The organism is Escherichia sp. KTE172, from assembly GCF_000408845.1.
In the GTDB taxonomy this organism is placed as follows: Bacteria; Pseudomonadota; Gammaproteobacteria; order Enterobacterales; family Enterobacteriaceae; genus Escherichia; species Escherichia coli.
This window is the reverse complement of the sequence record NZ_KE137316.1, coordinates 4935776-4993446: the sequence shown is the minus strand read 5'-3', so window position 1 is coordinate 4993446 and position 57671 is coordinate 4935776. Positions and strand designations below refer to the sequence as shown.

Sequence of the window (57671 nt, the reverse complement as noted above, 5' to 3'; positions counted from 1 at the left end):
TCTGCGCAATACGTCGCCGGAAATAGCCGAGGCCATTTTCGAAGTCGCCGGGTACGACGAAAAAATGGCGGAAAAGATTTGGGAAGAAGGTAGCGATGAAGTGTTAGTCAAAGCCTTTGCTAAGACCGATAAAGATTCGCTTTTTTGGGGCGAACAGACCATCGAACGTAAAAACGTTTAATACGCGACTCCCCCGCTTCACGCGGGGGAGTTTTCTGTTATTTCACCGCTTCATTCAATACGCTATCAAACTTATCCATTGGGCAGAAACCGTTGGCATCTATCGGACAACCGCTTAATTCCAGCGTCACGCGCTGCGCAGGTGCCTGAAGGGTTAACGCGTCAGCATTACGTAACTGTTCTGCACTCTGGTACACATACTCGATTTTCATCAGGTCGCGATTGGCTTTGCTGTCATGCCAACGCTGGAAAACGATTTTGCCGCCAATCGGCGTGCGTTCGTTCTGGTCATGCAACTGATACGGTTTGAAATCCAGCGCCGTTAACAGAGAGGCAATGTTGGAGTCGTGCCCAACTAACACCGTGATTTTCGGTGCACTGGTGCGATCGGTGACCAGGGCTTTGTCGATATAACTGACCAGCGGTTTCGCAACATTGCGCGCCACTTCCGGTGAGGTAAACAGGCTGTCCTGGTAACCGTTTTTAAGCTTCGACAACACCTTCCACTGCTGGTCAGATTTGATTTCTCCCCAGGCCACCTGATCCATCGGAAAACCTTCGTAGTATTGCAAAGTAAACGCATCTACCAGCGAGTTGCCGACTTTCAGCGGCCCGGAAACACCTGGTTCTTGTTGATACTTCGCGCTAAAGGTATTTTTGCCATCCACCAGCGAACATTGTTGTTTCTCTTTACAGGCAGGGGAATCTTTATAGTTAACGATTTTTTCCAGTAGCTGGTAGCTGTCGGTAAGCTGGAGTTTGCTGAGCTCTTTCTCCATTGCCGCCACCGCCTGTTCACTGAATGCGGCGGAATCATCGGTGATCACTGGGTTAAAGGTTGGGTCCATAGTGCCCATTTTTTCCTGGTGATGCACAGGAATATCACACCCGGGGAATGCGCCGGTAATAAAGAACTGTGCAGTGGCGACGGTGCGTTGCAGACTATTGGCATAGGCATAAACGGTGTCCGGCGGCGGGCATTCCCCCGATTTCACCATCCCCTGTTCTGCCAGCCATTCACGCATGTAATGGCCCATATACACTTCGAGCACGCCACCTTTGGTGGTGAGTTGCCCACCGGGGACGTCCCATTCTGGCCATTTATTCGGCGTCGACTGCTCCAGCACACTGCCATTGTTCGCCAGCGGCGCACGTAAGTTATGGCGGCTCATCATGAGCACTTGCTGTAGCTGATAGCCTTCCGGTACGGTTTGTGCCTGAGCATTTGAAGCGAGTAAAACTATCCCTGCCACAGTTGCGGCGATTAGCGTTTTGTTCATTCCTGGCACCTCTTTTGTTATCAATCACTAAAGAGTGTGACAGAAATATGACTTTTTTCCGGGAACAGGTTCGCAAAATGGCTTGTTGAAAACCTGTTTTTCTATATACATCTTCAAAAACAGGCAAGGTTTGACGCAAACTATGCCTGATTAGCCCCTGCCTCGCGTACGCCGCTGATAATTGCACCCGTGGCTAAACAGAATATCTGCGGCGTTACCAATACAGAGACAATATTTAACAATAAAAAAGTGTGAGACTAATAACAATGGTTTTTAGCATATGCCTTTGCCATTAAATTGCATAACGATTTAAATAGTCAAGTTGCGCATTCATTTCCTTATTGTTTAACTTGTAAGCCTGAGCAAAAAGTTCAGGAGGGAGGTAAACGTCATAATGATTGCCGGTATTTATTAAATAACCATACTCAAGATCTTCATCTGTTGAAAAGGATTCATTTCCCAAGGAGATTGATGCCACATTACTATTAACAATAAATAATGAGCAAATGCTATCTGAAAGAACAGCAAGAAAATTCTTCACCGCTTTAATCCTATCCGACGTGTCGGTATCTAAAGCAAGCAAATTCTTGTTATCATTAAATATAAACTCGGGTAAATGCAGGATACATTTTTCGTTATTCAAGCAACTATCAATGAATTCTTTTTTAAAAAACAGAAAGCTCCATGACATAAGACTACCCACACCCTGAATTTTGTTGTCAGATTGCAGATCAACGCCAAATAATGTCTTAACATCTTCCCTGAGATCACAAAATGCAGCATCAACAAGAGCCTCGATTGTTGGTTTATCAACAATTTTAATAAACTCTTCGTATACTTCCTTTTGCGTCTTATGACTGCCCAGCGCCCATGAATAATCATGTTGTTTTAAAACCAGTATGGCTCTTAACAGACAATATCCATCGCCATCTACTGGAGCGTATTTTAATTCATAAGTTTTATTAATTTCACTCTGAATAAAAGATATACCAGACAAATCAATACCAGTATCTAAATCAGATATTCCCGGCGTATTTATCTGTTCTGGCTGGACACTTATATTTTCATCTTCTAAACAATACTCAGAAAAAACATCATCACACGCATTAATGTTTTCAATATATTCCATAAAGCCATACCAATAATAACCTTTAAAATCTGTGATAGACTCTGACCCTCTGCCCGGTAAGGACACTCTAACAATATCAACATCTTCAACATATTGTATAGTATATGTAATACCTCCTGAAACCCCTGAATAAATTTGTTTATCATTAGTACGCAATGTTTTCATAAATAATGATAAATCATTATCATTCTGTATTTCCTCAAATTCTTTTTCTAGTGAATCGCATTCCAGGCATGGAATGTAGTCTTCAGCTTGTTGACGTCTGATTTCTTTATACAACTGAATAAAACACACAAGTGTGTTTTCAAAAAGCGTGATTGAATATTTTTGATTTTTTTCGTGCTCATTTTTTATATTGCTCCATGCTTCTTTCAAATAATTATTTGCAGTGCAACTAATTCCATGTATATTACTACTCATATATAGCGCCTATAAAATTTAATAAATAATGACGCCCCAGTTAAACTTAAAGTGCCTGTTTCAACTATCAAAAATCGCTCACCCTTTTTCACCTGTTTAAAATATGTTCAACACCCCACCTTGAGGCGACCTCCTCTCCGCGATGATTTCAATAACATATTCTGTGTTGGCATATGAAATTTTGAGGATTACCCTACACTTATAGGAGTTACCTTACAGGGGTTCCTTCAATTTGAGTTGATTTACGCGAGATAACGCTATGGAATTAAAGGATTATTACGCCATCATGGGCGTGAAACCGACGGACGATCTCAAGACAATCAAGACCGCCTATCGTCGACTGGCCCGTAAATACCATCCTGATGTCAGCAAAGAACCGGATGCCGAAGCCCGCTTCAAAGAGGTCGCTGAAGCCTGGGAAGTGTTAAGTGATGAACAACGTCGCGCTGAGTATGATCAGATGTGGCAACATCGCAACGATCCGCAATTTAGCCGTCAGTTCCAGCATGGCGACGGTCAGAGTTTTAACGCCGAAGATTTTGACGATATCTTCTCGTCAATTTTCGGTCAGCATGCCCGCCAGAGCCGTCAACGCCCCGCCACACGCGGCCACGATATTGAAATCGAAGTGGCGGTATTCCTCGAAGAAACGCTTACTGAGCATAAGCGTACCATCAGCTATAACCTGCCGGTTTATAACGCCTTTGGCATGATCGAACAGGAAATCCCGAAAACGCTGAATGTGAAGATCCCGGCGGGCGTCGGCAATGGTCAACGCATCCGCCTGAAAGGCCAGGGGACGCCGGGCGAAAACGGCGGTCCAAATGGCGATTTGTGGCTGGTGATTCATATTGCGCCACATCCGCTGTTCGATATTGTCGGCCAGGATCTGGAAATTGTGGTGCCGGTTAGCCCGTGGGAAGCGGCGCTGGGTGCTAAAGTCACCGTTCCAACACTGAAAGAAAGCATTTTGCTGACTATCCCACCTGGCAGTCAGGCCGGGCAACGATTGCGCGTTAAAGGCAAAGGTCTGGTGAGCAAAAAACAGACCGGCGATCTGTATGCGGTACTGAAAATCGTGATGCCGCCGAAACCGGATGAAAACACTGCCGCGCTATGGCAGCAACTGGCAGACGCCCAGTCGTCTTTTGATCCACGTAAAGATTGGGGGAAAGCATAATGGCTAATGTTACGGTGACTTTTACTATTACCGAATTTTGCCTGCATACCGGCATCTCTGAAGAGGAGTTGAATGAAATTGTCGGTTTGGGGGTGGTTGAACCGCGTGAGATCCAGGAAACAACCTGGGTATTTGACGACCATGCCGCCATTGTGGTGCAACGTGCGGTACGCCTGCGTCATGAACTCGCTCTGGACTGGCCGGGGATCGCGGTGGCGCTGACGTTAATGGATGATATTGCGCACCTGAAGCAGGAAAACCGCCTGCTGCGCCAGCGGCTTTCCCGGTTTGTAGCTCATCCGTGATGTGTGTTTGCCGGATGTGATGACGCATCCGGCAACTGCGCCCTAATGCCTGATGCGACGCTAAACGCGTCTTATCAGGCCAACAAACGACGTTATCTGTTTTGGTGGTCGCACTCCACTAACACCAGCAATAACTGGCTTAATGCCGCGTAAAAACCAAAGCTGTCATACTGATGGCAACGCGCAGCAAACTCTGGTAACCATTGCCACAGCGCCGTCAGCGTTTTTTGCCGCAAACTGTCGATTCTTCGCGCAGGAACGGTCCCCTCTCCCAGCGAAAAATGCAGATGGCTGAGCAACTCGAGATAGATCGCCAGATGATCTGCCGGTTCGTTGAAATTGCCGCTGGTTTCCATCCCTGCCTCAACTAACAAGCGTTTAATCTCTTGCTCGTCCTGTTTGTAGGCCGATGCATACGGCAGCGCAGCTTGTTTGTCGGTCATCAGAAACAGGCCGCAAAAGTCAGCGGCCAGTTCCAGACGGGCATCGTCACGTACGGTCAGGGCTGCAATACGGTTTTCCAGCTCATTCACCGCCGCAGTGAGCGGCGGTTCACTTTTCAGCAACGAAAACCATTCAGCCATCTGCGCACTGGCGATTTGCGTCAGTTGTTCATCGTCCAGTTCACGGGAGAACAACTGCGCCAGCCAGGCGTAAACACAGGCAATCTGTTGTGCTGTCAGCGTGGTCATGATTTCACCTGCGACGCGGGAACATATTCGCACTGCGCCACCATCTCCACGGGGCCGTTAAACGCCGTTACCTGCTCCACTGTTCCGTTGTACTTCTCAATTTCCACCAGCGTAGTGTGCGCACTGGTCGCCTGCGCCAGCTGAGAAGTACCGATGTCGATGGTCAACACGTTGGGGTTACCGTATTTGCACAGCGCACCAGGCTCGCCGCCTTTATCTGGATCGTACCATGCCCCTTCATGAATTCGCGCCACGCCGGGTGCATAACGGTCAGAAACCACTGCCCCTGCCAACACCTGACCGCGAGCGTTAAAGACGCGTACCACATCACCGTTACGAATACCGCGTGCGCTGGCATCCTGCGGGTTAATGAACACTGGCTCTTTGCCCGCTACCGTATATTGCTGACGCAGCGTTTCCGACTCACATAACTGCGAGTGAAGTCGGAAATCAGGATGCACAGATTGCAGATGCAACGGATACTTCTGCGAGCCAGGCCCACCGTGGGAGCGTTCGATTTTCTCAAACCACATCGGATGCCCCTGACAATCGTCGTAGTTCATATCGGCGATAGTTTTCGAGTAGATCTCAATCAGGCCACTCGGCGTGCCCAGCGGTTCGAGATCCGGATCTTCGCGGAATGCCTGGTGACGAACAAACATCTGCGGATGGTCAAACTCGACGTACTCCTTGTTATTCCAGAAGTCATCAAACGCTGGCAGATGAACGCCGCGTCCTTTGCCTTGTTGTACACCTTCCTGCCAGATGCGTTTCAGCCAGCCCATTTCGTCCAGCCCTTCGGTAAAGGCTTCTTCGCGATTAAAGCGACGGCACAGCTCGCGGAAAATATCAAAGTCGTTGCGCGCCTCGAACTGCGGCGGCACGACCTGTTTCATGGCGATAATGCCACGGTTGGAGTGGTTGCCATACTGGTCGAGATCGTTACGCTCAAACTGCGTGGTCGCAGGCAGCACGATATCGGCAAAGCGGCAGGTTGAGGTCCATTGGTTATCTATGGCGATAACCGTTTCCAGCTTGCGCCAGCCTTCAATAATGCGGTTGATCTGCTGATGGCGATGGAACGGGTTAGTTCCGGCAAAAATACACATTTTCAGCGGCGGTAGTTTTACCGATTTACCGTTCCAGTTGATCACTTTCCCCGGTTCGAGGATCGCATCGATAAAACGGGCAATCGGAATGGTGCTGCTGTAACCTTTGTAGTCACTGTTGTCGTGAACAGGCGGAATCGACGTAGAGCCGGAGAAACCACTCAGAATAACGCCTTTACGCCCCGGCGTGCCTGCGCCGTTATAGTGCCAGCCAAAACCAAAGCCACCACCTGGCAGGCCAATTTGCCCCAGCATCGCCGCCAGAACGACAATCATCCACGCCCACTGTTCACCGTGCTGCATACGCTGAACGCACCAGCCAGCAATAATTTGCGTTCTGTTCGCCGCCATCTGCCGCGCCAGCCCACGAATGGTTTCGGCATCAATGCCGGTCAGTTTTTCAGCCCATGCGGCATCTTTCGGCTGACCGTCTTTCTCACCCAGCAGATACGGCAGGAACTGCTCAAAACCTACACAGTAGTTAGCGAGGAAGTTTTTGTCGTACAGGTTTTCACTGTACAGCGTATGCGCCAGCGCCAGTTGCAGCGGCACGTCAGTTTGCGGGTTAACCGCAATGTGCTTCACATGCTCGCGCCCCAGATACTCATGGGTGGATGTGACAACCGGATCGATGCTGATGACCTCAATTTCACCGGCGGCGACTTTCGCTTTTAGCTGCTCGTAATATTCATAAACATCGTGATCCGGGCACCACCAGTTCGCTTGCTGGTTTTTCAGCAAATCGGAGCCCCACAGCACAATGGTTTTGCTGTTCTGCAATACCAGCGGCCAGGAGGTTTGCTGTTCATACACTTCCATCGAACCGACTACGCGCGGCAGGATCACCTGCGCAGCACCGGTAGAGTAATCTCCGCCCGTACCAACGCTATTACCATGCAAGGCAATCGCTTTCGCCAGCATCCCCGAAGCGTTATGGAACATCCCCGTCGATTGCCAACCACTGGCGGTCAGCAAGGCACTCGGCCCGTGCGTTTTCTGCACACGTTCCAGTTCTTCATAGAACATGTCGAGGGCTTCATCCCAACTCACGCGCACAAAACGGTTATCACCGCGCTGGGAGGTGTCGCTCAGATGGCGCTTACGCAGCCAGTCCACACGTACCATCGGGTAACGAATACGCGCCGCGTTGTGTACGTGATCCGGCAATCCGGCGATCATTTTCGACGGATATTTATCCAGTTCGAACGGTTTTGCCGCCACAAAGCGACCCTCCTTCACCGTCGCGCGGATAGCCCCCCAGTGCGACCCGGTAAGAATGCCCTCTTTCGAGGTGACAGCCTCAGTCGCCGCTTGCGCCGCAGTCGCACTGCGCGGCGTTAACAATGACGGCCCCAGCATCCCGGCGACGGTTAAGCCGCCGAGTTGTGCCAGAAAACGCCGACGTGATGCCTGAAAGAGATCGTTATTGTTCATTATTTTTCTTCCTTCTTATCGCCGTGAGCCTTACCTGCGGTGTCAGACGCATTCATTTGGAGATATTTCAACAAGGTGCGTTCTTCACGTTTATCGAGGCTGGTAAAGCCAATCATGCCGTTGAGCGTGCCGATCCAACCGTTAGCGTCAAAGTGAGAGATTTCCGGTGCGCCGTGGCACTGGTTACAGGTGCCGTTGTACAACGAATCCGCATAAGCCCAGATCGGTTTGATATCGTTCACCATGTCACCTTTCTTCATCCACGCAGTGGCCTGCAATTTGCTCCACTCAGTATTGGTGTCGGCAACGGTAGTTTTCTCCAGCGTTTTCACCTGCTGCTGCACATCACCACGAATCGAGGCAACAAAGATGCGTTTACCTGGGAACTGGGTGAGAACACGCTGACGTCCGGCGCTTTCCGTCCAGCCGGTAATTTCAATTTGCAGCCAGTCGCCGTCACGTTTAAGGACTTTCACTTCCGAGGCAGGCAGCAGAGAACCAGAGGCTTCTTTATCGCCTTTCGCCGCATAAATCGGCTTAATATCAATGGAGTACAGTGTGTCGCCACTGTCATTAGCACTGGCGCGCAGCTCATCGAACTGCTTACGGAAGCCGCTACTCATATCCGGCAACTGGTGGGCAATACCTTTATGACAGTCGATGCAGGATTGATTATCTTTCGCTGCCACCTTCATCTGACGCGCCGCTTCAGGATGCTGCTTCGCATGATCCATCGCGTCGTAGTTATGGCAGGAGCGGCAGGTTGCCGAGTTGTTTTCTTTCATTCGCGCCCATTCACGCTCGGCAAGTTCCGCGCGTTTGGCTTCGAATTTTTCAGGTGTATCAATAGAGTGGGCAATAAAGGTCTGGTAGATATCGTTGCTCGCTTCCAGTTTGCGCTTCACCATGCCTGGAATATCCGGCGGGATATGACAGTCATGGCATTCAGCTCGCACGCCAGAGGCGTTCTGGAAATGCACCGACTGTTTATATTCTTCATACACCGGTTGCATACTGTGGCAACTGACACAAAATTCGGTTGTGCTGGTGACTTTGATCCCAACGTGTGGCAATACAATCAGCGCAATGCCAATCACAATCCCAATAGCGACCAGCGCCAGTACCGACCAACGAGCACTGGGTCGGCGTAGCGCGTTCCAGAATTTCCGCATAATAGCCCCTGTAAAATTATGGTTTAGTGAAGCGATCTTAATGAGTAAATATGAACAGCGGCACTGGTCAGGATGAACGGCTTACGGCAGAATATGAACAGATATGAACAGAATGAGTAAAACTCTCTGATGCCACATCACATTGTTATTGTTGAAGATGAACCGGTTACCCAGGCGCGATTACAATCCTACTTCACTCAGGAGGGGTATACCGTTTCCGTTACGGCGAGCGGTGCCGGGCTGCGGGAAATTATGCAGAATCAGCCGGTGGATTTAATTCTGCTGGATATCAATTTGCCCGATGAAAATGGCCTGATGTTAACTCGCGCCCTGCGAGAACGCTCAACGGTAGGGATTATTCTGGTTACCGGACGCAGCGATCGGATTGACCGTATTGTTGGGCTGGAAATGGGTGCAGACGATTATGTCACCAAACCGCTGGAACTGCGCGAACTGGTGGTACGAGTGAAAAATCTGCTCTGGCGAATCGACCTCGCGCGACAGGCGCAACCACTCACTCAGGACAACTGCTATCGCTTTGCGGGTTATTGCCTGAATGTGTCGCGCCATACGCTGGAGCGAGATGGCGAGCCAATTAAACTGACCCGCGCAGAGTATGAAATGTTGGTGGCATTTGTGACGAATCCGGGCGAAATTCTCAGCCGTGAACGTCTGCTGCGTATGCTTTCTGCGCGTCGGGTGGAAAACCCTGACCTGCGCACCGTCGATGTGTTAATTCGTCGTTTACGCCATAAACTCAGCGCGGATTTACTGGTGACGCAACATGGTGAAGGTTATTTCTTAGCCGCTGATGTGTGCTGATAATAATAGACCGGACGAAATCCCCCCGGTGACAGCGAGCGGTGGATATGTTCGCGGTCGGCATTTTTCGGCGTCAGAACTAAAATCGGTGGGCTGACATTATCAGACACCGATTGCCCCTGTAATTGCCTGATGGCCTGCTCAACCGCCAGTTCCCCCTGCCAGACCATTTGATCGCTGGCAGCCATAATCACTCTTCCCCGCTTCAGCCCGCGATACACCTGATGTGAAAGATAAAACGATACCACGGTAAGCGGCGTTTTCAGGTTACGCCCTTCCCCCATTGCCGCCTCTGCCGCAATGGCCGTTCCGGCAACGACGTCGATTTCTGGATGGCGCTCCAGCATCTCCTGCAACAGGTTACGCTGGATTTCAATATCGTTATCACCAAGCGCAATATCAACAATACGCACCGGGCTTCCGGCAATGGCTGCGCGAAAACCCTCGACCATCTCCTTACTGCCCCCGGCGTTATCGGGTCCGGGCATCAACAGCACGTTCAGTGGTTTACCGTGCGCCCATTGCACCAGATATCGCCCAGGTTGATAGCCCATCTGAAACCAGGGTACACCAACGCGGCTTTTCACCTGGGGAGCATCAATAGCATTTACCAGTTCGATCACCGGCAGACTTGCTACCTGCTTTTGCAGGTCGGGAAATGACGTCGTGCTACTACCGAGCAAAATGGCCTCTGCGCCCCACTGTTTACACTGGTCGATTTGTGCTTGCTGGGTAGCCAACTGGCTGTAGCCGCCTGCCTCCAGCACTTTTAAATCCACACCGTAGCGGCGAGCAGCCTCCTGCATACCATAGTTCAACGATAACCAGTATGAATCTTTCAGGCTGGGATAAAGCGCGCACAGTTTCCATGCGCGTTTGGCTTTAAGCGGCGTAGAGGCTTGTACCGTGTAATGCTGCGCATCATGCCAGCGCAACAGGTTATCAGCCGAAAATGCCGACAACATGAAAAGGGAAAGAAGTAAAAATAGCAGTACGCGCATGATAGCCTCATCAATAATAAGGCTTTATGCTAGATGCATTCCACTTTGCGACTCAACCTTTTTCACCTTAAGTGCACCGACCGTGAATTTAACCCTGACCCGAAGACTCTGGATGGGCTTTGCCCTGATGGCGCTGTTAACCCTGACCAGTACCCTGGTGGGATGGTACAACCTGCGCTTTATCAGCCAGGTGGAAAAAGACAACACTCAGGCATTGATTCCTACCATGAATATGGCGCGCCAGTTGAGCGAAGCCAGCGCCTGGGAACTTTTCGCCGCGCAGAACCTGACCAGTGCCGATAACGAAAAGATGTGGCAGGCGCAGGGGCGAATGCTCACCGCACAAAGCCTGAAGATTAATGCGTTGCTGCAAGCGTTACGGGAACAAGGTTTTGATACCACCGCTATTGAACAACAGGAGCAGGAGATCTCCCGTTCGTTACGTCAGCAAGGGGAACTGGTGGGGCAGCGTTTGCAACTGCGCCAGCAACAACAGCGACTCAGTCAGCAGATAGTCGCCGCCGCCGATGAGATCGCACGCCTGGCGCAAGGTCAGGCGAATAATGCGGCAACCTCCGCCGGAGCGACCCAGGCCGGGATTTACGATTTGATCGAACAACATCAGCGTCAGGCCGCAGAAAGTGCACTCGATCGGCTGATTGATATCGATCTTGAGTATGTTAACCAGATGAATGAACTGCGCCTTAGCGCCCTGCGGGTGCAGCAAATGGTGATGAATCTGGGGCTGGAACAGATCCAGAAAAATGCGCCAACGCTGGAAAAGCAGCTCAATAATGCGGTGAAAATTCTGCAACGTCGGCAAATACGCATTGAAGATCCGGGAGTTCGTGCTCAGGTTGCAACAACGTTAACTTCCGTTAGCCAATATAGCGATTTGCTGGCGCTGTATCAGCAGGACAGTGAAATCAGTCATCGCCTGCAAACTCTCACGCAAAATAACATCGCCCAGTTCGCGCAGTTTAGTAGCGAAGTCAGTCAACTGGTCGACACCATTGAGCTGCGTAATCAGCACGGTCTGGCGCATCTGGAAAAAGCCAGTGCACGCGGGCAGTACAGCCTGTTATTGCTGGGGATGGTTTCACTTTGCGCACTGATTCTGATCCTCTGGCGCGTGGTTTATCGCTCAGTCACGCGTCCACTTGCCGAACAAACGCAGGCGCTGCAACGCTTACTGGACGGTGATATCGACTCCCCTTTTCCGGAAACCGCTGGCGTGCGGGAGCTGGACACCATCGGGCGGCTGATGGATGCGTTTCGCAGCAGTGTTCATGCACTGAATCGCCACCGCGAACAGCTGGCGGCACAGGTCAAAGCGCGTACAGCTGAATTGCAGGAACTGGTGATAGAACACCGACAGGCACGGGCGGAAGCAGAAAAAGCCAGCCAGGCAAAATCGGCGTTTCTGGCGGCGATGAGCCATGAGATCCGCACACCGCTGTACGGTATTCTCGGCACCGCACAGCTGCTGGCAGATAACCCCGCACTTAACGCCCAGCGCGATGATTTGCGCGCAATTACTGACTCTGGTGAATCGTTGCTGACCATCCTCAACGATATTCTCGATTATTCGGCTATCGAAGCAGGCGGCAAGAATGTTTCGGTCAGCGATGAACCCTTTGAACCGCGCCCGCTGCTGGAAAGTACCCTGCAATTAATGAGCGGACGGGTGAAAGGTCGCCCGATTCACCTGGCAACAGAAATTGCCGACGATGTACCGACTGCGTTAATGGGCGATCCGCGGCGTATTCGTCAGGTCATTACCAACCTGTTGAGCAACGCTCTGCGTTTCACCGACGAAGGGCACATTATCCTGCGTAGTCGCACTGATGGCGAACAATGGCTGGTCGAAGTGGAAGACAGCGGCTGCGGTATTGATCCCACGAAACTGGCTGAAATCTTCCAGCCATTTGTTCAGGTTAGCGGCAAACGCGGCGGCACCGGGCTGGGGCTGACTATCAGTAGCCGTCTGGCCCAGGCGATGGGCGGCGAACTGAGCGCCACCAGCACACCGGAGGTTGGAAGCTGTTTTTGTTTACGCTTGCCGTTACGTGTTGCCACTGCCCCCGTGCCAAAAACAGTCAATCAGGCGGTGTGTCTGCACGGTTTACGTTTGCTGTTAATTGAAGATAACCCGCTAACCCAGCGAATTACCGTTGAGATGCTGAACAACAGTGGTGCGCAGGTCGTTGCTGTTGGCAATGCCGCGCAGGCTTTAGAGGCACTGCAAAATAGCGAACCGTTTGCTGCCGCACTGGTGGATTTTGATCTACCGGATATCGACGGCATTACGCTTGCCCGACAACTGGCACAGCAATATCCGTCGCTGGTTTTGATTGGCTTTAGCGCCCATGTCATCGACGAAACGTTGCGCCAGCGTACCAGTTCGCTATTTCGCGGGATTATCCCTAAACCGGTGCCGCGTGAAGTGCTCGGTCAGTTACTGGCGCACTATCTCCAACTGCCAGCTAATAACGAACAACCGCTGGATGTATCGCAACTCAATGAAGATGCTCAGTTAATGGGGACGGAGAAGATCCACGAATGGCTGGTATTATTTACACAACATGCCCTGCCGCTTCTCGATGACATCGACATTGCCCGCGCCAGTGAGGATAGCGAGAAAATAAAGCGTGCCGCGCATCAGCTAAAAAGCAGTTGCTCGAGTCTGGGAATGCGTAGCGCCAGCCAGCTATGCGCACAACTGGAGCAGCAGCCATTATCTGCCCCCCTTCCACACGAAGAAATTACACGCAGTGTTGCCGCTCTGGAAGCATGGTTAATAAGAAAGACCTGAACACGATTTGAATCAATATCAGCCAGTTAAGAACAACTAGAATAGTGGCATTTGGTATGCAACTTAACGGACTGGCAAAATCATGGCAGAGAAAAAAAGAACCCGCTGGCAGCGGCGGCCAGGCACGACGGGCGGCAAATTACCGTGGAATGACTGGCGCAATGCCACGACCTGGCGTAAAGCGACGCAATTATTACTGTTGGCAATTAATATTTATATTGCCATCACGTTCTGGTATTGGGTGCGCTATTACGAAACGGCAGGTAGTACGACATTTGTCGCCAGGCCAGGAGGCATCGAAGGCTGGCTACCGATTGCCGGTCTGATGAATCTGAAATATAGCCTTGCAACAGGCCAGTTACCGTCCGTCCACGCCGCCGCGATGCTGTTATTGGTCGCTTTTATCGTCATCAGTCTATTACTAAAAAAGGCCTTTTGTTCATGGTTATGCCCGGTTGGTACGCTTTCTGAATTAATCGGCGATCTCGGTAACAAACTGTTTGGTCGGCAATTTGTCCTTCCCCGCTGGCTGGATATTCCTCTGCGCGGCGTGAAGTATTTGCTGTTGAGTTTTTTTCTCTATATCGCGTTATTGATGCCCGCTCAGGCGATTCACTATTTTATGTTGTCGCCCTACAGCGTGGTGATGGACGTTAAAATGCTCGATTTCTTTCGTCATATGGGGACCGCGACATTAATCAGCGTGACCGTTTTGCTGATTGTCAGTCTGTTTATTCGCCATGCCTGGTGTCGTTATCTTTGCCCATATGGCGCGCTGATGGGCGTGGTTTCGCTATTGTCGCCGTTTAAGATTCGTCGCAATGCCGAAAGTTGTATCGATTGTGGCAAATGCGCAAAAAATTGCCCATCGCGGATCCCGGTCGATAAATTAATTCAGGTACGAACCGTGGAATGTACCGGTTGTATGACTTGCGTAGAGTCATGTCCGGTAGCCTCAACATTGACCTTTTCACTGCAAAAACCTGCGGCAAATAAAAAAGCCTTTGCGTTGTCTGGCTGGTTAATGACGCTACTGGTTCTGGGGATTATGTTTGCGGTGATTGGTTACGCAATGTATGCGGGAGTATGGCAAAGCCCGGTGCCGGAGGAATTGTACCGACGCTTAATTCCCCAAGCGCCAATGATTGGGCACTAAATTAGCAACAAGCGGAACATCACCTCGCACGGGGTGATGTTCACAAAATCACATTATTTTGATTTTGACATCATAACTTTCAAGCCCGGTCATTTTTTCTCGTGCGGTGAAGCGAATTTCAGAGACTTCTTTCCCTGTATTCTTGTTCAGCTCGGCGATTTTTTGCGCGATAAAGTCAGCGATTTCCGTTTCGGCTTGTTTTTTTAACTCTTCAATATTCACTGTTAACCTCTTCTGGTCTTAAAAGACAGCAACACGCCAGTAAGGTGTTGGTTCCCGGTACCCTGGTCAGGTAAGAAATGTTATAAGCCATCTCCCCGAAAGATTCAATAATCAACAGGTTATCGCTTACTATACATACAGCGTTGAAGAAAAATAAGGCTGATATAAAAAAGGCTCCACGAGGGAGCCTGATATTATTTTGTGAAATCCAGCGGCGCATGGTCAGTGCGTATTTGCAGCGCGACGTTATCAAAGGTGATCATCGTCGATTTACAAAAAATACACTTTGCCCCTAAAGGATTTCGCTCCGTCACATCGAATGCTGATGTGCGGTACTGTGAACCATGACAACATGGACAGCGGAAATGGAGATGTTGAGTAATAACGGCAACCTTAGAGCGTAACAACGTTCGCTGCCGCGGGACCACGTTGCCCCTGCTCAATAGAAAATTCAACTTTCTGATTTTCGTTCAGCGTGCGGAATTCATTGCTCTGGATGGCGGTGAAATGGACGAAAACGTCTTTGCTGCCATCATCAGGAGTGATAAAGCCAAAACCTTTATCTGCGTTAAACCATTTTACTAAACCAGTCATTTTATTAGACATATTTTACTTCCTTCATTTTGGGCCTTTTGGCAAACAGGGCTTTAATACAGAAACTACTTAGTGTTCAGGAGAGAGACTCAAAAGAAGGGGATAATGCCTGATAATGAGAACTGCTTTAGTAAACTACTTTGTATGCTGTCTGTCTTTCAAACCGACGCAGCTATTAACGCATGATAATTGAGATTAATCAAATTTTATTTTAGCCGTCCGGCGGTCTTAAATATCGCTGGCTTTATTTTATTAACCCCGTATAGTGCAGCGCAGTATTTTCAGTAAGGAATTTGTTTGTCCCGTAAAATGACAGGAATTGTCAAAACCTTTGATCGCAAAAGCGGCAAAGGATTCATTATCCCCTCCGACGGTCGTAAAGAAGTCCAGGTCCATATTTCCGCATTCACTCCCCGCGACGCAGAAGTGCTTATACCAGGATTACGTGTGGAATTTTGCCGCGTAAATGGCCTGCGAGGACCAACAGCGGCAAATGTTTATTTGTCTTGATGGAGAGCGCACGCCGGTATGCGTGCTTCATTCACGATTTGCGTAAAACCTGCCAACGAACACATGCCCTGCGCATTTCGCTCTTCACATCCTGCCAGGGTCAGTTTCACCTCTCCGGGCGGCGTATTTAATGACAGCGGCGTTTTATCACGCATCTGCTGTAAAGTCTGGAAGACCAGCGAAACCTGAATCCACTGGCTGTTATCGCTTAGCCGACGCCAGCGTTCAAACAGCAGTTCCCCCCCTGGCGGCGTGTTATCCGGCTGACCTGGAAGCGTCCAGTTGAGCTCCAGTGCGCCGCCGAGATTTGCCAGATTAGTATCGTGTCCGGCGATAAACAGCACTGAAGTGGGTAATGTTACACCATACGCCTGTTTTTGCGGTGGATGGGGCGTCAACGCTGTCATGATCAAATCCAACAACGGGGTGGCGCGGCTGCGGGCAACCTCTGGCGTGCGTTGTAGCAAATAAAACTGCGCGTTATGCAAACTTAGCAACGTGTTCCACTGGTGTGAATCGGTGATCCTTCCCCACCCCGGCTCCGGCATTCCCTGTGCTTGTTGCAGGAGAAATATTTCCGTCAGCATTGATGCGAGGCTTACCGCACCGGTTAATGAGACATTGTCGGCGCTCACCTTGAGTTCCGATGGTAATGCCTGCGTTAATGAACAGCTTTTGTCCTGTTTCTCACGGTTAAGGCACAAGTTTGATTGCGGGAAATTAAGCACCCGTTCCAGTTCGCGAAACGCCGTTTGCCGATGCCCGGTAAAGTCAGCAATTGACCCTCCTGCCCTGCTGAGGATCGCGTCAGTCACGTTCGCGTTATCCAGTTGGCAAACGCCAGTTTTTAGAGGATTAAATAACGGATCGGGACTGGACGTATCTGCCTGGGTATGTACGGTTATTGCACAGTCAGGTGCCAGCCCGGCGGCGAAGGCTTCGCCTGTTTTACGGGTACGCTCGTCGACATCAGCAATAATCGCGACCTGACCAGACTGCGGGCAGCCCTTTTTCGCCAGCAATCCATCGGCTACCAGACGCTGGCGTTGGTAATGTCCGAGATAGGCGATTAGCTCACCACCGCGCGGTGTCAGCCATCCCAGTTTTACCGGCCATGTTGGCCATGCGTCTGGGGTGACATCCTGCATCAGTTGCGTGGCCTTGGTTGGGGCACGCACACCATGACGACTGACAATCACCACACTTTCCAGCTTCAGCTCCGGCTCACTCTGAGCGAATGCAGATTGCGGGGTGAACGGAATCAGAAGAGATAAGAATGGGATCAAGATCGCTTTCATCGATATGTTTCCGCTTTTCATATCTGACATTATTGATTGCCTGATGCGACGCTAATGCGCCTCATCAGGCTTACGTTCGTTAACTTTTCAGACGCGGGTCCAGCCATACCAACACAAGGGTGGAGAGCGAACACATCAACAAAATGCCGACGAACCAAAGTAAATACCACATTGTTCCTGCTCCTTAGTACAGCTCGTTTTCGTTACGGCGGAGAGTTTCTGTCGTCATGCGCCCCCACATTTTGTAGTAGCTCCAGAGAGTGTAGAGCAACACAATGGGCAAAAATATCAGCACGATTACCAACATAATGCTCAGCGTCAGCTGACTGGAAGTACTGTCCCACAACGTCAGGCTGGAGATCGGACTCACGCTTGACGGCATGACAAAGGGGAACAGCGTGATGCCTGCCGTGAAAATCACGCCAAATTGCATCAATGACGCCATCAAAAATCCCCAACCCGGGCGACCACGATAAATCGCCATCACCGTCAGCAATGGGCAGAAGAACCCCAGCAGCGGGAAGATCCACAGAACGGGCGATTCGACGAAATTATTCATCCAGGCACCAGGTAGCACTGCCACCAGTTTCATTAACGGATTGGAAGGACCGTTAGCATCCTGGGCGAGCAGTACAAAGCCATCAATACCGACCCACAGCCAGTAACCCGCCAGCAAAAAGCAGAGCATCACCAGCAGTGCGGCGCGTTTGGTCGCCAGCTGTGAACGCAGATGAATCGCACCAACAGTTTTTAGTTGTAACCAGACGCCACCTTGCAAAATCACCATCCCAAGGCTGAGCAATCCGCACAATAAAGGGAATGGCGTCAGCAGTTGCCAAAAGCTGCCGAGATATTCCACGCGTAATTGCGGTGTGAAGGCAAACGGCACGCCGAGCAGCAAGTTGCCGAAGGCAATACCGAAGACTACCGGCGGTACCAGACTGCCGATGACCAGTCCGGCATCCCACATTTTACGCCAGCGTGCATCGGCGATTTTTCCGCGATAATCGAAGGCCAGCGGGCGGAAGAACAGCGAGCACAGCACCAGAATCATCGCCACATAAAAGCCGGAAAACGCCGCTGCATACACTCTGGGCCAGGCGGCAAATAATGCCCCACCTGCGAGGATTAACCAGACCTGATTGCCTTCCCAGTGCGCGCCAACGCTGTTTATCACTATCCGGCGTTCATCATCATTACGCGCCACCAGCGGCAGCAGACAGCCGATCCCCATGTCAAATCCATCGGAGATCATAAAGACCACCAGGATCACGCCAATCAGCAGCCACCAGATGAAGCGCAATGTTTCATAATCAAACATGATTTTCTCCTTTACCCCTGTTGCTGCGTCGGTTGTTCACTCTGCATCGCGCTCGGCCCCAGACGGGCATATTTCTGCATCAGGTAGACTTCGGCGATTAAGAACAGGGTGTAAAGCCCTACGATCATGATCAGTGAGAAAGCCAGTTGTCCTGTGGTTAAAGCGGAGTGCGCGGAGTATGTCGGTAAGATGTCCTGTATCGCCCACGGCTGACGACCAAACTCGGTCATAAACCACCCGGCTTCAATCGCAATCCACGGCAGCGGCAAACTCGAGAGCGCCATTTTCAGCACCCAGCGATGCTGGTCAATTTTGCCACGCAGCGTCTGGACAAGCGCAATCAGCATCACCAGTAGCAGCAGAGAACCACAGCCCACCATGATGCGGAAACTCCAGAATACCGGCGCAACCTGAGGTATCGCGCCACGCATCGCCGCCTGGTACTGTGCAGCTGTGACATGATTCATATCCGGCGCATAGCGGGAGAGTAACATGCCGTAACCAAGGTCGCCTTCCAGCTCCCGGAATGCCTGCAACACATGCGGCTCACGATTGCCTTGCGATATTTCCTGCATTAACAGCCAGGCCATACGTCCGCGTTGCAAGCGTGGGTAGGTTTCAGCCATCAAATTCTTCAGACCCGGCACGGGTTTATCTAATGAGTGAGTGGCGAGGATCCCTAGCAGCGCAGGAATTTTGATGGCAAAGGCGTTACGCTCTTGATCCTGTTCCGGCCAGGCAACCACATGGAACGGTGCAGGTGCAGGTTCCGTTTGCCACTCCCCTTCCATTGCCGCCAGTTTTACCGGTTGTACTTGCGCGACTTCATACGCCGAACTATCTCCGAGTTGCAGCGTACCGATAATCGCCAGAGTACCGAAGACGGAACCGATGGCAAACGAGCGTAATGCAACATCGCGCTCCCGTCCGCGCAGTAAATACCAGGCGCTGATCGCCATAATAAACATGGCCCCGGTCACGTAGCCCGCCATTACGGTGTGCACAAATTTCACCTGGCTGACCGGGTTAAAGACCAGCTCGCTGAAGCTGGTCATTTCCATACGAAGGGTGTCGATATCAAAATGCGCACCGGTCGGGTATTGCATCCAACCGTTGGCATTCAATATCCACAACGCAGAGAGATTTGAACCGAACGCCACCAGCCACGTCACCAGCAGGTGCTGGTATTTATTCAGCCGTTGCCAGCCGAAGAAGAACAGCCCGACAAAGGTGGATTCGAGGAAGAAGGCCATTAATGCTTCCATCGCCAGCGGTGCGCCAAAAATATCGCCCACATAGTTGGAATAGAATGACCAGTTAGTACCAAACTGAAACTCCATGGTCAGGCCGGTAGCCACGCCAAGAGCAAAGTTGATACCGAAGAGCTTACCCCAGAAGCGCGTCATATCGCGGTAGATCGTTTTGCCGGTGACCACATAAATGGTTTCCATGATAGCCAGCAAAAAAATCAGCCCCAGGGTAAGGGGTACAAATAAAAAGTGATACAGCGCGGTCAGAGCAAACTGCCAGCGCGATAAATCAATGACATCCCACATGCGCACTCCTGTAGGCGAAGAGAGAAAAATAACCCGATAATGGTAGATCTCCCTCTTTATCCTGAAACTCTACGACCAGAGGTATTCGCCGATTGCGATATTCATAAGACTGAAAGCGATACTTACCGTCTTTTTACGTCGGTGCAGCTTCCGCCAGCCACTGACATACCTCGCTAAGCCGCTGCGCAGAGTCGACCAAATCTTCTGGCGCTGCCAGCACCACTTCCGGTATTGGGCAGATTTCATAACTTTCCAGTAAAGGGCCTTTTAAGGTGTCCGTACAGCGTAAATGCCAGACATGGCGTAACCCCGTGGCGTTGATATAGCTCTCGCCATAGCCAATGGTACGAATCTGAATATTTCCCGGCCCACAGAGACGTGAGAGAAAAAACCGATCAGCCTCGCTGATAGGTAATTGCGTCAGATTAATGCTGTGCGGCTGCGCGTCAGGATTACGTACATGTGCCAGTAATTCATGAGCCAACGGTAGGCCATTCATCAGGCCATCAATGGGCGGCGGTAACAGCGAATCTGTCGGCAAGACGTTTTGCGTTGCCGCCTGCCACAATGCCAGCGGCGCGCAGCCAGCCTCCAGTTTGTCCTCCAGCAACTGTTCGCCGCAACGTCTGCGCACCCGCCATAATCCGCAGAAGATCGCCTCCTGTATTTCACTTTCACTGTCGTCAGCCTGCTGAATGCGCACTGACACTTCCCCTTCCCCGAGAAGCGTATTGATAAAGTGACGATCGTCGGCGTTGAGATTTAACAGATCGACTGCCAGTACCTCACCCAGCGGCGGCTGGCGTTCGCTTAGTTGATGTTGTAACTCGTTTAACAGCGCAATCACCTGCGGGCTGTGAGCACATTGCTCCAGGGCCGCCATACTCGGTTCACCATTCACCTGACAGGTGATCGGCAGTGGATTCATGCTGAAACTGTCATCGTTCGGTTGCGTTCCTGGCCCCAGCAGATGGAAAAAAGTTTCGCTCATGAGGCACGCTCCTGCTGCGGTTCGACAAGCCCGCGCATCAGGTTTATCAGTTCCGCCCACGGGTGAATACCATTCAGCACGCCGCGATAGTTTCCGCCGGTAAACACTAATGTGGCGGGAAAGCGAAAGACGCCAAAGCGATCGCCGATGGCTTCGCTCTGCTCAAGATCAGCAATCGCTACCTGCCATGTATAGTCGGGAAACTCGCGCAGTAATTCGCCAATCATGACCGGGTTATCGCTGACTTCTGGCGTGCGTTTCGGGTCACTGCTTAATAACACCACGCCGTCTGGCGCTTGCGTAAGCCAGTCGTCAAGACGGGATTCACTGACCGGCGTCCAGCCGCGCGCCAGCATTCGTTGCCACAACGCATCAAATGGCGTGTCGTTGCTCATCTCTGCTCCTCCAGCGTCATCCGGTACTGGCGCAAGCGAATGCCTTCATAATTTTCCATCGACAGACAGTCATAATTGAGACAGCGCGATTCATTAGCCGGTTGCGGCACAATTCCCCATGCAGCCAGCTGCGCCAGCGCCGCCTGTTCCGCTGCGGGCAGTCGCTCCCGTGCCAGTTCGCTCAGGCTACCGCCGTAGTCGTCGAGCATTGCGGGTTGCAGACCGACGAGGGCAATATGTGCTGGCAAATGACCACGTATATCCGCCAGCGCCAGCACTTCGGAGAAGCTGTTCTGGTGCAGGCTCATTTTCTTCGCGCTGAGATAAGCCGGAATGCGTTCTCCGGCATATGTTCGCAGCGTTCCGGGTTCCAACCCGTAATCAATGGCGTCGAGAATCAGCAAGTGGCTGGCGCTTTCGACATACCCCAGCAAGTTCAGTCCCTGAGTGCCGCCATCAACAATCTCGACTTCATCGGGCCAGTGGTAATGGGCATACAACCGTTCCGCCACCCGCACGCCGAAGCCTTCATCGGCCCACAGCAGATTGCCCAGCCCCATTACCACCACGCGTTGCTCGCTCATGAACGCTCCTTGTTACTTATTTTGCCAAATTTGTGGCTACGGTAGCCGTTGACCATGGTGGAGATCACTGTGTCGTCGGACATGATGTCTTCACGCAGCGCCATGTAGACATGACCGATCACAAACGCGCCAATCAGCCACATCCCCAGCCGATGCCAGCTGTGAATGTCCATTGAGTTGCCGCCCGTCCAGTAGAAAAATTCCACCACATAACGGAACGGCGCAAAAATAGCGTACTGGCTGTGTTCGCTGTACAGCGCAAAGCCGGTGATGATCATAAAAACTGACATCAGGAAATAGCCGAACATCGCCGCCTGGGCGATGGGGTTATGGCCTATATCGGCACTCGGACGTTTTGCCAGAAACAGATACCAGCGGATTTCATACCACACGCCCTGCCACCAGCTTTTACGCCATACCGGCACGATAAACAGCTCGCGGGAGTAACGATTGCCAACAAAAGCCCAGTAGATCCGCATCAGCAAGACCACGGTAAAAATCATCCCGGCGCTGAAGTGAATTAACCTGATGTAGCCCATATAGAACAGATACGTCGCCTCGCCGCTGACGGAAGGTAGCGGCTTGCCGATAAAGTAACCGGTGACCATCAACACCGCCATGCATAACACCGTCAGCCAGTGCCATATCCGCACGGGTGCTTCAAAGACATAGTGACTGACAACGTTGTCGCTTTTCTGTTGCATGATGATTCTCCTTCGCTGTTAACGCACCTGCACGGAGATCAGCTCGCTACCGTCGTCGCCCAGCACGTGTGTTGAACAGGCGAGGCACGGATCAAAGCTGTGCAGAGTACGCAGGATCTCCAGCGGTTGCTCGGGGATCGCCATTTTGGTGTTCATCAGCGCCGCTTCATAAGCGCCAATTTGCCCTTTAGGATCGCGCGGGCTGGCGTTCCAGGTGGTCGGCACCACGCACTGATAGAGATCAATCTTGCCATCGCGAATGGCAGCCCAGTGGCCTAACGCCCCGCGCGGCGCTTCGGTAAAGCCGACGCCACGGCACTCTGTCGGCCAGGTTGTAGGTTCCCATTTTTCAGTGGAAGCAGTGGCGAGATTGCCGTTTTTCAGATTGGTCATCAGCTTATCGAAGAAATACTGCAACTTACCTGCGGCCCACTGCGCTTCGTGCGCGCGACACAAAATGCGGCCCAACGTTGACTGGATGCCGGAAAGCGGCAGGTTCAACGCTGACATCATGCGATCGACCGACTCAACGGTCGCCGCATCGCCTTTGTGATAAGCGATTAACGTGCGTGCCAGCGGCCCCACTTCCATCGCGTTACCGCGCCAGCGTGGCGCTTTGATCCACGAGTAGCGTTCCTGTTCATTCAGCTGCTGAATGTTGGTATCGCTGCCTTTGACATCGCCGGGGTTGTACCACGGGTCGGTGATGCCATCGAACGGATGACGCCCAACCTGATCGTTGGGATAACGATACCAGGCGTGATCGACAAACTCCTGCACCTGCTGCGGATCAACCAAATCCACTGGCAGCACATTGTTGAAGTCGCCGTTAATCACCGCGCCGCCAGGCATCAGCAGACTTTTCTCACCAAAGTCGTTGGCAATATCCGGGAATGCGCCATAGCTGAGGACGCATTTATCAGAAAGACCCGTGCCGATTTCGCTCCACGGTTTGTTGAACTGACCAATGGCTAAGGCGTCGGGGATCATCACGTTGTTAATGAAATCCGCCGTGCGGGTGATAATCGACTGCACCAGGTTCAGGCGTTCCATATTGACCGCCCCGACCGCGCCGCTTTCGTCAATGTTAATGGCGCAAGGCATCCCGCCGACAATCCAGTTTGGATGCGGGTTTTTACCGCCAAAGACAGCGTGGATTTTGACAATTTCACGCTGGAAATCGAGAGCTTCGAGATAGTGGGCAAAGCCCATCAGGTTGGCTTCTGGCGGCAGTTTGTACTGCGGGTGCCCCCAGTAGCCATTGCGGAAGATCCCCAACTGGCCGCCTTCAACGAATTTCTTCAGGCGATTTTGTACGTCGAAGAAATAGCCAGGGGATGATTTCGGCCAAGAGGAGAGACTTTGCGCCAGTTCGGAGGTTTTCCGCGGGTCGGCTTTCAGCGCATCTAACACATCGATCCAGTCCATCCCGGCAAGCTGATAGAAGTGCACCAGATGATCGTGGCACCAGAGCGTTGCCAGCATAATGTTGCGGATGATATTGGCGTTGTCCGGCACTTTAATACCGATGGCATCTTCGATGGCGTAAACCGAAGCCAGGGCGTGTACGCCAGTACAGACGCCGCAGATACGTTCAACGAACGCCCACGCATCGCGCGGGTCACGCCCTTGCAGGATGATCTCCAGCCCGCGAAACATGGTGCCGCAGGAGACGGCATTGGTGATCACATTCTGATCGTTAATATTCACTTCGCAGCGCATGTGGCCTTCAATGCGCGTAATCGGGTCGACCACCAGGCGGCGTCCGGCATTATTGATGGTGTATCCCTGAGTTTCGTACTGAGTGCTCATGCCTGTTTATCCTCATTGCCTGGCTGATGTTCGGTTTCTGTAGGTTGCTGGTTATGACGTCTGCGCTGGTCAACGGCGCTGGCGACTGCGTGCACACCAACAGCCGCTGCCACCACGCCAAGCGCGGTTAAACCGACGGTGTCGGCGGTGGAATGAGTACCCATTTGTGGAATATCTACCACGCGGCTGTAGAACGAACCGCGATCCCAGAAACCATTTTCCGCACAACCCAGGCAGCCGTGACCTGACTGGATCGGGAAGGAAACGCCATCGTTCCAGCGTGTGGAGGAACAGGCGTTATAGGTGGTAGGCCCTTTGCAGCCCATTTTGTACAGGCAGTAACCTTTGCGGGCAGCGTCATCATCCCAACTCTGGACGAACTCTCCGGCGTCGAAGTGAGCGCGGCGATAGCATTTATCGTGGATTCGCTGACCATAGAACATCAACGGACGGCCCATTCTGTCGACATCTGGCAAGCGATCAAAGGTCACCATGTAAGTAATGATGGCGCTCATCACATCCGGGATCGGCGGGCAGCCAGGTACTTTGATAATAGGTTTGTCGGTGATGACTTTGTCGATAGGCGTTGCCTGCGTCGGATTGGGTCGCGCGGCCTGCACGCAGCCCCAGGACGCGCAGGTTCCCCAGGCGATAATCGCGCTGGCTCCGGCAGCGGCACGTTTGAGTTTCTCAATAAACGGTCGACCGCTGCTGATACAGAACATCCCCTGCTCGCCCAGCGGCGGATTACCTTCTACTGCGAGGATATATTTGCCATTGTATTGCGTGATGATGTCTTCAAAGACTTCTTCCGCCTGGGTTCCGGCGGCAGCCATCAAAGTATCGTCGTAATCGAGGGAAATCAGGGAAAGGATGACGTCCTTTGCCAGCGGGTGAGCGGAGCGGATAAAAGATTCGGTACAGCAGGTGCATTCCAGACCGTGGATCCATACCACCGGAATGCGCGGTTTGTTCTCCAGCGCCCAGGCAATCTTTGGTGCCATTCCCGCGCCTAATCCCAGCGACGTGGCAGCCAGACTACAATATTTGAGAAAGCTGCGCCGGGTAACGCCCTGACGCCGCATGGCCTGGTAAAATGTTTCCTCGTTATTCATATCGCACGTCTCTTCTCCTTGCGACACCGGCAGGACACCGGGCGCTTATGGTCGGCAAGCGACGTCCCTGTAGCAAGGCAAACCATCGCTTCACGTGAGATGCTGAAAACGAAAGCTCATCCTTCTGCACTGGCGCACGTCGCCAGAAAGTAATGTTAATAAAGCGTAGTGAAACTTTTGCACAAAACAATACAAACTGTGTGGATTTATCTTTTAGCGATAAAAATGGACCTATTTTTCTTTTTGCCGGGCAGTGGGGATGTTTAGCCGGTTGCTAAACGAGTAAAAGAGAAGGAATTCATGGTGATGAAATGATCAATCTGCTGTTATTTCACGCTATCAATGCACTTTTGGCTGTTTTTCAGGCAAACAAACAAATTAGGGGTTTACACGCCGCATCGGGATGTTTATAGTGCGCGTCATTCCGGAAGTGTGGCCGAGCGGTTGAAGGCACCGGTCTTGAAAACCGGCGACCCGAAAGGGTTCCAGAGTTCGAATCTCTGCGCTTCCGCCAAATAAGATAAGGGGTTAGCTAACTGCTAACCCCTTTTTCTTTTGCCTGTCGAAATTCTCAGGGCGTTATATTTGCTTAATGACCTGATAATCCGCTGTTAAACCTGTTCCAGATCAAATGCGTAAAGATGGGTAAAACTTCTGGGTGCCCTTACGCATTATCATTATGCTGCTTAATTAATTACATCTGTCATAGAGAGTGACTCAATGGATCGTATTGTTAGTTCTTCACATGACCGTACATCGCTGCTTAGCACCCATAAGGTGCTGCGTAATACCTATTTTCTGCTGAGCCTGACGCTGGCCTTTTCGGCGATTACCGCAACTGCCAGTACGGTGCTGATGCTGCCATCTCCGGGTCTGATTCTGACGCTGGTGGGTATGTATGGTTTGATGTTCCTGACCTATAAAACGGCGAATAAGCCGACCGGGATTATCTCCGCATTCGCCTTTACCGGTTTTCTGGGATATATCCTCGGACCAATTCTGAACACCTACCTGTCCGCCGGAATGGGTGACGTAATCGCTATGGCACTGGGCGGAACGGCGTTGGTGTTCTTCTGCTGCTCTGCGTATGTGCTGACCACCCGCAAAGATATGTCGTTCCTCGGCGGTATGCTGATGGCGGGTATTGTGGTGGTGCTGATTGGTATGGTTGCTAATATCTTCCTGCAACTGCCTGCTCTGCATCTGGCGATCAGCGCGGTCTTCATTCTGATCTCCTCTGGCGCTATTTTGTTTGAAACCAGCAACATCATTCATGGCGGTGAAACGAACTATATTCGTGCCACAGTTAGCCTGTATGTTTCGCTGTACAACATCTTCGTCAGCCTGCTGAGCATTCTGGGCTTCGCCAGCCGCGATTAATCTCGCCCAGGGTTACTTACCGAGCCTCGCTTTATGCGGGGCTTTGTTTTTTGTTACACTGCCGCCAGTCTGATTAAGGTAGTAATAATTATGCTGATCTTCGAAGGTAAAGAGATAGAAACGGATACCGAAGGCTATCTCAAAGAAAGCAGCCAGTGGAGTGAGCCGCTGGCAGTGGTGATTGCAGAGAACGAAGGGATTTCGCTGTCGCCAGAACACTGGGAAGTGGTGCGTTTTGTGCGTGATTTCTATCTGGAATTCAATACTTCTCCGGCGATTCGTATGCTGGTAAAAGCGATGGCGAATAAATTTGGTGAAGAAAAAGGTAACAGCCGCTATTTATACCGACTGTTTCCGAAAGGTCCGGCTAAGCAAGCCACCAAAATTGCTGGCCTGCCAAAACCGGTAAAATGTATTTAATGGATACGAAAATCGGTTAATTCCCCCGAGGGATGATGCGGCTCGCTGAGCACCCGTTCTACACGCGCAGAACGCGGGCCGCCACTCTTTAACCACTGCATTAATTTTTCTACCTGCCCTTCTTCACCGCAGGCAACCACTTCCACGCTGCCATCGTCAAGATTTTTGGCGTACCCGGCTAATCCTAGTTTTTTCGCTTCGTACTGCGTGGTATAGCGAAATCCAACGCCCTGAACTCGCCCGTAAACCCAGGCAATTATGCAGACTTTCGACATTGCTGCTCTCCTTATCCTTAATGGACGCGTTGCAAATCCATGGAAAACTCCGGACAATGACGCCCATTTCTTTGCATCGACAGAAAAGTAAATTATGAGTGTACGTTTAGTGTTAGCCAAAGGGCGCGAAAAATCATTACTTCGTCGCCATCCGTGGATCTTTTCCGGGGCCGTTGCCCGCATGGAAGGTAAAGCCAGCCTCGGGGAAACCATCGATATTGTTGATCATCAGGGAAAATGGTTAGCACGCGGCGCTTATTCGCCAGCTTCGCAAATCCGGGCGCGCGTCTGGACGTTTGACCCGAATGAATCTATCGACATTGCTTTTTTTACCCGCCGTTTGCAACAAGCGCAAAAATGGCGTGACTGGCTGGCGCAAAAAGATGGCCTCGACAGCTATCGTTTAATCGCCGGAGAATCTGATGGCCTGCCGGGTATTACTATCGATCGTTTCGGTAATTTTCTGGTGCTGCAACTACTGAGTGCTGGCGCAGAATATCAGCGCGCGGCATTAATTAGCGCCCTGCAAACGCTGTACCCGGAATGTGCGATTTACGATCGCAGCGATGTTGCGGTACGTAAAAAAGAAGGGATGGAGCTGACCCAGGGCCCCGTCACCGGCGAGTTGCCGCCTGCCCTGCTGCCGATTGAAGAACACGGCATGAAGCTGCTGGTGGATATTCAGCACGGACACAAAACGGGCTACTACCTGGATCAGCGTGATAGCCGCCTGGCTACCCGCCGCTACGTTGAAAATAAACGCGTACTGAACTGTTTCTCCTATACCGGTGGTTTCGCCGTATCGGCACTGATGGGCGGTTGCAGCCAGGTTGTCAGCGTTGATACCTCCCAGGAAGCCCTGGATATTGCACGGCAGAACGTTGAGCTGAACAAACTGGATCTGAGCAAGGCTGAGTTTGTCCGTGATGATGTCTTTAAATTGATGCGTACTTATCGCGATCGCGGTGAAAAATTTGACGTTATCGTGATGGACCCGCCGAAGTTTGTTGAGAATAAAAGCCAGTTGATGGGCGCATGTCGTGGCTATAAAGACATCAACATGCTGGCGATTCAGTTGCTGAATGAAGGTGGAGTTCTCCTGACTTTCTCCTGTTCCGGTCTGATGACCAGCGATTTATTTCAGAAAATCATCGCGGATGCCGCAATTGATGCCGGTCGTGATGTACAATTTATAGAGCAGTTCCGTCAGGCAGCCGATCATCCGGTGATCGCTACCTATCCGGAAGGGCTATATCTGAAAGGGTTTGCCTGTCGCGTCATGTAACTTGAAATGTGGAATTTTACCCTTATATCAAAGGTAAAGATTTCCCGGGAGGTGACTATGATTGCCAGCAAATTCGGTATCGGCCAGCAGGTCCGCCATTCCCTGTTAGGTTATCTCGGAGTGGTCGTGGATATCGACCCGGTTTATTCGCTCTCTGAACCGTCGCCTGATGAGCTGGCGGTGAATGACGAGCTTCGCGCCGCTCCGTGGTATCACGTGGTGATGGAGGACGATAACGGCCTACCGGTTCATACCTACCTGGCTGAAGCCCAGCTAAGTAGCGAATTGCAGGATGAACATCCTGAACAGCCATCCATGGATGAGCTGGCGCAGACCATCCGCAAACAACTTCAGGCCCCGCGTCTGCGTAACTAATCCCTGAACAAATCCCCGGAAGGTTTTGGCCTTCCGGGGATTTTTTATTTGGCCAGGCCCAGGCGAGGGATCTCAATAGCCGGGCAGCGATCCATCACCACATTTAACCCGGCATCCCGTGCCAGTACTGCCGCCTGCTCATTAATCACCCCCAGTTGCATCCAGAGGGTTTTCGCGCCAATGGCGATCGCTTCCTGCGCCACGCCCCACGCCGCTTCTGAATTCCGGAAAACATCGACCATATCGACTTTTTCCGGAACTTCTGCCAGCGTGCCATACCCCTGCTGGCCCAGCAGCGTTTTGCCGGCAACTTTTGGTGAAACCGGAATGACGTGATACCCCTGGTCGAGTAGATATTTCATCACGCGATAGCTGGGACGATCGGGTTTGTCGCTTGCCCCCACCAGCGCAATGGTGTGAGTGGACGTTAAAATGCCTGCAATATCGGTTTCTTTCATTATTTCCTCCAGACTGTTTAACAAAGTGTACGACAAAGCCGACATGCCAACCATGCAGCTAATACGAATGAATGAGAGCAAAAGCGGGAAATATGTCTATATGTTAGTAAGTATGATTAAAGAAAAATTTTGACACATTATTATTCGGGCGGTCTTTTGACAGGAGCTACCTATGAAAACCGGCATCGTGACCACCTTGATTGCATTATGTTTGCCGGTATCCGTTTTTGCCACCACGCTGCGGCTTTCAACCGATGTCGATCTTCTGGTACTCGACGGTAAAAAGGTTTCCAGCTCTCTGCTGCGCGGTGCGGACAGCATTGAACTGGATAATGGACCGCATCAGTTAGTGTTTCGCGTTGAGAAGACGATTCATCTTTCCAATAGTGAAGAACGGCTGTATATCTCCCCACCGCTGGTGGTCAGTTTTAATACCCAGCTCATCAACCAGGTCAATTTTCGCCTGCCTCGTCTGGAGAATGAGCGGGAAGCTAACCATTTTGATGCCGCGCCGCGCCTTGAATTGTTGGATGGCGATGCGACGCCGATTCCGGTAAAGCTGGATATTCTCGCCATTACCTCAACGGCAAAAACGATTGATTATGAGGTCGAGGTTGAACGCTATAACAAATCCGCGAAACGCGCTTCACTACCGCAATTTGCCACGATGATGGCAGATGACAGTACGCTGCTTTCGGGTGTTTCCGAGCTGGATGCTATTCCACCGCAGTCTCAGGTGCTCACAGAACAACGGCTGAAGTATTGGTTTAAACTGGCTGACCCACAAACGCGAAATACTTTCCTGCAATGGGCGGAAAAACAACCATCTTCCTGAGATTTTTGTGCCTGTGCGCAGGCTTTTTCGGTCTTTCTCTTGCAGCGATAAGTGCTTACAGTAATCTGTAGGAAAGTTAACTACGGATGTACATTATGGAACTGACGACACGCACTTTACCTGCGCGGAAACATATTGCGCTGGTGGCACACGATCACTGCAAACAAATGCTGATGAGCTGGGTGGAACGACATCAACCGTTACTGGAACAACACGTACTGTATGCAACAGGCACTACCGGTAACTTGATTTCCCGTGCAACCAGCATGAACGTCAACGCGATGTTGAGTGGCCCAATGGGGGGTGACCAGCAGGTTGGCGCATTGATCTCAGAAGGGAAAATTGATGTATTGATTTTCTTCTGGGACCCACTAAATGCCGTTCCGCACGATCCTGACGTGAAAGCCTTGCTGCGTCTGGCGACGGTATGGAACATTCCGGTCGCCACCAACGTGGCAACGGCAGACTTCATTATCCAGTCGCCGCATTTCAACGACGCGGTCGATATTCTGATCCCCGATTATCAGCGTTATCTCGCGGACCGTCTGAAGTAATATTGCACAGGTGGCAAACGCCACCTGTTTCTTACGGTTTTCTCGCCACCGGCACATCCAGATTTTTCAGTATTTCCACAAAGGGAGAGGGATTCTCTTTGTTAAACAGTGCCCATACCCGATGGCGTGCCCGGGTCAGCGCCACGTACATTAACCGCCGTTCTTCAGCGTCCGGGAAATCCTCAACCGGTGGCAGTAGCGCCTCTTCCATAATCGACTCCCGCGCCGCAGCCGGAAAACCATCACTTCCCTCCTGCAAGCCAACGATGATGACGTAATCCGCCTGTTGCCCTTTGCTGGCATGAATGGTCATAAAGTCGATTTGCAACTTCGGCCAGCGTGTTGCCGCTTTTTCCAGGCTGGCAGGCCTCATGTGATGGTAACGCGCCAGGATCAGAATGCGCTCTTCCGGTTTGGCATAACCAGAGAGCTTATCCAGCAAAGCGTCAAGATGGCTCTCATCCAATAACGTGACGGCTTTTTTGTCTCCATTGGTTAAGCTGTTTAGCGGCTTTTTCAGCTGGCCTGGGTTCTGCTGAATAAACCGGTTTGCCACCTCACCGATACGACTGTTAAAACGGTAAGTCGTGTCTAAATCGCAGCGATCGCCTTCACCAAAGTTTTCATGGAAAGCGGTGGTGAGCGACATTTGCGCACCGCTGAAGCGATAAATCGCCTGCCAGTCATCACCAACGGCGAACAACGTCGTCTGACTGTTTTGCTTGCGTAATGCCGCTAACAACGCTGCGCGCTGCGGCGAGATATCCTGAAATTCATCAACCAGAATATGCTTCCACGGGCTGATAAAGCGACCTTTCTCCAGAATCACAATCGCCTGGTGAATAAGGCCCGAAAAATCGACAGCGTTTTCTGCCTTCAGCGCACCTTTCCAGGCTTTTAATAACGGGGCCATCAACTTGATACGTTTACTGAACAGATCGCGAATCTCTTCGGGTGCACTGGCAATCATTTCTGCCTGTGCGCCACCGTGCATCCGCATCAGACTTACCCAACGATCGAGGCGTGAGGCAAGACGACGCTGTAATTTTTCATCATCCCAGAAGTTACCTTCTGGCACTGACCACTGCATTTCTTCCGTCAGCCATTGCCGCCAGCCCTTCGCCTGCGCTTTCTTTTCGCTGCATTGCTTGCGCCACTCAGCAATAAAGAGTTCATGACGGGCAGCGGTATCATTTTCCAGTTTGCTGACTATCGGAACTTTTTTGCTGCCCTGCTGAATAATATGCAGCGCCAGCGCATGAAACGTGCGTGCGGTAATGTCTTCGGTATGTAGCCGTTCGCGAATACGCTCGTCCATCTCTTCAGCGGCTTTGCGACCAAACGCCAGCAATAAAATTTGCTCAGGGGACGCTTCACCACGCGCCAGCAACCAGCCTGCACGGGCCACCAGCACCGACGTTTTTCCGCTTCCTGCACCAGCCAGCACTAACAGAGAATGCTCGCCATTAACGACTGCCCGGGCCTGCGCCGGATTCAGCGGTGAAGACTCGACCTGGCGGAAAAAATCTGCATACTCGGTAAGCATGGCTTCTGTATACGCCTGGTTATGCTGCAACCGAGCGCTTTCAATATCTTTCAACCAGGCCTGACATTTACGCCACGCCTCACGGCAGTTATCGAATTCTTCCAGTCGGTTAACCGGCAACGGCAACGCCGACAAAGCCTGGCGGATTTGTTGCTGAATGCCAGAGGTTTGCTCACGCGTCAGCCATTTATTTTCTCCAGTGCGCGTGGCAATCAAATCCAGTTGCTGGAGTAAAACACCAGACGCAATTTCGCTCATCTCGCCACTCCACCGCCGCCAGTGAGCATCAAGATGATGGTAAAAACGCTGCGTCTCGCCCCATTCGGTGCCGTGCAGACGCACCACTTTTTCGTCCGGCAGTACAAATTCCAGCTCGCCCCATACCAGACCGCGCTTACAGTGAATCGCCAGTAATTGATTGAAAGGAATAAGGTATTCGTGGCGATCACCGGAGACTTTAATCCCGGCATTGAGGATCACCGCCCGATCGTAAGGGTGCTGTGCCAGACGTTTTCCAAGCGTTGTCGCTTTCAGTTCCATGACTCTGTAGATCCACACGAAATGATTTCTTATCAGTGTAACCGTCAGAGAAAACGTGCTCCAGCCCAAAAAAACGTTACAATTGCCGCCCATTACTGAAAACCACAGTAAAGCGAGGTTTTATGCGTACCGTTTTGAACATTCTGAACTTTGTGCTTGGCGGATTTGCCACCACTCTGGGCTGGCTGTTGGCGACTCTGGTCAGTATTGTGCTGATTTTTACCTTACCGCTGACACGATCCTGCTGGGAGATCACTAAACTGTCTCTGGTGCCTTATGGCAATGAAGCTATTCATGTCGATGAACTGAACCCGGCTGGCAAAAATGTGCTGCTGAATACTGGCGGTACGGTATTGAATATTTTCTGGCTGATTTTCTTTGGCTGGTGGTTATGCCTGATGCACATTGCAACGGGCATCGCACAATGTATTTCCATCATTGGCATTCCTGTCGGCATTGCGAACTTTAAAATTGCCGCTATCGCACTATGGCCGGTCGGTCGTCGCGTGGTATCGGTAGAAACAGCGCAAGCTGCGCGTGAAGCCAATGCACGTCGTCGTTTTGAATAATCCACTAATATGGCCTTTATGCTAAGTCCTTTGCTCAAACGCTATACCTGGAACAGCGCCTGGCTGTATTACGCGCGTATTTTTATTGCGCTTTGTGGAACCACAGCGTTTCCGTGGTGGCTGGGTGATGTAAAACTGACGATTCCGCTGACGCTGGGGATGGTGGCAGCGGCGCTGACCGATCTCGATGACCGGCTGGCGGGACGTTTGCGTAACCTCATCATTACGCTGTTCTGCTTTTTTATCGCCTCGGCCTCAGTAGAATTGCTGTTTCCCTGGCCCTGGCTATTTGCAATTGGCTTAACGCTCTCTACCAGCGGCTTCATTTTGCTCGGCGGTCTGGGTCAACGCTATGCAACAATTGCCTTCGGTGCGTTACTGATCGCCATTTACACTATGTTGGGGACGTCACTGTATGAGCACTGGTATCAGCAGCCGATGTATCTGCTGGCCGGTGCCGTCTGGTACAACGTCCTGACACTTATTGGTCATCTACTGTTCCCGGTCCGCCCGCTGCAGGACAACCTGGCGCGTTGCTATGAACAACTGGCGCGTTACCTTGAGCTCAAGTCACGCATGTTTGATCCTGATATTGAAGATGAAAGCCAGGCACCGCTGTACGATTTGGCTCTCGCCAACGGTCAGCTGATGGCGACATTGAATCAGACGAAACTCTCGCTGCTGACCCGCTTACGTGGCGATCGTGGTCAACGGGGAACGCGTCGCACGCTGCATTATTACTTTGTCGCGCAGGATATTCACGAGCGTGCCAGCTCTTCTCATATTCAGTATCAAACATTGCGTGAACATTTTCGCCACAGCGACGTGCTGTTCCGTTTTCAGCGGCTGATGTCGATGCAGGGCCAGGCGTGCCAGCAACTGTCACGCTGTATTTTGCTGCGTCAGCCTTATCAACATGATCCGCATTTCGAGCGCGCTTTTACGCATATTGATGCTGCGCTGGAGCGGATGCGCGATAACGGCGCACCTGCCGATTTACTCAAAACACTGGGATTTTTGCTGAACAATTTACGCGCCATTGATGCCCAACTGGCAACAATTGAATCAGAACAGGCCCAGGCACTGCCCCATAATAATGACGAAAATGAGCTCGCTGATGACAGCCCGCACGGATTGAGTGATATCTGGCTGCGTCTTAGCCGTCACTTCACGCCGGAATCCGCCCTCTTCCGTCATGCGGTAAGAATGTCGCTGGTGTTGTGCTTCGGCTACGCCATCATTCAGATAACCGGAATGCATCACGGGTATTGGATCTTGCTGACAAGTTTGTTTGTCTGCCAGCCAAACTATAACGCCACGCGCCACCGCCTGAAGTTAAGGATTATTGGTACGCTGGTAGGTATCGCCATTGGCATTCCTGTGCTGTGGTTTGTACCGTCACTGGAAGGGCAACTGGTGCTACTGGTTATTACCGGCGTGCTCTTTTTTGCCTTCCGTAACGTGCAATACGCCCATGCAACGATGTTCATCACACTTTTGGTGCTACTTTGTTTTAACTTGTTGGGTGAAGGTTTTGAAGTGGCGTTACCTCGCGTAATCGATACGCTGATTGGTTGTGCCATTGCGTGGGCGGCGGTGAGCTACATCTGGCCTGACTGGAAGTTTCGCAATCTGCCGCGCATGCTCGAACGCGCCACAGAGGCCAACTGTCGGTATCTCGATGCCATACTGGAGCAATACCATCAGGGGCGTGATAACCGTCTGGCGTATCGTATTGCCCGCCGCGATGCACACAACCGTGATGCTGAACTGGCGTCGGTGGTATCAAATATGTCCAGCGAACCGAACGTTACCCCGCAAATTCGCGAAGCCGCGTTTCGGTTGCTGTGCCTTAACCATACGTTTACCAGCTATATCTCAGCCCTCGGTGCTCACCGGGAGCAGTTAACTAATCCTGAAATTCTGGCGTTTCTTGATGACGCCGTTTGCTATGTTGATGACGCGCTACATCATCAACCTGCTGATGAAGAACGCGTCAATCAGGCATTAGCTGGCCTGAAACAGCGGATGCAGCAACTTGAACCTCGGGCAGACAGCAAAGAACCTCTGGTCGTACAACAAGTTGGGTTATTGATTGCATTACTGCCAGAGATTGGTCGTCTGCAACGCCAGATTACTCAAGTTCCGCAGGAAACTCCTGTTTCGGCGTAAGAGAGTCAGCCCATTCTGCAAGCTCCTGGCGGCGTGCCACCGGGAGCGCAGCTTCATGAATGCCGATAATGGCCCCTTCAAGCATAAACAGAATCTTTTCTGTCACCAGACTGTTTTGCTGCCGCAGTCGCAACCAACACATTTTTGCCCCAAGTATACGTAACGCCCGTACATCCTTAATCCCCACCTCCCCGAGAATCGCTTCCAGATGAAAAGACATATTGGGCAAATCTTTCAGTCTTTCCCGGGTATTGCGCGTGCTTTTCTCTTTCAGCGCTGCATCGAGAGAATATTTCGACAGACGCACCAGCTTCAGTTGATTTCGCCATAGACTTTCATCAACCCGATAGTAATTGAGGGTAACGGATCGGCCACACTTTTTATATGTCAGCCAAACAGGCGGATGTTTTACACAGTACTGTGCACTTTGCTCACAAGCCCGAAGATACAACTCACCATCAGAAACCATCGCAAACACCGTGTCGTCAACGGTCAGGCTGTAACTACCAAACAATGATCGGTATTCAATTGTGCCCAACGTTGCCAGGTATTCTTGTGATTTATAGATCCGCTTATAGGAGAGGCTTTTCATAAAATTCCTTTTAAAATCATAACATAAAAGAATGATTCACATTAACGGATCCGTTAACTACGAAAATAGGCAACTTATTCTTAAGGGGCAAGATTAATTTATGTTTTCCCGTCACCAACGACAAAATTTGCGAGGCTCTTTCCGAAAATAGGGTTGATCTTTGTTGTCACTGGATGTACTGTACATCCATACAGTAACTCACAGGGGCTGGATTGATTATGTACACTTCAGGCTATGCACATCGTTCTTCGTCGTTCTCATCCGCAGCAAGTAAAATTGCGCGTGTCTCTACGGAAAACACTACAGCCGGGCTTATCAGTGAAGTTGTCTATCGCGAAGATCAGCCCATGATGACGCAACTTCTACTGTTGCCATTGTTACAGCAACTCGGTCAGCAATCGCGCTGGCAACTCTGGTTAACACCGCAACAAAAACTGAGTCGCGAATGGGTTCAGGCATCTGGGCTACCCTTAACGAAAGTAATGCAGATTAGCCAGCTCTCCCCTTGCCACACCGTGGAGTCAATGGTTCGCGCTTTACGCACGGGCAATTACAGCGTGGTGATCGGTTGGTTGGCAGATGATTTGACTGAAGAAGAGCATGCTGAACTTGTTGATGCGGCAAATGAAGGTAACGCTATGGGGTTTATTATGCGTCCGGTAAGTGCATCCTCTCACGCCACGAGACAACTTTCCGGGCTAAAAATTCACTCTAATTTGTATCATTAAGTAAATTTAGGATTAATCCTGGAACTTTTTTTGTCGCCCAGCCAATGCTTTCAGTCGTGACTAATTTTCCTTGCGGAGGCTTGTCTGAAGCGGTTTCCGCGATTTTCTTCTGTAAATTGTCGCTGACAAAAAAGATTAAACGTACCTTATACAAGACTTTTTTTTCATATGCCTGACGGAGTTCACACTTGTAAGTTTTCAACTACGTTGTAGACTTTACATCGCCAGGGGTGCTCGGCATAAGCCGAAGATATCGGTAGAGTTAATATTGAGCAGATCCCCGGTGAAGGATTTAACCGTGTTATCTCGTTGGAGATATTCATGGCGTATTTTGGATGATAACGAGGCGCAAAAAATGAAAAAGACAGCTATCGCGATTGCAGTGGCACTGGCTGGTTTCGCTACCGTAGCGCAGGCCGCTCCGAAAGATAACACCTGGTACACTGGTGCTAAACTGGGCTGGTCCCAGTACCATGACACTGGTTTCATCAACAACAATGGTCCGACCCATGAAAACCAACTGGGCGCTGGTGCTTTTGGTGGTTACCAGGTTAACCCGTATGTTGGCTTTGAAATGGGTTATGACTGGTTAGGTCGTATGCCATACAAAGGCAGCGTTGAAAACGGTGCATATAAAGCTCAGGGCGTTCAGCTGACCGCTAAACTGGGTTACCCAATCACTGACGATCTGGACGTATACACTCGTCTGGGTGGTATGGTATGGCGTGCAGACACTAAATCCAACGTTTATGGTAAAAACCATGACACCGGCGTTTCTCCGGTCTTCGCTGGCGGTGTTGAGTATGCGATCACTCCTGAAATCGCTACCCGTCTGGAATACCAGTGGACCAACAACATCGGTGACGCACACACCATCGGTACTCGTCCGGACAACGGCATGCTGAGCCTGGGTGTTTCCTACCGTTTCGGTCAGGGCGAAGCAGCTCCAGTAGTTGCTCCGGCTCCAGCTCCGGCACCGGAAGTACAGACCAAGCACTTCACTCTGAAGTCTGACGTTCTGTTCACCTTCAACAAAGCAACCCTGAAACCGGAAGGTCAGGCTGCTCTGGATCAGCTGTACAGCCAGCTGAGCAACCTGGATCCGAAAGACGGTTCCGTAGTTGTTCTGGGTTACACTGACCGCATCGGTTCTGACGCTTACAACCAGGGTCTGTCCGAGCGCCGTGCTCAGTCTGTTGTTGATTACCTGATCTCCAAAGGTATCCCGGCAGACAAGATCTCCGCACGTGGTATGGGCGAATCCAACCCGGTTACTGGCAACACCTGTGACAACGTGAAACAGCGTGCTGCACTGATCGACTGCCTGGCTCCGGATCGTCGCGTAGAGATCGAAGTTAAAGGCATCAAAGACGTTGTAACTCAGCCGCAGGCTTAAGTTCTCGTCTGGTAAAAAACCCCGCTGCTGCGGGGTTTTTTTTCGTCTTTAGAAAATTGAACTGACTTTCGTCAGTTATTCCTTACCCAGCAATGCCTGCAGATCCTGCTTCAAAGAAGACATTTTATTCGCGTATTTCTCTTTGTTTTCCGCATCTTCAATCAGCTGAACAATCGTTTCAGAAAGCGTTTTACCGCGACGCTGCGCAAGACCAGCCAGACGTTGCCAGACAATAAATTCCAGATCGATCGATTTTTTGCGCGTATGCTGGTGTTCCGCATTAAAATGGCGCTTTCGTCTGGCCCGAATGGTCTGCTTCATGCGATTGACCAGTTCCGGATTCATATGCTTGTCAATCCAGCCATTTACCAGCACGGGTTCATTTTCCAGCGAGAGCAACACATCGACGGCTTCCTGGGCGGCACTGGCTTCTATGTAACGGGTGATTAACTCCCCTTCGCGATGCTTCTTCACCAGATACTTCCATTTCCAACCGCTTTCAAGATTTTCAAGTTGTTGATATTTCATAGCGATCTCAATGTTACCGTGTAACTCTTTACAGAATATCAGCTTTTTAGGCCAGTGAAGAAAAGAATCTCCATCCTGTGAGCTTTAACGCCCATGCCAGGAGTATTGTCGGTGCTTTCTACGTGTGCTGCAGTGCCGGTTACGGTATAATCGCGGCTTTGACAACAGACTAAAAAACATCAACTTTGACCATTACGAAACTTGCATGGCGTGACCTGGTTCCTGATACCGATAGCTATCAGGAAATATTTGCTCAGCCACATTTGATTGACGAAAACGATCCTTTATTCAGTGATACTCAACCGCGACTGCAATTTGCGCTGGAGCAGTTGCTGCATACGCGAGCATCCTCCTCTTTTATGCTGGCGAAGGCCCCGGAAGAGTCTGAGTATCTGAATCTTATTGCCGATGCCGCGCGTGCGCTACAAAGCGATGCAGGCCAACTGGTGGGCGGTCACTATGAGGTTTCCGGGCACACCATCCGCTTACGTAACACAGTGAGTGCAGATGATAATTTTGCGACTTTAACGCAAGTTGTCGCTGCCGACTGGGTAGAAGCGGAGCAACTCTTTGGCTGCCTGCGCCAGTTTAATGGCGACATTACCCTGCAGCCAGGTCTGGTGCATCAGGCAAATGGCGGTATTCTCATCATCTCTTTGCGTACACTGCTGGCGCAACCTCTGCTGTGGATGCGGCTGAAAAATATCGTTAACCGCGGGCGTTTTGACTGGGTTGCGTTTGATGAGTCGCGCCCTCTCCCCGTCTCTGTGCCTTCGATGCCATTGAAGCTGAAAGTCATTCTGGTAGGCGAACGCGAATCATTGGCTGATTTCCAGGAGATGGAGCCAGAGCTTTCAGAGCAGGCTATTTATAGCGAATTTGAAGATACTCTGCAGATTGTCGATGCGGAGTCAGTAAGCCAGTGGTGTCGCTGGGTGACATTTACCGCCAGACATAATCACTTACCTGCACCGGGAGCGGATGCCTGGCCGGTGCTTATCCGCGAAGCAGCACGCTACACCGGTGAACAAGAAACACTTCCGCTTAGCCCGCAGTGGATCCTCCGCCAGTGTAAAGAGGTCGCCTCCCTGTGTGATGGCGACACCTTCTCCGGCGAGCAGCTAAACTTAATGCTACAGCAGCGTGAATGGCGCGAAGGTTTCCTCGCTGAACGCATGCAGGATGAGATTCTTCAGGAGCAAATCCTGATTGAAACCGAAGGCGAACGCATCGGGCAAATTAACGCCCTTTCGGTCATTGAATTTCCGGGTCATCCACGCGCTTTTGGCGAACCTTCTCGCATTAGCTGCGTTGTGCATATTGGCGATGGTGAATTCACCGACATCGAACGCAAAGCGGAGCTTGGCGGCAATATCCATGCGAAAGGGATGATGATCATGCAGGCGTTCCTGATGTCGGAACTACAGCTTGAGCAACAGATCCCCTTCTCAGCATCGCTGACATTTGAGCAGTCATACAGTGAAGTGGATGGCGATAGTGCCTCGATGGCTGAACTCTGCGCCCTGATAAGCGCCCTCGCCGATGTGCCGGTGAATCAGAGTATCGCTATCACAGGTTCAGTCGATCAGTTCGGTCGTGCCCAGCCGGTCGGTGGTTTAAATGAGAAAATCGAAGGCTTCTTTGCTATTTGCCAGCAACGTGAGTTAACTGGGAAACAAGGTGTCATTATCCCCACTGCTAACATTCGCCATTTAAGTCTTCACAGTGAACTGGTGAAAGCGGTAGAAGAAGGCAAATTCACCATCTGGGCAGTAGACGATGTGACTGACGCACTGCCGTTATTATTAAATCTGGTGTGGGATGGCGAAGGCCAAACGACGCTGATGCAAACCATCCAGGAACGTATCGCGCAAGCATCGCAACAGGAAGGACGTCACCGTTTTCCATGGCCATTACGTTGGCTGAACTGGTTTATTCCGAACTGATCGGACTTGTTCAGCGTACACGTGTTAGCTATCCTGCGTGCTTCAATAAAATAAGGCTTACAGAGAACATGGTAGATAAACGCGAATCCTATACAAAAGAAGACCTTCTTGCCTCTGGTCGCGGTGAACTGTTTGGCGCTAAAGGTCCGCAATTGCCAGCACCGAACATGCTGATGATGGACCGTGTGGTCAAAATGACCGAAACGGGTGGTAACTTCGACAAAGGGTATGTTGAAGCAGAACTGGATATCAATCCGGATCTGTGGTTCTTCGGATGCCACTTCATTGGTGATCCGGTTATGCCAGGATGTCTGGGCCTGGACGCAATGTGGCAGCTGGTAGGGTTCTACCTCGGCTGGCTGGGCGGCGAAGGTAAAGGCCGCGCGCTGGGCGTTGGCGAAGTGAAATTCACTGGTCAGGTACTGCCGACAGCGAAAAAAGTGACCTACCGTATTCACTTTAAACGCATTGTTAACCGTCGTCTGATTATGGGCCTGGCGGATGGCGAAGTGCTGGTTGATGGTCGTCTGATCTATACCGCCAGCGACCTGAAAGTCGGTCTGTTCCAGGATACGTCTGCCTTCTGATTATAATCAGACAGAGTATCAAAAGGCGAAACCTCCGCAATGCGGAGGTTTCTTTTTAAAGAGACAGAATCAGGCCATTACTACCCTGTCCGCCATGGCTTCTCGCCAGCCTCCCAGCCATTGTGACCTTTGATTCAGCGTCTGATAGGGACACATTTCTTTTGAGCGTCCGGCGATGCCGGCCTGATAACCACGTTGATGTGCCCGTTCCAGGCGATCTCGTTTTTGTCTCTTCATGCCTCGTTTCCCTCATACTGGTTTCTGGTGGAAAAGAAAACAGTGATTACTAAATGTGCAATCACAGTTAAGCAATACCGCGAATCATAACTGCCGTCAATGCGCAAAATTCACGCCACTGTCATATTTGTGAGCTACACGGGCATGTCAGTTGTACAAAAAATGTGAAGAGGAACAACTTTTTCCGCACCTTAGAAACAAAAAAACCGCCTCAGGCAACATACCGGAGACGGTTATATTTACAAATCTTTATGATTACGGTAGACGCTTTATCTCTTGCGCAATAGAAGCGGCTTCCTGACTCCAGACACTGGCCAGCACTTTAACCATTTCATCGTAACCATCCTGAGTTTGCACCCCTTCCAGACGGAACGGACGTTTGATCAGTTGTCCCTGGTGGTTCAACAGCCACTCACCACTGACAATGACCTTGCCATCATATCGCCCGTTAAACTCCGTTACGGTAACATTGAGCGTATCCTGGGCGCTTCCCAGAGGCTGGGAGGCAACCACCCAGCCGGGCAGTTGCGTGCTCAGGTTGGCAACCAGAGTGTTGCGCAACTGTTGATCCAACGGGCTGGCCCACAAGTTGTTGTTGGCAATCACATACTTCACATCACTGGTTTGATAAACCACACCATTCCCCGCCAGATAGTCAGGAACAGCGACCTGCTCTACCCATAACAGGCGATTACCCTGGCTGGCGGTACTTTGTGTACCGCTCTGCACCACAGGTAACTGGTAATAGTTTTTATTAATTTCGCCGGAGCTGCATCCGGCCAGCCACAGTGCTGCAATCGTCACTAGCCACTTTTTCATTGTTTCGCCCTCTTCGGCTCTGGATCTTTTTTGTCCTTCGCTTCAAATACCAGCGCGTTACTCTTCTCGTTGAGCGTTTTCAGCACCGGTTGCAGTTCTCGCAACACCTGATCAAGTCGCTGCATATCCGCCACCATCTTGTTGTAGGCTGCGGAGCCAGGCTGGAAGCCCTGCATACTGCGATTCAATTCACGCAACGTTGACTGCATATCCGTCGGTAACTGCTGCATCGACTGGCTGGCGAGGATCTTGTTCATGCTATCCAGCGTCGTTTGCAGGTTTTTCATTGTGCGCTGACTTTCAGAAAGCGTACTGGTTGCCTGTTCAATCATCGGATTCAATGGCAGTTTGTTGATCTTATCCAACGCTTCCATCAGTCGTTGCTGGATTTGCGCCAGACCGCCGCTAACGGTCGGGATAATCTGATAACCATTAAATTCACGAATACCGGTTATTGCAGGCGTATTTGGATAGAAATCGAGATCAACATACAGTGCGCCAGTGACCAGGTTTCCGGTTTTCAGCGATCCGCGTAAACCACGTTTCAACAATTCGCCAAGGTGCTCAACAACATCCGCATTTTCGCCAAGCTGCATTTTCAGCCGCTCTGGCTCGATACGAATCAGTACCGGAATACGGTAATCATCGTTAAATGTCTGACGCATATTCGGCGCAAAGAATGGCACTTTGCTTACGGTACCCAGGCGAATACCCCGGAATTCTACCGGAGCTCCCGGTTGCAGACCGCGTACCGAATCTTTAAAGAACATCAGATAATCAATGTGATCGGTGTACAACGAATCCTGAATGCTCTTCTGATCATCATACAAAACGAAAGCTGTTTTCGGTGCCACTGGCTGCCCTAAATCCAGACCTTCCGGCACATCAAAGCTGACACCGCCACTCAGCAGCGTTGTCAATGAGCCCATCTCCACACGCATTCCCGCTGACGTCAAATCAACCGCAATGCCACTATCTTTCCAGAAACGAACATTGCTGGTCACCAGTCGGTCATAAGGTGCATTGATGAACAGTTGATAGCTGATATTGCGTTTTTGCGTATCGAAGGTGCTGGTTTCAACCGAACCTACCCGATAGCCACGGAACAGCACGGGATCTCCTGGCGAGAGCTGCCCGGCTTTTTTGCTATCGAGAATCACACGGATACCTTTCGCATCAGGCGGAGCCAACGGTGGCGAGTCCAGCAAATCGTATTTATCCATTTTGCTGCCTTTCGCGCCTGGCTGCAGTTCGATATAAACCCCAGACAGCAGCGTTCCCAGGCCGCTAATCCCTTCTCGACCAATCTGCGGTTTCACCACCCAAAAGACGGTATCTTTATGCAGCAATTTTTCCATACCGGAATTCAGCCGCGCTTTGATTTCAACGTGCGTCAAATCATCAGCCAGTGTGGCGCTTTCAACCACGCCGACGTCAACGCTACGGCTTTTAATGGTGGTTTTGCCACCTTCAATTCCTTCCGCATTCGCGGTGATCAGGGTCACTTCCGGTCCCTGATGGCTGTAATGATAAAAAAGAACCCAGGCCCCAATGAGCGCCGTGACGATAGGAAATATCCACACGGGAGACCAGTTCTTCACTTTCTGGATTTTGGCTTCCCCATTATTAGATTCCATACTGTCAGGACTCCTCATGCTCTGATTCAGGTTGACGATCCCACGACAAACGCGGGTCAAACGTCATAGCAGAAAACATTGTCATTATGACGACTAAAGCAAACATTAATGCACCCATTGCCGGATAAATACTCATTAAACCTCCCATACGCACCAGCGCCGAGAGCACCGCGATAACGAAAACGTCAATCATCGACCAGCGGCCTACAAACTCAACAACTTCATAAATCAAATGCATTCTTTCACTGTCGCGCTTGCCATGCCCTTTGGCATCCCAGCACAGCCACGCTATGGCGATCATCTTTAACGTTGGCACCATAATACTGGCCAGAAAGATAACCGCAGCGACGGGATAAGATCCTTCGCTCCATAACAGGATGACCCCAGCGAGAATCGTCGATGGCATCTTCGAACCTAATAAATCCGTCACCATGATGGGCAAAATATTAGCCGGAAGATACAGCATGATGGACGTTACAAGCAGCGCGAGTGTCCATTGCAGGCTGTTTCTACGCCGAACGTACCCTTTAGTACCACAGCGCGGGCATACGGGTTCATCAGCAGGAAGGATTGCCGTACAACAGGAGCACGAACGTAACCCCTGACGTATCCCCGTGACGCCAGGTTTTAGCGGCTGGCGCAGTGCTGGCATCGGGGCGATATCGTCCCACAACCAGCGACGATCAACGCACTGAAAGGCGCGCAGTTGCAGGACACAAAATAAACACCAGGGGAGAAAGCTACTGCCGACACCAATGCTGCCGTAGGCCATCAGTTTAACGAAACTGACCAGCACACCCGCGAGGAAAATCTCCGCCATTCCCCAGGTTTTGAGTTGAAAAAGCACTCGTGCCAGTTGCTCTTTTAAACGGACCGGTAATTCCGCGCGATTCACCAGTAACAGAATGGTTATCAGACAAAACGCGGGAACCAGTTGCACAAACAACAGGAAAAAGGTGCCGAGGCTGGCGTAGTCCTCAGAAAAAAGCACGCCGGGAATTTCCAGTAATGTAATTTCACTGGTGACTCCCGCAACGTTCATATTCACAAAAGGAAACAAGTTGGACAGCAACAGCATGAACAGTGCAGCCAACGCATAGGCGGTGGGACGCTGCCGAGGGGCATCCCACGCCACGGTTAACGTTGTGCCACACCGGGGACATGCCGCTTTCTGACCATGCTCAAGGCGCGGTAACGCCACCAGCATGTCACACTGCGAGCACAGGATGTGCTTCGCGGCATGATGATGTTCGCACATTGGTACTCCTTAATGATGCGCTATTTTACAGATGACTAACAAAGTGTTGGTTTTCATGCCTGATTAACCCAGTTCATCAGGCAATTTTACCGTTGTCAGCTGTCTCTGTTTAAATCGACTATTTTGCGATCAGCCACCATTTTTTAACGCTTCAAGATACTCCCAGCGTTCAAAGGCTTGCTCCAGCTCCTGCTCTGCAGCAGCCATATCAGCGAGCACTTTTTGCGTCTGCTCATGCGGCTGACTGAAGAAGGAAGCATCCGCCACCTGCGTCTGTAGGGCTTCCAGCTTCGCCTCCAGATCTTCGAGCAATTGCGGTAGCTGCTCCAGTTCACGCTGCAATTTATAGCTTAGTTTGCTACTGCTGCGTTTTACAGTTTCTGCTTTTGGCGCGGCGGCTTCTTCGGTTTTTTTCACCGCAGGCTGTTTGAGCGCCACATACTGTTCTTGCTGACCACGGGCATCATGATAACCGCCAACATAACGACCAATTTTACCGCCGCCTTCGAAGATCCAGCATTCTGTAACGGTGTTATCGACAAACTGACGATCGTGGCTCACCAGCAATACCGTGCCCTGGTAGCTGTCGATCAGTTCTTCCAGCAGTTCCAGCGTTTCAACATCAAGATCGTTGGTCGGTTCGTCAAGAATCAATAAGTTGCTTGGTTTGAGGAACAAACGCGCCAACAACAAGCGGTTACGCTCACCGCCAGAAAGCGCACGTACCGGCGTCATCGCCCGTTTCGGATGGAACAGGAAGTCCTGCAAATAGCCCAAAACATGGCGTGGCTTGCCGTTAACCATCACCTCTTGCTTACCTTCAGCAAGGTTATCCATCACCGTTTTATCGGGATCCAGTTCCGCACGGTGCTGATCGAAATAAGCCACTTCCAGTTTGGTGCCAACGTGAATACGCCCGCTGTCCGCCTGAAGCTGACCGAGCATCAGTTTCAGCAGCGTGGTTTTGCCGCATCCATTCGGACCAATCAGGGCAATTTTGTCGCCACGTAGAACCTGGGCAGAAAAATCTTTCACCAGTTGCTTACCGTCGACCTGGTAGCAAACGTCTTCCATTTCGAAAACGATCTTACCGGAGCGGCTGGCCTCTTCCACCTGCATCTTTGCGGTACCCATCACTTCGCGACGTTCGCCACGCTCGCGACGCATTGCTTTCAGGGCGCGTACGCGGCCTTCATTACGGGTACGGCGTGCTTTGATCCCCTGGCGGATCCACACCTCTTCCTGCGCCAGTTTGCGATCGAACTCGGCATTTTGTAGTTCTTCCACACGCAGAGCTTCTTCTTTTTCCAGCAGGTACTGGTCGTAATTCCCTGGATAGGTCACAAGTTTGCCGCGATCGAGATCAACAATGCGCGTCGCCATATTGCGGATAAACGAACGGTCGTGGGAGATGAAAATTATCGTCCCATTGAAGGTTTTAAGGAATCCTTCCAGCCAGTCGATGGTTTCGATATCCAGGTGGTTAGTCGGTTCGTCGAGCAGCAATACGCGCGGATTGCTCACCAGCGCGCGTCCTAATGCCGCTTTACGCAACCAGCCGCCGGAAAGCGACGACAGCGCAACGTTAGGATCTAACCCCAGTTGCGCCAGCACTTCGTTGATGCGGTTTTCCAGCTGCCACAGGTTGTGGTGATCCAACTGTTCCTGAACTTTTGCCAGTTCGTTGAGATTTTTCTCGCTCGGGTCGTTCATCACCAGGCGCGAAATATCGTGATACCGCTTCAGGTATTCCGCTTGTTCTTCAATGCCTTCGGCAACGAAATCATAAACGCTACCCTCAACGTTACGCGGCGGATCCTGTTGCAGACGAGCGACAATCAAATCTTGCTCGTAAATAATGCGACCGTCATCCAGCCCCTGTTCACGGTTGAGGATTTTCATTAACGTCGATTTGCCTGCGCCGTTACGGCCTACCAGACAAACACGTTCGTTATCTTCGATATGCAGTTCTGCGTTATCGAGAAGCGGCGCGTCGCTGAACGACAGCCATGCGCCATGCATACTGATTAATGACATTACTATTCCTTTCAGGCTGCGGTAATCAGCCAGCAGTTGTGGATCTGGCGGTTACGGGCGAAATCCTGGGAGAGCGTTTTTTGCGTAATTTCTTGTGCTTTCAGTCCCAGTTTTGCCAGTCCGTCAAGATCCATACGGAAGCCACGTTTGTTGTTTGAGAACATGATCGTCCCACCAGCACGCAGCAGACGTTTCAAATCTTTCATCAGCGCCAGATGATCGCGCTGAACATCAAACGCATCTTCCATTCGTTTTGAGTTAGAGAAGGTTGGCGGATCGATAAAGATCAGATCGAACTGTTCATTTGCCTCACGCAGCCACGCCAGGCAATCGGCCTGAATCAGGCGATGCGCACGCCCGGTTAGGCCATTCAGACGCAGGTTGCGTTCTGCCCACTCCAGATAAGTACGCGACATATCCACGGTGGTAGTGCTGCGTGCACCGCCTAATCCCGCGTGCACGGTGGCGCTGCCGGTATAAGAGAACAGGTTGAGGAAATCTTTGCCTTTGCTCATCTGACCGAGCATACGACGGGCGATACGGTGATCGAGGAACAGACCGGTATCGAGGTAATCCGTCAGGTTCACCCACAAGTGAGCGTTATATTCGGTGACTTCGAGAAACTCGCCCTTCTCGCCCAGTTTCTGGTACTGATTTTTGCCCTTCTGGCGTTCACGGGTTTTCAGCACCAGTTTGTTTGGCGCAATCCCCAGTACCGAAATGGTTGCAGCGATAATATCGAACAGACGCTGACGCGCTTTGTGCGCATCAATAGTTTTTGGCGGCGCATACTCCTGCACCACCACCCAGTCGGCATAACGATCAACGGCAACGTTATATTCCGGCAGATCGGCGTCATACAGGCGGTAACATTCAATCCCTTCCTGGTGAGCCCACTTCTCGAATTTTTTGAGGTTCTTACGCAGGCGGTTAGCGTAGTCTTCCGCTACCATCGCCGGTTTGCTGTCTGGAGTGCTTTCGGCAACGTGGTAATTTTTCTGTACGCAGTCCAGCGGGCCGTTTTTCGCCTTGTACTGTTTGTCTGCACGCAGCTGCAGGCAGCTGAGCAGATCCGGCGAGGCACTAAACAAAGAGAGATTCCAGCCACCGAACTGGTTTTTCATGATTCGGCCCAGCAGACTATGTAGCGCAATCAGCGCCGGTTCGCTGTCCAGACGTTCACCGTATGGCGGGTTGCTCAACACTGTACCGTACGGCCCTTTCGGCAGCGGATTGGTCAGTTGCGCGACATCTTTCACCTCAAAGGTGATCAGTTCACCAATCCCCGCAAGACGGGCGTTAGTGCGCGCACGTTGAATCACCCGTGCGTCGCTGTCCGAACCGTAAAAATGAGAGCTATACTCAGCCAGGCCTTTACGGGCGCGAGTTTGCGCTTCCGCTTTCACTTCCTGCCAGATAGCTTCATCATGCTGTGCCCAGCCGCTAAAGCCCCAACGCCCACGGTGCAAGCCAGGTGCGCGATCGGTCGCCAGCATCGCTGCTTCAATCAGCAACGTACCGGAACCACACATTGGATCGAGCAGCGGTGTTCCTGGCTGCCAGCCGGATCGCATCACAATCGCGGCTGCCAGGGTTTCTTTGATCGGCGCAATACCAGCACGATCGCGATAGCCACGCAGATGTAAACCATCACCACTGAGATCAAGGGCGATACTGGCAGTTTCTTTATGCAGCCAGACGTTAACGCGGATATCCGGCGCATCGCGATCAACATTTGGACGCGGCAGATTTTTCCGCGTGAAAGCATCGACGATCGCGTCTTTCACTTTCATCGCACCGTACTGACTGTTGCGGATGGTGTCATTCAAACCACTGAAGTGGACAGCGAAGGTCGCACCAGGATTAAACATCTCTGTCCAGTTGATCGCCTGAACACCGAGATAGAGGTCTAAATCGCTGTAAACCTTACACTCGCCCAGCGGCAACATAATACGCGAGGCCAGGCGGCTCCACATCAGGCTCTGGTAAACAAGCCGTGTGTCGCCCTTGAAATGGACCCCACCCTGAACCACCTGGCATTCAACGGCCCCCAGGTTTTCCAGTTCAGTTTTTAACAGCTCTTCCAGCCCACGGGCCGTACTGGCAAACAGAGAATTCATATCGTCACTTTTACTCTAAGAGCCTACCGCAGTAGGCGTAATTGTTGCAGTCAGTCTGGACATGGACAGCGCGGAGAAACCGGAGCGTACACAAGTACGTGAGGATTTCGAGCACAACCCAGGGCCAAACTGACAAATAAAATAGCCTAATGGGACAGGCGCTAAGAAAATTGTTGCGCATTATAGCTAATAAGCGCGTCATGTCATAAAGTTGAGGGCTTATTTTCATTTGAGGACCGCACCGTGGCGACATTAACCCGGCTTTTTATTCATCCTGTTAAATCGATGCGCGGCATTGGTCTTACACATGCCCTGGCAGATGTCAGTGGTCTGGCCTTCGATCGCATCTTTATGATCACGGAACCTGACGGTACGTTTATTACCGCTCGCCAGTTTCCGCAAATGGTACGGTTTACTCCTTCACCCGTGCATGATGGCTTGCATCTCACCGCACCAGATGGCAGTAGCGCATATGTTCGTTTTGCTGATTTCGCCACACAAGACGCACCAACCGAAGTTTGGGGCACACATTTTACCGCGCGAATTGCGCCAGACGCGATCAACAAATGGCTAAGTGGATTTTTCTCCCGCGAAGTGCAGTTGCGCTGGGTGGGGCCACAAATGACGCGGCGCGTGAAACGCCACAACACTGTACCCCTGTCATTTGCTGATGGCTATCCTTACCTTCTTGCTAACGAAGCCTCGTTACGTGATCTCCAACAACGTTGTCCGGCCAGTGTAAAAATGGAGCAATTCCGCCCCAATCTGGTGGTTTCCGGCGCGTCAGCCTGGGAAGAAGATAGTTGGAAAGTGATTCGTATTGGTGATGTGGTGTTTGATGTGGTTAAACCTTGTAGCCGCTGTATTTTCACCACCGTCAGCCCAGAAAAAGGGCAAAAACATCCGGCAGGCGAACCATTAAAAACATTGCAATCTTTCCGCACTGCCCAGGATAACGGCGATGTCGATTTTGGCCAGAATTTAATTGCCCGTAATAGCGGCGTAATTCGCGTTGGCGATGAGGTGGAAATTCTGGCAACGGCTCCGGCTAAAATTTACGGCGCAGCCGCCGCTGATGATACCGTCAACATCACGCAACAACCGGACGCAAATGTAGATATTGACTGGCAGGGACAGGCATTTCGTGGAAATAACCAGCAGGTGTTGCTGGAGCAATTAGAAAATCAGGGAATTCGTATCCCTTATTCTTGCCGCGCGGGCATTTGTGGAAGTTGCCGTGTTCAGCTTTTAGAAGGCGAAGTCACGCCGCTGAAAAAATCAGCAATGGGCGATGATGGCACCATTCTTTGCTGTAGCTGTGTACCGAAGACTGCGCTTAAGCTGACGCGTTAGACTGCCTGTTCGAGGCTGAAGCTGTCAACATTAACCTGCGGTTTCAGCCTGTCGTTCATGATTTTGATGGCGTCGCCCAGCTGCATCGCGCGACCCGCAATAACAACGCAGGGTTGTGCCAGCAGGCATAGTGCGGCATTTTCGCCAGATTCAACGACCAGCAAATTGACTTGCTCGTGAGTGTCGCTCAACCAAACGCAGGCCGCATCGCCCGGCATGGGCACCCACATTTCACCATGGGAAACAAAATGCCAGCTTTTCGGCATTTGCGGTTTGAGATAACGAATTGCTACCAGCGCATTAAGCACCAGTTCGGCTTTTTGTTCTTTAGATAAATTAAAATCGCGGCATTTTTCTTCAAATGAGAAATAGAGCGCGGCGTCGTCAACGCAAAAGCCTGCGGGAGAAAAGGCATCTGGAGTCAACATTTTGCGCGCAAAACGTGAGCGAAATAGCATACCATTGGCTAAATCGAGCATCATTCGATCGTGCTCTTCATCGTAATACCAACGCCAGTTATCATCTGGTTTAATTCGCATTTGCCTCTCCCCTACCCTATAAAACCGCAGCAACACAATCCATTGTCGCTTCGCTTAATAACCTCAACAATAAAAGTACAACATGTCTAAATAAGCAACAGCGATGAATATAAAACAACCAGGGCTTAAAATAAAGCCCTGATTATCTTATAAAGAGGAATTCGAAGAAATAATTAGATATGGGTAACGATTTCTTTAATCAGCGGCGGACCTTTAAAAATAAAACCAGAATAAATTTGCACCAGTGAGGCCCCCGCAGCAATCTTTTCACGCGCAGCGATAACCGAGTCGATGCCGCCAACACCGATGATCGGTAAGCGACCATTTAATTCCTGTGATAAACGGCGAATAATTTCGGTGCTTTTTAACTGAAGCGGACGACCACTTAAGCCACCGGTTTGATCACAATTTTTCATTCCCTGAACCAGAGAACGATCGAGCGTGGTATTGGTTGCAATAACGCCATCAATATTATGGCGAACTAAACTATCGGCAACCTGGATCAATTCTTCTTCAGAAAGATCCGGCGCGATCTTCACTGCGATCGGCACATATTTATGGTGCATCGCTTGCAAATCATTTTGCTTATTTTTAATCGCGGTTAAGAGATCATCCAGCGCTTCGCCATATTGCAGAGTACGTAATCCCGGTGTATTCGGCGATGAAATATTGATGGCGATATATCCCGCATAAGCATAGATTTTTTCCATACAAATCAGATAGTCATCTTTACCCTGCTCCACCGGCGTATCTTTATTTTTGCCGATGTTAATACCCAGGACGCCATCATAATGGGCTTTTTTTACGTTCTCTACGAGGTTATCAACGCCAAGATTATTAAAGCCCATACGGTTGATCAAACCTTCGGCATCTACCAGACGAAAGAGACGCGGCTTGTCATTACCTGGCTGTGGACGTGGCGTGACGGTACCGATCTCGATCGATCCAAATCCCATCGCGCCTAACGCGTCAATGCACTCCCCGTCTTTATCAAGACCGGCTGCCAGACCAAGCGGATTTTTAAACGTCAGGCCCATGCAGTTAACAGGTTTCGCAGGCACTTTCTGCCGCACCAGTGCTTCAAACGGCGTTCCTGTAATACGGCGTAATTGCTGAAAAGTAAACTCATGAGCGCGCTCTGGATCGAGCTGGAAAAGGGCTTTACGAACGAAGGGGTAGTACATGAACTCTCCTGGATTCCCGGTGTGCAAACCGGGGGCGTATTATGTGCGAGTTCGGACCAAAAGGGAATTGACCTGTGGCAATAAATAGCAAACGTTTTCTTATTGCGCTTTTTTTATGCTTTTTTTGGCTTTTCTTCCTCAGATAAATCATTTCGACTCGCGGACGCCCTCTGTCAGACTGACCGAATTGTTATCAATGTTAACAAAACAAGAACAATTGGTTATAAGGAGAGAGTATGCGTGTCATCACCCTGGCGGGTAGTCCTCGCTTTCCTTCTCGTTCCAGCTCCTTGCTGGAATATGCGCGGGAAAAACTAAATGGCCTGGATGTAGAGGTTTATCACTGGAATCTGCAAAACTTCGCCCCGGAAGATCTACTTTATGCTCGTTTCGATAGTCCGGCACTCAAAACCTTCACCGAACAGCTGCAACAGGCCGATGGGCTGATTGTCGCCACGCCTGTGTATAAAGCCGCCTATTCCGGTGCGCTGAAAACCCTGCTCGACCTACTGCCAGAACGTGCGTTGCAAGGCAAAGTGGTGCTACCGCTGGCGACGGGCGGTACGGTGGCCCATCTGCTGGCGGTCGATTATGCCCTTAAGCCAGTTTTAAGTGCGCTGAAAGCCCAGGAGATCCTGCACGGCGTGTTTGCCGATGACTCACAGGTGATTGATTACCACCACAAGCCGCAGTTCACGCCAAATCTGCAAACCCGTCTTGATACCGCGCTGGAAACTTTCTGGCAGGCGCTGCACCGCCGCGATATTCAGGTTCCCGATCTTCTGTCTCTGCGAGGTAATGCCCATGCGTAACATCATTCAACTGGCGCTGGCGGGATTACTTAGCGTCTCTACGATTGCGGTTGCTGCAGAATCCTCTCCTGAAGCGTTACGTATAGGCTATCAGAAAGGCAGTATTGGTATGGTGCTGGCAAAAAGCCACCAGTTACTGGAAAAACGCTATCCGCAAACCAAAATCTCCTGGGTGGAGTTCCCCGCTGGCCCACAGATGCTGGAGGCGTTAAACGTTGGCAGTATTGATCTCGGCAGTACCGGAGATATTCCGCCAATCTTTGCCCAGGCTGCCGGGGCTGATTTGGTGTACGTGGGCGTCGAGCCGCCGAAGCCCAAAGCCGAAGTGATTCTGGTGCCAGAAAACAGCCCGATCAAAACCGTAGCCGATCTTAAAGGTCACAAAGTTGCCTTTCAGAAAGGTTCCAGCTCGCACAATCTTTTACTACGCGCACTACGCCAGGCCGGGCTTAAATTCACGGATATCCAGCCCACTTACCTGACGCCTGCCGATGCCCGCGCCGCGTTCCAGCAAGGTAACGTCGACGCATGGGCTATCTGGGATCCCTACTACTCCGCTGCATTATTACAGGGCGGCGTGCGGGTGCTAAAAGACGGTACCGATCTCAATCAAACCGGATCGTTTTATCTGGCTGCCCGTCCGTATGCAGAAAAAAACGGCGCTTTTATTCAGGGCGTACTGGCAACCTTTAGTGAGGCCGATGCGTTAACCCGCAGCCAGCGCGAGCAAAGCATCGCTTTACTGGCAAAAACGATGGGCTTACCAACGCCGGTGATTGCCTCTTATTTAGATCATCGCCCCCCTACCACCATCAAACCGGTTAACGCCGAGGTTGCCGCCTTACAGCAGCAAACGGCAGATCTGTTTTATGAAAACCGTCTGATGCCGAAAAAAGTCGATATTCGCCAGCGTATCTGGCAGCCCACTCAACTGGAAGGAAAACAATTATGAGTCTGAATATGTTCTGGTTTTTACCAACCCACGGTGACGGGCATTATCTGGGAACGGAAGAAGGTTCACGCCCGGTTGATCACGGTTATCTGCAACAAATTGCGCAAGCAGCGGATCGTCTGGGCTATACCGGCGTGCTGATCCCAACGGGGCGCTCCTGCGAAGATGCGTGGCTGGTTGCCGCGTCGATGATCCCGGTGACGCAACGGCTGAAGTTTCTTGTCGCCCTGCGTCCCAGCGTAACCTCTCCTACCGTTGCCGCCCGCCAGGCCGCCACGCTTGACCGTCTCTCGAATGGTCGTGCGTTGTTTAATCTGGTCACAGGCAGCGATCCACAAGAGCTGGCAGGCGACGGCGTGTTCCTTGATCATCGCGAGCGCTACGAAGCCTCGGCGGAATTTACCCAGGTCTGGCGGCGCTTATTGCTGGGGGAAACCGTCAATTTCAACGGTAAACATATTCATGTGCGCGGAGCCAAACTACTCTTCCCGCCGATTCAACAGCCGTATCCTCCGCTTTACTTTGGCGGATCGTCAGATGTCGCGCAGGAGCTGGCGGCAGAACAAGTAGATTTCTACCTTACCTGGGGCGAACCGCCGGAACTGGTTAAAGAGAAAATCGAACAAGTGCGGGCGAAAGCTGCCGCGCATGGACGCAAAATTCGTTTCGGTATTCGTCTGCATGTGATTGTTCGTGAAACCAGCGACGAAGCGTGGCAGGCCGCCGAGCGGTTAATCTCGCATCTTGATGATGAGACTATCGCCAAAGCACAGGCCGCATTCGCCCGGACGGATTCCGTAGGACAACAGCGGATGGCGGCGTTACATAACGGCAAGCGCGACAATCTGGAGATCAGCCCCAATTTATGGGCGGGCGTTGGCTTAGTCCGCGGCGGTGCCGGGACGGCGCTGGTGGGCGATGGTCCGACGGTCGCCGCGCGAATCAACGAATACGCTGCACTTGGCATCGACAGTTTTGTGCTTTCGGGCTACCCGCATCTGGAAGAAGCGTATCGGGTTGGCGAGTTGCTGTTCCCGCATCTGGATGTCGCCATCCCGGAAATTCCCCAGCCGCAGCCGCTGAATCCGCAAGGCGAAGCGGTGGCAAATGAATTTATCCCCCGTAAAGTCGCGCAAAGCTAAGGAACAAAATGATGGCAACGCCAGTGAAAAAGTGGTTATTGCGCGTTGCCCCCTGGTTTTTACCGGTGGGCATCGTGGCGGTGTGGCAACTGGCCTCCTCAGTTGGCTGGCTGTCGACGCGTATTTTGCCCTCACCGGAAGGGGTAGTGATGGCGTTCTGGACGCTCTCCGCCAGCGGCGAATTGTGGCAGCATCTGGCGATCAGCTCCTGGCGGGCGCTCATTGGCTTTTCAATTGGCGGATCGCTGGGCTTGATTCTGGGACTGATTAGCGGGCTGTCGCGCTGGGGAGAACGGCTGCTGGATACCTCAATTCAGATGTTGCGCAACGTGCCGCATCTGGCGCTGATCCCGCTGGTGATTTTGTGGTTTGGCATTGATGAATCCGCAAAAATCTTTCTGGTGGCGCTTGGCACGCTATTCCCCATTTATATCAACACCTGGCATGGCATCCGTAATATCGATCGCGGGCTGGTGGAGATGGCGCGTAGCTATGGATTATCCGGCATACCGCTGTTTATCCATGTGATCCTGCCTGGCGCCCTGCCCTCAATTATGGTCGGCGTGCGTTTTGCGTTGGGCCTGATGTGGCTGACACTGATCGTTGCCGAAACTATTTCTGCCAATTCCGGCATTGGTTATCTGGCGATGAATGCGCGGGAGTTTCTGCAAACGGACGTGGTGGTTGTCGCTATTATTCTTTACGCCCTGCTCGGCAAACTTGCTGACGTCAGCGCGCAGCTGTTAGAGCGCCTCTGGTTGCGCTGGAACCCGGCTTATCATTTGAAGGAGGCCACGGTATGAATACTGCTCGTCTGAACCAGGGCACACCATTGTTGCTCAATGCAGTAAGCAAACATTACGCAGAAAATATCGTCCTGAACCAACTGGATTTACATATTCCGGCAGGTCAGTTTGTGGCGGTGGTGGGCCGCAGCGGTGGTGGCAAAAGTACCTTGCTGCGCCTGCTGGCAGGTCTGGAAACGCCAACCGCTGGCGATGTGTTAGCGGGTTCCACACCGCTGGCTCAGATTCAGGAAGACACGCGAATGATGTTTCAGGATGCGCGTCTGCTGCCGTGGAAATCGGTGATTGATAACGTTGGGCTAGGCCTTCAAGGTCAGTGGCGCGATGCCGCGCGTCGGGCGCTGGCTGCGGTAGGGCTGGAGAATCGCGCGCGGGAATGGCCTGCCGCACTTTCTGGCGGGCAGAAACAGCGTGTGGCGCTGGCAAGAGCGTTGATTCATCGACCAGGTTTATTATTGCTTGATGAACCGCTCGGGGCGCTGGACGCCCTGACTCGGCTCGAGATGCAGGATTTGATTGTGTCACTTTGGCAGGAGCACGGCTTTACCGTACTGTTGGTGACGCATGATGTGAGCGAAGCGGTAGCAATGGCGGACCGGGTGTTATTAATTGAAGAGGGAAAAATTGGTCTGGATTTGACGGTGGATATCCCCCGTCCGCGCCGGTTAGGGTCGGTGCGATTAGCGGAGCTGGAAGCGGAAGTGTTGCAACGGGTGATGCAGCGTGGGCACTCTGAACAACCGATTCGGCGTCATGGTTAATATGCCGGATGTGGCGCACAAAACCAGCAGT

General features: G+C 51.4%; 57 protein-coding genes, 1 tRNA gene and 1 pseudogene (1 of these 59 cut by a window edge). 26 read left to right on the top strand and 33 right to left on the bottom strand.

The features are described from left to right. Positions 1 to 181, top strand: partial view of a YccJ family protein gene (locus tag G434_RS00875; protein WP_001143120.1) — the 3' portion only. 47 nt of this gene lie to the left of the window's left edge; only the last 181 of its 228 coding nucleotides appear in the window; its start codon lies beyond the left edge, outside the window; its stop codon occupies positions 179 to 181. Positions 182 to 218: 37 nt separating this feature from the next. Here G434_RS00875 and agp read toward each other — a convergent pair whose 3' ends face one another. Then, on the bottom strand, positions 219 to 1460 hold the full coding sequence (agp, locus tag G434_RS00880) for a bifunctional glucose-1-phosphatase/inositol phosphatase (protein ID WP_001044307.1): 1242 nt from the start codon (positions 1458 to 1460) through the stop codon (positions 219 to 221). Positions 1461 to 1752: 292 nt separating this feature from the next. Continuing rightward, positions 1753 to 3009 carry a YccE family protein gene (locus tag G434_RS00885; protein ID WP_000097596.1) on the bottom strand — a complete coding sequence of 419 codons (1257 nt, stop codon included), beginning with the start codon at positions 3007 to 3009 and terminating at the stop codon, positions 1753 to 1755. Positions 3010 to 3268: 259 nt separating this feature from the next. On the opposite strand from G434_RS00885, the gene cbpA reads away from it, so the two are divergent. Together cbpA and cbpM are read left to right on the top strand one after the other, a co-directional pair. Beyond that, positions 3269 to 4189, top strand: coding sequence for a curved DNA-binding protein (cbpA, locus tag G434_RS00890; protein ID WP_000420641.1), 921 nt, complete (start codon positions 3269 to 3271; stop codon positions 4187 to 4189). After that, positions 4189 to 4494, top strand: a complete 306-nt coding sequence (gene cbpM / locus G434_RS00895; protein WP_000024560.1) for a chaperone modulator CbpM — start codon at positions 4189 to 4191, stop codon at positions 4492 to 4494. The genes cbpA and cbpM overlap by 1 nt, the downstream gene beginning before the upstream one ends. A gap of 92 nt (positions 4495 to 4586) precedes the next feature. Here cbpM and torD read toward each other — a convergent pair whose 3' ends face one another. From torD to torC, 3 genes are read right to left on the bottom strand one after another with little or no spacing between them, the layout of a single operon-like run. Beyond that, positions 4587 to 5186, bottom strand: a complete 600-nt coding sequence (gene torD, locus G434_RS00900) for a molecular chaperone TorD (RefSeq protein ID WP_000209890.1) — start codon at positions 5184 to 5186, stop codon at positions 4587 to 4589. After that, positions 5183 to 7729 (bottom strand): trimethylamine-N-oxide reductase TorA, encoded by a 2547-nt coding sequence (gene torA, locus G434_RS00905; protein ID WP_001063172.1) that lies wholly within the window; start codon positions 7727 to 7729, stop codon positions 5183 to 5185. The genes torD and torA overlap by 4 nt, the downstream gene beginning before the upstream one ends. Next, complete coding sequence (gene torC / locus G434_RS00910) at positions 7729 to 8901, bottom strand: pentaheme c-type cytochrome TorC (protein ID WP_001225229.1); 1173 nt, start codon at positions 8899 to 8901, stop codon at positions 7729 to 7731. Before torC ends, torA begins: the two co-directional genes overlap by 1 nt. Positions 8902 to 9030: 129 nt before the next feature. Here torC and torR point away from each other — a divergent pair, with 129 nt between their 5' ends. Continuing rightward, positions 9031 to 9723 (top strand): two-component system response regulator TorR, encoded by a 693-nt coding sequence (gene torR / locus G434_RS00915; protein ID WP_001120117.1) that lies wholly within the window; start codon positions 9031 to 9033, stop codon positions 9721 to 9723. Here torR and torT read toward each other — a convergent pair. Beyond that, positions 9696 to 10724 carry a TMAO reductase system periplasmic protein TorT gene (gene torT / locus G434_RS00920; RefSeq protein WP_001264958.1) on the bottom strand — a complete coding sequence of 343 codons (1029 nt, stop codon included), beginning with the start codon at positions 10722 to 10724 and terminating at the stop codon, positions 9696 to 9698. The two genes, torR and torT, sit on opposite strands and share 28 nt — an antisense overlap. A gap of 82 nt (positions 10725 to 10806) precedes the next feature. Here torT and torS point away from each other — a divergent pair. Both torS and G434_RS00930 read left to right on the top strand, forming a co-directional pair. Further along, positions 10807 to 13550 (top strand): annotated as a pseudogene (torS, locus tag G434_RS00925) (TMAO reductase system sensor histidine kinase/response regulator TorS). Between the two features lie 71 nt (positions 13551 to 13621). Then, a complete protein-coding gene (locus G434_RS00930) occupies positions 13622 to 14695 on the top strand; it encodes a 4Fe-4S binding protein (protein WP_000818458.1) in 1074 nt (357 codons plus the stop codon). Positions 14696 to 14743: 48 nt separating this feature from the next. Here the strand turns inward: G434_RS00930 and G434_RS00935 are convergent, their stop codons facing one another. From G434_RS00935 to cspG, 4 genes are read right to left on the bottom strand one after another with little or no spacing between them, the layout of a single operon-like run. Then, positions 14744 to 14917 carry a GnsA/GnsB family addiction module toxin gene (locus G434_RS00935; protein ID WP_001019197.1) on the bottom strand — a complete coding sequence of 58 codons (174 nt, stop codon included), beginning with the start codon at positions 14915 to 14917 and terminating at the stop codon, positions 14744 to 14746. Continuing rightward, positions 14907 to 15137, bottom strand: coding sequence for a protein YmcE (gene ymcE, locus G434_RS0126275; RefSeq protein WP_001309400.1), 231 nt, complete (start codon positions 15135 to 15137; stop codon positions 14907 to 14909). The genes G434_RS00935 and ymcE overlap by 11 nt, the downstream gene beginning before the upstream one ends. After that, on the bottom strand, positions 15112 to 15300 hold the full coding sequence (locus G434_RS28680) for a cold shock small protein YmcF (RefSeq protein WP_071524879.1): 189 nt from the start codon (positions 15298 to 15300) through the stop codon (positions 15112 to 15114). The genes ymcE and G434_RS28680 overlap by 26 nt, the downstream gene beginning before the upstream one ends. A gap of 10 nt (positions 15301 to 15310) precedes the next feature. Further along, positions 15311 to 15523 carry a cold shock protein CspG gene (gene cspG, locus G434_RS00940; RefSeq protein WP_000066490.1) on the bottom strand — a complete coding sequence of 71 codons (213 nt, stop codon included), beginning with the start codon at positions 15521 to 15523 and terminating at the stop codon, positions 15311 to 15313. A gap of 285 nt (positions 15524 to 15808) precedes the next feature. On the opposite strand from cspG, the gene cspH reads away from it, so the two are divergent. Beyond that, on the top strand, positions 15809 to 16021 hold the full coding sequence (gene cspH, locus G434_RS0126270; RefSeq protein ID WP_000087763.1) for a cold shock-like protein CspH: 213 nt from the start codon (positions 15809 to 15811) through the stop codon (positions 16019 to 16021). On the opposite strand, the gene appA is transcribed toward cspH, so the two are convergent. The 10 genes from appA to hyaA all read right to left on the bottom strand — a co-directional run bounded on the left by appA (position 16009) and on the right by hyaA (position 25797). Then, on the bottom strand, positions 16009 to 17319 hold the full coding sequence (appA, locus tag G434_RS00945; protein ID WP_001309399.1) for a bifunctional acid phosphatase/4-phytase: 1311 nt from the start codon (positions 17317 to 17319) through the stop codon (positions 16009 to 16011). The two genes, cspH and appA, sit on opposite strands and share 13 nt — an antisense overlap. A gap of 79 nt (positions 17320 to 17398) precedes the next feature. Further along, on the bottom strand, positions 17399 to 17491 hold the full coding sequence (cbdX, locus tag G434_RS00950; protein WP_000270305.1) for a cytochrome bd-II oxidase subunit CbdX: 93 nt from the start codon (positions 17489 to 17491) through the stop codon (positions 17399 to 17401). Between the two features lie 12 nt (positions 17492 to 17503). Beyond that, positions 17504 to 18640 (bottom strand): cytochrome d ubiquinol oxidase subunit II, encoded by a 1137-nt coding sequence (gene appB / locus G434_RS00955; protein WP_000460792.1) that lies wholly within the window; start codon positions 18638 to 18640, stop codon positions 17504 to 17506. Between the two features lie 11 nt (positions 18641 to 18651). After that, positions 18652 to 20196 (bottom strand): cytochrome bd-II oxidase subunit 1, encoded by a 1545-nt coding sequence (appC, locus tag G434_RS00960; protein WP_000263559.1) that lies wholly within the window; start codon positions 20194 to 20196, stop codon positions 18652 to 18654. A 133-nt stretch (positions 20197 to 20329) separates the two neighbouring features. Beyond that, on the bottom strand, positions 20330 to 21187 hold the full coding sequence (locus G434_RS00965) for a hydrogenase expression/formation protein (protein WP_000004926.1): 858 nt from the start codon (positions 21185 to 21187) through the stop codon (positions 20330 to 20332). Then, positions 21184 to 21582: a hydrogenase-1 operon protein HyaE gene (hyaE, locus tag G434_RS00970; protein ID WP_000063978.1), complete on the bottom strand. Its 399-nt coding sequence runs from the start codon at positions 21580 to 21582 to the stop codon at positions 21184 to 21186. The genes G434_RS00965 and hyaE overlap by 4 nt, the downstream gene beginning before the upstream one ends. Beyond that, positions 21579 to 22166 carry a hydrogenase 1 maturation protease gene (gene hyaD, locus G434_RS00975; RefSeq protein ID WP_000003631.1) on the bottom strand — a complete coding sequence of 196 codons (588 nt, stop codon included), beginning with the start codon at positions 22164 to 22166 and terminating at the stop codon, positions 21579 to 21581. Before hyaD ends, hyaE begins: the two co-directional genes overlap by 4 nt. After that, positions 22163 to 22870 carry a Ni/Fe-hydrogenase b-type cytochrome subunit gene (gene hyaC / locus G434_RS00980; RefSeq protein ID WP_001186413.1) on the bottom strand — a complete coding sequence of 236 codons (708 nt, stop codon included), beginning with the start codon at positions 22868 to 22870 and terminating at the stop codon, positions 22163 to 22165. The genes hyaD and hyaC overlap by 4 nt, the downstream gene beginning before the upstream one ends. Positions 22871 to 22888: 18 nt before the next feature. Continuing rightward, the gene (gene hyaB, locus G434_RS00985; protein WP_000107386.1) at positions 22889 to 24682 is read right to left on the bottom strand and encodes a Ni/Fe-hydrogenase large subunit; all 1794 of its coding nucleotides are present in this window, start codon (positions 24680 to 24682) and stop codon (positions 22889 to 22891) included. Beyond that, a complete protein-coding gene (gene hyaA, locus G434_RS00990; protein WP_001058323.1) occupies positions 24679 to 25797 on the bottom strand; it encodes a hydrogenase 1 small subunit in 1119 nt (372 codons plus the stop codon). The genes hyaB and hyaA overlap by 4 nt, the downstream gene beginning before the upstream one ends. A gap of 426 nt (positions 25798 to 26223) precedes the next feature. Between hyaA and G434_RS00995 the strand changes: the two genes are divergently transcribed. The 3 genes from G434_RS00995 (at position 26224) to tusE (ending at position 27597) form a co-directional block, all read left to right on the top strand. Further along, positions 26224 to 26311 (top strand) — tRNA-Ser (locus G434_RS00995). Between the two features lie 206 nt (positions 26312 to 26517). Then, positions 26518 to 27177 (top strand): FtsH protease modulator YccA, encoded by a 660-nt coding sequence (yccA, locus tag G434_RS01000; RefSeq protein ID WP_000375136.1) that lies wholly within the window; start codon positions 26518 to 26520, stop codon positions 27175 to 27177. A gap of 90 nt (positions 27178 to 27267) precedes the next feature. Then, a complete protein-coding gene (gene tusE, locus G434_RS01005) occupies positions 27268 to 27597 on the top strand; it encodes a sulfurtransferase TusE (protein ID WP_000904442.1) in 330 nt (109 codons plus the stop codon). Here tusE and yccX read toward each other — a convergent pair. After that, a complete protein-coding gene (yccX, locus tag G434_RS01010) occupies positions 27594 to 27872 on the bottom strand; it encodes an acylphosphatase (RefSeq protein WP_000048224.1) in 279 nt (92 codons plus the stop codon). The genes tusE and yccX overlap by 4 nt on opposite strands. 94 nt (positions 27873 to 27966) lie before the next feature. Here yccX and rlmI point away from each other — a divergent pair, with 94 nt between their 5' ends. Both rlmI and hspQ read left to right on the top strand, forming a co-directional pair. Beyond that, the gene (gene rlmI / locus G434_RS01015) at positions 27967 to 29157 is read left to right on the top strand and encodes a 23S rRNA (cytosine(1962)-C(5))-methyltransferase RlmI (RefSeq protein WP_000116265.1); all 1191 of its coding nucleotides are present in this window, start codon (positions 27967 to 27969) and stop codon (positions 29155 to 29157) included. Positions 29158 to 29214: 57 nt separating this feature from the next. Continuing rightward, entirely contained in the window at positions 29215 to 29532 is a 318-nt protein-coding gene (gene hspQ, locus G434_RS01020) for a heat shock protein HspQ (protein WP_001295356.1), read from the top strand. 44 nt (positions 29533 to 29576) lie between these two features. Here the strand turns inward: hspQ and G434_RS01025 are convergent, their stop codons facing one another. Then, positions 29577 to 29990 (bottom strand): CoA-binding protein, encoded by a 414-nt coding sequence (locus G434_RS01025; protein ID WP_000665218.1) that lies wholly within the window; start codon positions 29988 to 29990, stop codon positions 29577 to 29579. Positions 29991 to 30162: 172 nt separating this feature from the next. Here G434_RS01025 and G434_RS01030 point away from each other — a divergent pair, with 172 nt between their 5' ends. Both G434_RS01030 and mgsA read left to right on the top strand, forming a co-directional pair. Beyond that, complete coding sequence (locus G434_RS01030) at positions 30163 to 30825, top strand: DUF2057 family protein (RefSeq protein WP_000847791.1); 663 nt, start codon at positions 30163 to 30165, stop codon at positions 30823 to 30825. Between the two features lie 95 nt (positions 30826 to 30920). Further along, entirely contained in the window at positions 30921 to 31379 is a 459-nt protein-coding gene (mgsA, locus tag G434_RS01035) for a methylglyoxal synthase (protein ID WP_001309396.1), read from the top strand. 31 nt (positions 31380 to 31410) lie between these two features. On the opposite strand, the gene helD is transcribed toward mgsA, so the two are convergent. Continuing rightward, positions 31411 to 33465 (bottom strand): DNA helicase IV, encoded by a 2055-nt coding sequence (gene helD / locus G434_RS01040; RefSeq protein ID WP_001305911.1) that lies wholly within the window; start codon positions 33463 to 33465, stop codon positions 31411 to 31413. A gap of 122 nt (positions 33466 to 33587) precedes the next feature. Between helD and G434_RS01045 the strand changes: the two genes are divergently transcribed. Continuing rightward, on the top strand, positions 33588 to 34034 hold the full coding sequence (locus tag G434_RS01045) for a YccF domain-containing protein (protein WP_001261235.1): 447 nt from the start codon (positions 33588 to 33590) through the stop codon (positions 34032 to 34034). A gap of 9 nt (positions 34035 to 34043) precedes the next feature. Next, positions 34044 to 36206, top strand: a complete 2163-nt coding sequence (gene yccS, locus G434_RS01050) for a YccS family putative transporter (RefSeq protein WP_000875041.1) — start codon at positions 34044 to 34046, stop codon at positions 36204 to 36206. Here the strand turns inward: yccS and sxy are convergent. Beyond that, entirely contained in the window at positions 36169 to 36798 is a 630-nt protein-coding gene (sxy, locus tag G434_RS01055; protein WP_000839153.1) for a CRP-S regulon transcriptional coactivator Sxy, read from the bottom strand. The two genes, yccS and sxy, sit on opposite strands and share 38 nt — an antisense overlap. A gap of 218 nt (positions 36799 to 37016) precedes the next feature. On the opposite strand from sxy, the gene sulA reads away from it, so the two are divergent. Together sulA and ompA are read left to right on the top strand one after the other, a co-directional pair. After that, positions 37017 to 37526: an SOS-induced cell division inhibitor SulA gene (gene sulA / locus G434_RS01060; RefSeq protein WP_000288710.1), complete on the top strand. Its 510-nt coding sequence runs from the start codon at positions 37017 to 37019 to the stop codon at positions 37524 to 37526. Positions 37527 to 37881: 355 nt separating this feature from the next. After that, positions 37882 to 38922: a porin OmpA gene (ompA, locus tag G434_RS01065; protein ID WP_001309394.1), complete on the top strand. Its 1041-nt coding sequence runs from the start codon at positions 37882 to 37884 to the stop codon at positions 38920 to 38922. 75 nt (positions 38923 to 38997) lie between these two features. Here the strand turns inward: ompA and matP are convergent, their stop codons facing one another. Then, on the bottom strand, positions 38998 to 39450 hold the full coding sequence (gene matP, locus G434_RS01070; RefSeq protein WP_000877161.1) for a macrodomain Ter protein MatP: 453 nt from the start codon (positions 39448 to 39450) through the stop codon (positions 38998 to 39000). Positions 39451 to 39635: 185 nt separating this feature from the next. Here matP and G434_RS01075 point away from each other — a divergent pair, with 185 nt between their 5' ends. Continuing rightward, positions 39636 to 41396, top strand: coding sequence for an AAA family ATPase (locus G434_RS01075; protein ID WP_000156482.1), 1761 nt, complete (start codon positions 39636 to 39638; stop codon positions 41394 to 41396). Positions 41397 to 41464: 68 nt separating this feature from the next. Further along, the gene (fabA, locus tag G434_RS01080) at positions 41465 to 41983 is read left to right on the top strand and encodes a bifunctional 3-hydroxydecanoyl-ACP dehydratase/trans-2-decenoyl-ACP isomerase (RefSeq protein WP_000227927.1); all 519 of its coding nucleotides are present in this window, start codon (positions 41465 to 41467) and stop codon (positions 41981 to 41983) included. A gap of 69 nt (positions 41984 to 42052) precedes the next feature. On the opposite strand, the gene rmf is transcribed toward fabA, so the two are convergent. The 6 genes from rmf to rlmKL form a co-directional block, all read right to left on the bottom strand. Next, positions 42053 to 42220: a ribosome modulation factor gene (gene rmf, locus G434_RS01085; protein ID WP_000828648.1), complete on the bottom strand. Its 168-nt coding sequence runs from the start codon at positions 42218 to 42220 to the stop codon at positions 42053 to 42055. 255 nt (positions 42221 to 42475) lie between these two features. Continuing rightward, entirely contained in the window at positions 42476 to 43039 is a 564-nt protein-coding gene (gene pqiC, locus G434_RS01090) for a membrane integrity-associated transporter subunit PqiC (protein ID WP_000759110.1), read from the bottom strand. Beyond that, positions 43036 to 44676, bottom strand: a complete 1641-nt coding sequence (gene pqiB, locus G434_RS01095) for an intermembrane transport protein PqiB (protein WP_000445541.1) — start codon at positions 44674 to 44676, stop codon at positions 43036 to 43038. Before pqiB ends, pqiC begins: the two co-directional genes overlap by 4 nt. Positions 44677 to 44680: 4 nt before the next feature. Beyond that, complete coding sequence (gene pqiA / locus G434_RS01100; RefSeq protein WP_000333164.1) at positions 44681 to 45934, bottom strand: membrane integrity-associated transporter subunit PqiA; 1254 nt, start codon at positions 45932 to 45934, stop codon at positions 44681 to 44683. A gap of 129 nt (positions 45935 to 46063) precedes the next feature. After that, the gene (locus tag G434_RS01105; RefSeq protein ID WP_000053090.1) at positions 46064 to 47971 is read right to left on the bottom strand and encodes an ABC transporter ATP-binding protein; all 1908 of its coding nucleotides are present in this window, start codon (positions 47969 to 47971) and stop codon (positions 46064 to 46066) included. Positions 47972 to 47982: 11 nt separating this feature from the next. Continuing rightward, complete coding sequence (rlmKL, locus tag G434_RS01110; RefSeq protein ID WP_001086515.1) at positions 47983 to 50091, bottom strand: bifunctional 23S rRNA (guanine(2069)-N(7))-methyltransferase RlmK/23S rRNA (guanine(2445)-N(2))-methyltransferase RlmL; 2109 nt, start codon at positions 50089 to 50091, stop codon at positions 47983 to 47985. Between the two features lie 243 nt (positions 50092 to 50334). Here rlmKL and ycbX point away from each other — a divergent pair, with 243 nt between their 5' ends. After that, the gene (gene ycbX, locus G434_RS01115) at positions 50335 to 51444 is read left to right on the top strand and encodes a 6-N-hydroxylaminopurine resistance protein YcbX (RefSeq protein WP_000224276.1); all 1110 of its coding nucleotides are present in this window, start codon (positions 50335 to 50337) and stop codon (positions 51442 to 51444) included. Here the strand turns inward: ycbX and zapC are convergent. Continuing rightward, a complete protein-coding gene (gene zapC / locus G434_RS01120) occupies positions 51441 to 51983 on the bottom strand; it encodes a cell division protein ZapC (RefSeq protein ID WP_001295353.1) in 543 nt (180 codons plus the stop codon). The genes ycbX and zapC overlap by 4 nt on opposite strands. A 173-nt stretch (positions 51984 to 52156) precedes the next feature. Next, entirely contained in the window at positions 52157 to 53167 is a 1011-nt protein-coding gene (gene pyrD, locus G434_RS01125; protein ID WP_001305914.1) for a quinone-dependent dihydroorotate dehydrogenase, read from the bottom strand. 236 nt (positions 53168 to 53403) lie between these two features. On the opposite strand from pyrD, the gene ssuE reads away from it, so the two are divergent. The 5 genes from ssuE to ssuB are packed head-to-tail and all read left to right on the top strand — an operon-like array spanning position 53404 to position 57640. Beyond that, entirely contained in the window at positions 53404 to 53979 is a 576-nt protein-coding gene (gene ssuE / locus G434_RS01130) for an NADPH-dependent FMN reductase (RefSeq protein WP_001263931.1), read from the top strand. Then, complete coding sequence (ssuA, locus tag G434_RS01135; RefSeq protein WP_001244355.1) at positions 53972 to 54931, top strand: aliphatic sulfonate ABC transporter substrate-binding protein SsuA; 960 nt, start codon at positions 53972 to 53974, stop codon at positions 54929 to 54931. Before ssuE ends, ssuA begins: the two co-directional genes overlap by 8 nt. Then, positions 54928 to 56073: an FMNH2-dependent alkanesulfonate monooxygenase gene (gene ssuD, locus G434_RS01140; RefSeq protein WP_000055959.1), complete on the top strand. Its 1146-nt coding sequence runs from the start codon at positions 54928 to 54930 to the stop codon at positions 56071 to 56073. The genes ssuA and ssuD overlap by 4 nt, the downstream gene beginning before the upstream one ends. Positions 56074 to 56084: 11 nt before the next feature. Beyond that, positions 56085 to 56876 (top strand): aliphatic sulfonate ABC transporter permease SsuC, encoded by a 792-nt coding sequence (gene ssuC, locus G434_RS01145; RefSeq protein ID WP_000235189.1) that lies wholly within the window; start codon positions 56085 to 56087, stop codon positions 56874 to 56876. Then, entirely contained in the window at positions 56873 to 57640 is a 768-nt protein-coding gene (gene ssuB, locus G434_RS01150) for an aliphatic sulfonates ABC transporter ATP-binding protein (protein WP_001090481.1), read from the top strand. Before ssuC ends, ssuB begins: the two co-directional genes overlap by 4 nt. The last annotated feature ends 31 nt before the right edge of the window (positions 57641 to 57671 follow it).

Coding starts and splice junctions, on each gene's coding strand:
- agp (WP_001044307.1), bottom strand. CDS start 1,460: ATGAACAAAACGCTAATCGCCGCAACTGTGGCAGGGATAGTTTTACTC.
- G434_RS00885 (WP_000097596.1), bottom strand. CDS start 3,009: ATGAGTAGTAATATACATGGAATTAGTTGCACTGCAAATAATTATTTG.
- cbpA (WP_000420641.1), top strand. CDS start 3,269: ATGGAATTAAAGGATTATTACGCCATCATGGGCGTGAAACCGACGGAC.
- cbpM (WP_000024560.1), top strand. CDS start 4,189: ATGGCTAATGTTACGGTGACTTTTACTATTACCGAATTTTGCCTGCAT.
- torD (WP_000209890.1), bottom strand. CDS start 5,186: ATGACCACGCTGACAGCACAACAGATTGCCTGTGTTTACGCCTGGCTG.
- torA (WP_001063172.1), bottom strand. CDS start 7,729: ATGAACAATAACGATCTCTTTCAGGCATCACGTCGGCGTTTTCTGGCA.
- torC (WP_001225229.1), bottom strand. CDS start 8,901: ATGCGGAAATTCTGGAACGCGCTACGCCGACCCAGTGCTCGTTGGTCG.
- torR (WP_001120117.1), top strand. CDS start 9,031: ATGCCACATCACATTGTTATTGTTGAAGATGAACCGGTTACCCAGGCG.
- torT (WP_001264958.1), bottom strand. CDS start 10,724: ATGCGCGTACTGCTATTTTTACTTCTTTCCCTTTTCATGTTGTCGGCA.
- G434_RS00930 (WP_000818458.1), top strand. CDS start 13,622: ATGGCAGAGAAAAAAAGAACCCGCTGGCAGCGGCGGCCAGGCACGACG.
- ymcE (WP_001309400.1), bottom strand. CDS start 15,137: ATGCGCCGCTGGATTTCACAAAATAATATCAGGCTCCCTCGTGGAGCC.
- cspG (WP_000066490.1), bottom strand. CDS start 15,523: ATGTCTAATAAAATGACTGGTTTAGTAAAATGGTTTAACGCAGATAAA.
- appA (WP_001309399.1), bottom strand. CDS start 17,319: ATGAAAGCGATCTTGATCCCATTCTTATCTCTTCTGATTCCGTTCACC.
- cbdX (WP_000270305.1), bottom strand. CDS start 17,491: ATGTGGTATTTACTTTGGTTCGTCGGCATTTTGTTGATGTGTTCGCTC.
- appB (WP_000460792.1), bottom strand. CDS start 18,640: ATGTTTGATTATGAAACATTGCGCTTCATCTGGTGGCTGCTGATTGGC.
- appC (WP_000263559.1), bottom strand. CDS start 20,196: ATGTGGGATGTCATTGATTTATCGCGCTGGCAGTTTGCTCTGACCGCG.
- G434_RS00965 (WP_000004926.1), bottom strand. CDS start 21,187: ATGAGCGAAACTTTTTTCCATCTGCTGGGGCCAGGAACGCAACCGAAC.
- hyaE (WP_000063978.1), bottom strand. CDS start 21,582: ATGAGCAACGACACGCCATTTGATGCGTTGTGGCAACGAATGCTGGCG.
- hyaD (WP_000003631.1), bottom strand. CDS start 22,166: ATGAGCGAGCAACGCGTGGTGGTAATGGGGCTGGGCAATCTGCTGTGG.
- hyaC (WP_001186413.1), bottom strand. CDS start 22,870: ATGCAACAGAAAAGCGACAACGTTGTCAGTCACTATGTCTTTGAAGCA.
- hyaB (WP_000107386.1), bottom strand. CDS start 24,682: ATGAGCACTCAGTACGAAACTCAGGGATACACCATCAATAATGCCGGA.
- hyaA (WP_001058323.1), bottom strand. CDS start 25,797: ATGAATAACGAGGAAACATTTTACCAGGCCATGCGGCGTCAGGGCGTT.
- yccA (WP_000375136.1), top strand. CDS start 26,518: ATGGATCGTATTGTTAGTTCTTCACATGACCGTACATCGCTGCTTAGC.
- tusE (WP_000904442.1), top strand. CDS start 27,268: ATGCTGATCTTCGAAGGTAAAGAGATAGAAACGGATACCGAAGGCTAT.
- yccX (WP_000048224.1), bottom strand. CDS start 27,872: ATGTCGAAAGTCTGCATAATTGCCTGGGTTTACGGGCGAGTTCAGGGC.
- rlmI (WP_000116265.1), top strand. CDS start 27,967: ATGAGTGTACGTTTAGTGTTAGCCAAAGGGCGCGAAAAATCATTACTT.
- hspQ (WP_001295356.1), top strand. CDS start 29,215: ATGATTGCCAGCAAATTCGGTATCGGCCAGCAGGTCCGCCATTCCCTG.
- G434_RS01025 (WP_000665218.1), bottom strand. CDS start 29,990: ATGAAAGAAACCGATATTGCAGGCATTTTAACGTCCACTCACACCATT.
- G434_RS01030 (WP_000847791.1), top strand. CDS start 30,163: ATGAAAACCGGCATCGTGACCACCTTGATTGCATTATGTTTGCCGGTA.
- mgsA (WP_001309396.1), top strand. CDS start 30,921: ATGGAACTGACGACACGCACTTTACCTGCGCGGAAACATATTGCGCTG.
- helD (WP_001305911.1), bottom strand. CDS start 33,465: ATGGAACTGAAAGCGACAACGCTTGGAAAACGTCTGGCACAGCACCCT.
- G434_RS01045 (WP_001261235.1), top strand. CDS start 33,588: ATGCGTACCGTTTTGAACATTCTGAACTTTGTGCTTGGCGGATTTGCC.
- yccS (WP_000875041.1), top strand. CDS start 34,044: ATGGCCTTTATGCTAAGTCCTTTGCTCAAACGCTATACCTGGAACAGC.
- sxy (WP_000839153.1), bottom strand. CDS start 36,798: ATGAAAAGCCTCTCCTATAAGCGGATCTATAAATCACAAGAATACCTG.
- sulA (WP_000288710.1), top strand. CDS start 37,017: ATGTACACTTCAGGCTATGCACATCGTTCTTCGTCGTTCTCATCCGCA.
- ompA (WP_001309394.1), top strand. CDS start 37,882: ATGAAAAAGACAGCTATCGCGATTGCAGTGGCACTGGCTGGTTTCGCT.
- matP (WP_000877161.1), bottom strand. CDS start 39,450: ATGAAATATCAACAACTTGAAAATCTTGAAAGCGGTTGGAAATGGAAG.
- fabA (WP_000227927.1), top strand. CDS start 41,465: ATGGTAGATAAACGCGAATCCTATACAAAAGAAGACCTTCTTGCCTCT.
- rmf (WP_000828648.1), bottom strand. CDS start 42,220: ATGAAGAGACAAAAACGAGATCGCCTGGAACGGGCACATCAACGTGGT.
- pqiC (WP_000759110.1), bottom strand. CDS start 43,039: ATGAAAAAGTGGCTAGTGACGATTGCAGCACTGTGGCTGGCCGGATGC.
- pqiB (WP_000445541.1), bottom strand. CDS start 44,676: ATGGAATCTAATAATGGGGAAGCCAAAATCCAGAAAGTGAAGAACTGG.
- pqiA (WP_000333164.1), bottom strand. CDS start 45,934: ATGTGCGAACATCATCATGCCGCGAAGCACATCCTGTGCTCGCAGTGT.
- G434_RS01105 (WP_000053090.1), bottom strand. CDS start 47,971: ATGTCATTAATCAGTATGCATGGCGCATGGCTGTCGTTCAGCGACGCG.
- rlmKL (WP_001086515.1), bottom strand. CDS start 50,091: ATGAATTCTCTGTTTGCCAGTACGGCCCGTGGGCTGGAAGAGCTGTTA.
- zapC (WP_001295353.1), bottom strand. CDS start 51,983: ATGCGAATTAAACCAGATGATAACTGGCGTTGGTATTACGATGAAGAG.
- pyrD (WP_001305914.1), bottom strand. CDS start 53,167: ATGTACTACCCCTTCGTTCGTAAAGCCCTTTTCCAGCTCGATCCAGAG.
- ssuE (WP_001263931.1), top strand. CDS start 53,404: ATGCGTGTCATCACCCTGGCGGGTAGTCCTCGCTTTCCTTCTCGTTCC.
- ssuA (WP_001244355.1), top strand. CDS start 53,972: ATGCGTAACATCATTCAACTGGCGCTGGCGGGATTACTTAGCGTCTCT.
- ssuD (WP_000055959.1), top strand. CDS start 54,928: ATGAGTCTGAATATGTTCTGGTTTTTACCAACCCACGGTGACGGGCAT.
- ssuC (WP_000235189.1), top strand. CDS start 56,085: ATGGCAACGCCAGTGAAAAAGTGGTTATTGCGCGTTGCCCCCTGGTTT.
- ssuB (WP_001090481.1), top strand. CDS start 56,873: ATGAATACTGCTCGTCTGAACCAGGGCACACCATTGTTGCTCAATGCA.